Annotated in this window: 52 protein-coding genes and 7 pseudogenes (1 of these 59 only partly in view); 30 read left to right on the plus strand and 29 right to left on the minus strand. The window is 68.4% G+C overall.

Going from position 1 to position 56193, the window contains the following annotated elements; all coding sequences use genetic code 11:
* The first annotated feature begins 103 nt into the window (after window positions 1-103).
* From AB0411_RS20685 to AB0411_RS20700, 4 genes and pseudogenes are all read left to right on the plus strand, one after another.
* Window positions 104-3214 (plus strand): polymorphic toxin-type HINT domain-containing protein, encoded by a 3111-nt coding sequence (locus AB0411_RS20685; RefSeq protein ID WP_366418735.1) that lies wholly within the window; start codon window positions 104-106, stop codon window positions 3212-3214.
* A complete protein-coding gene (locus AB0411_RS20690) occupies window positions 3211-3579 on the plus strand; it encodes a hypothetical protein (RefSeq protein WP_366418736.1) in 369 nt (122 codons plus the stop codon). Before AB0411_RS20685 ends, AB0411_RS20690 begins: the two co-directional genes overlap by 4 nt.
* A 597-nt stretch (window positions 3580-4176) precedes the next feature.
* Window positions 4177-4430: pseudogene (locus AB0411_RS20695) on the plus strand (transposase); the annotation flags it as partial.
* 126 nt (window positions 4431-4556) lie between these two features.
* On the plus strand, window positions 4557-4910 hold the full coding sequence (locus AB0411_RS20700) for a hypothetical protein (protein WP_366418737.1): 354 nt from the start codon (window positions 4557-4559) through the stop codon (window positions 4908-4910).
* 134 nt (window positions 4911-5044) lie between these two features.
* Here AB0411_RS20700 and AB0411_RS20705 read toward each other — a convergent pair whose 3' ends face one another.
* A complete protein-coding gene (locus AB0411_RS20705; protein WP_366418934.1) occupies window positions 5045-6568 on the minus strand; it encodes a UvrD-helicase domain-containing protein in 1524 nt (507 codons plus the stop codon).
* 691 nt (window positions 6569-7259) lie between these two features.
* Window positions 7260-7529: pseudogene (locus AB0411_RS20710) on the minus strand (DUF6083 domain-containing protein); the annotation flags it as partial.
* Window positions 7530-8402: 873 nt separating this feature from the next.
* On the opposite strand from AB0411_RS20710, the gene AB0411_RS20715 reads away from it, so the two are divergent.
* Window positions 8403-9116, plus strand: coding sequence for a bacteriocin fulvocin C-related protein (locus tag AB0411_RS20715; protein ID WP_366418738.1), 714 nt, complete (start codon window positions 8403-8405; stop codon window positions 9114-9116).
* Between the two features lie 175 nt (window positions 9117-9291).
* Window positions 9292-9584, plus strand: a pseudogene (locus AB0411_RS20720) (hypothetical protein); the annotation flags it as partial.
* Between the two features lie 191 nt (window positions 9585-9775).
* Here AB0411_RS20720 and AB0411_RS20725 read toward each other — a convergent pair.
* Window positions 9776-10006 (minus strand): hypothetical protein, encoded by a 231-nt coding sequence (locus AB0411_RS20725; RefSeq protein ID WP_366418949.1) that lies wholly within the window; start codon window positions 10004-10006, stop codon window positions 9776-9778.
* Here AB0411_RS20725 and AB0411_RS20730 point away from each other — a divergent pair.
* Window positions 10005-11972, plus strand: coding sequence for a pentapeptide repeat-containing protein (locus tag AB0411_RS20730; protein ID WP_366418935.1), 1968 nt, complete (start codon window positions 10005-10007; stop codon window positions 11970-11972). The genes AB0411_RS20725 and AB0411_RS20730 overlap by 2 nt on opposite strands.
* Window positions 11973-12145: 173 nt before the next feature.
* On the opposite strand, the gene AB0411_RS20735 is transcribed toward AB0411_RS20730, so the two are convergent.
* The 4 genes from AB0411_RS20735 to AB0411_RS20750 form a co-directional block, all read right to left on the minus strand.
* The gene (locus AB0411_RS20735) at window positions 12146-12631 is read right to left on the minus strand and encodes a hypothetical protein (protein WP_366418739.1); all 486 of its coding nucleotides are present in this window, start codon (window positions 12629-12631) and stop codon (window positions 12146-12148) included.
* A 31-nt stretch (window positions 12632-12662) separates the two neighbouring features.
* Window positions 12663-13037, minus strand: a complete 375-nt coding sequence (locus tag AB0411_RS20740) for a hypothetical protein (protein ID WP_366418740.1) — start codon at window positions 13035-13037, stop codon at window positions 12663-12665.
* 96 nt (window positions 13038-13133) lie between these two features.
* A complete protein-coding gene (locus tag AB0411_RS20745) occupies window positions 13134-13460 on the minus strand; it encodes a hypothetical protein (RefSeq protein ID WP_366418741.1) in 327 nt (108 codons plus the stop codon).
* Window positions 13461-14141: 681 nt separating this feature from the next.
* Window positions 14142-14267 (minus strand): hypothetical protein, encoded by a 126-nt coding sequence (locus AB0411_RS20750; RefSeq protein WP_366418742.1) that lies wholly within the window; start codon window positions 14265-14267, stop codon window positions 14142-14144.
* A 147-nt stretch (window positions 14268-14414) separates the two neighbouring features.
* Here AB0411_RS20750 and AB0411_RS20755 point away from each other — a divergent pair.
* A pseudogene (locus AB0411_RS20755) lies at window positions 14415-14692 on the plus strand (DEAD/DEAH box helicase); the annotation flags it as partial.
* A 431-nt stretch (window positions 14693-15123) separates the two neighbouring features.
* Here the strand turns inward: AB0411_RS20755 and AB0411_RS20760 are convergent.
* The 3 genes from AB0411_RS20760 to AB0411_RS20770 all read right to left on the minus strand — a co-directional run bounded on the left by AB0411_RS20760 (window position 15124) and on the right by AB0411_RS20770 (window position 16499).
* The gene (locus tag AB0411_RS20760; RefSeq protein ID WP_437042869.1) at window positions 15124-15264 is read right to left on the minus strand and encodes a hypothetical protein; all 141 of its coding nucleotides are present in this window, start codon (window positions 15262-15264) and stop codon (window positions 15124-15126) included.
* 277 nt (window positions 15265-15541) lie between these two features.
* Window positions 15542-15952, minus strand: a complete 411-nt coding sequence (locus AB0411_RS20765) for a hypothetical protein (protein ID WP_366418743.1) — start codon at window positions 15950-15952, stop codon at window positions 15542-15544.
* Window positions 15953-16019: 67 nt separating this feature from the next.
* Window positions 16020-16499 carry a hypothetical protein gene (locus AB0411_RS20770; RefSeq protein WP_366418744.1) on the minus strand — a complete coding sequence of 160 codons (480 nt, stop codon included), beginning with the start codon at window positions 16497-16499 and terminating at the stop codon, window positions 16020-16022.
* A gap of 437 nt (window positions 16500-16936) precedes the next feature.
* On the opposite strand from AB0411_RS20770, the gene AB0411_RS20775 reads away from it, so the two are divergent.
* From AB0411_RS20775 to AB0411_RS20785, 3 genes are read left to right on the plus strand one after another with little or no spacing between them, the layout of a single operon-like run.
* Window positions 16937-17251: a type VII secretion target gene (locus tag AB0411_RS20775; protein ID WP_366418745.1), complete on the plus strand. Its 315-nt coding sequence runs from the start codon at window positions 16937-16939 to the stop codon at window positions 17249-17251.
* A 1-nt stretch (window position 17252) separates the two neighbouring features.
* Complete coding sequence (locus AB0411_RS20780) at window positions 17253-18350, plus strand: WXG100 family type VII secretion target (RefSeq protein ID WP_366418746.1); 1098 nt, start codon at window positions 17253-17255, stop codon at window positions 18348-18350.
* A 2-nt stretch (window positions 18351-18352) separates the two neighbouring features.
* Complete coding sequence (locus tag AB0411_RS20785) at window positions 18353-18961, plus strand: hypothetical protein (protein WP_366418747.1); 609 nt, start codon at window positions 18353-18355, stop codon at window positions 18959-18961.
* A 176-nt stretch (window positions 18962-19137) separates the two neighbouring features.
* Here the strand turns inward: AB0411_RS20785 and AB0411_RS20790 are convergent.
* The 5 genes and pseudogenes from AB0411_RS20790 to AB0411_RS20810 all read right to left on the minus strand — a co-directional run.
* Window positions 19138-19390 (minus strand): annotated as a pseudogene (locus AB0411_RS20790) (transporter); the annotation flags it as partial.
* Window positions 19391-19748: 358 nt separating this feature from the next.
* On the minus strand, window positions 19749-20114 hold the full coding sequence (locus AB0411_RS20795) for a pentapeptide repeat-containing protein (protein WP_366418748.1): 366 nt from the start codon (window positions 20112-20114) through the stop codon (window positions 19749-19751).
* A gap of 731 nt (window positions 20115-20845) precedes the next feature.
* Window positions 20846-21502: a hypothetical protein gene (locus tag AB0411_RS20800; protein WP_366418749.1), complete on the minus strand. Its 657-nt coding sequence runs from the start codon at window positions 21500-21502 to the stop codon at window positions 20846-20848.
* The gene (locus tag AB0411_RS20805) at window positions 21499-21951 is read right to left on the minus strand and encodes a hypothetical protein (RefSeq protein WP_366418936.1); all 453 of its coding nucleotides are present in this window, start codon (window positions 21949-21951) and stop codon (window positions 21499-21501) included. Before AB0411_RS20805 ends, AB0411_RS20800 begins: the two co-directional genes overlap by 4 nt.
* A gap of 492 nt (window positions 21952-22443) precedes the next feature.
* The gene (locus AB0411_RS20810) at window positions 22444-23355 is read right to left on the minus strand and encodes a Rieske 2Fe-2S domain-containing protein (protein ID WP_366418750.1); all 912 of its coding nucleotides are present in this window, start codon (window positions 23353-23355) and stop codon (window positions 22444-22446) included.
* A 230-nt stretch (window positions 23356-23585) separates the two neighbouring features.
* Between AB0411_RS20810 and AB0411_RS20815 the strand changes: the two genes are divergently transcribed.
* Complete coding sequence (locus AB0411_RS20815; protein ID WP_366418751.1) at window positions 23586-23987, plus strand: FadR/GntR family transcriptional regulator; 402 nt, start codon at window positions 23586-23588, stop codon at window positions 23985-23987.
* 339 nt (window positions 23988-24326) lie between these two features.
* On the opposite strand, the gene AB0411_RS20820 is transcribed toward AB0411_RS20815, so the two are convergent.
* A complete protein-coding gene (locus tag AB0411_RS20820; protein ID WP_366418752.1) occupies window positions 24327-24662 on the minus strand; it encodes a helix-turn-helix domain-containing protein in 336 nt (111 codons plus the stop codon).
* Between the two features lie 219 nt (window positions 24663-24881).
* On the opposite strand from AB0411_RS20820, the gene AB0411_RS20825 reads away from it, so the two are divergent.
* The 3 genes from AB0411_RS20825 (at window position 24882) to AB0411_RS20835 (ending at window position 26341) form a co-directional block, all read left to right on the plus strand.
* A complete protein-coding gene (locus AB0411_RS20825) occupies window positions 24882-25199 on the plus strand; it encodes an STAS domain-containing protein (protein ID WP_366418753.1) in 318 nt (105 codons plus the stop codon).
* A 238-nt stretch (window positions 25200-25437) separates the two neighbouring features.
* On the plus strand, window positions 25438-25800 hold the full coding sequence (locus AB0411_RS20830) for a hypothetical protein (RefSeq protein WP_366418754.1): 363 nt from the start codon (window positions 25438-25440) through the stop codon (window positions 25798-25800).
* 262 nt (window positions 25801-26062) lie between these two features.
* On the plus strand, window positions 26063-26341 hold the full coding sequence (locus tag AB0411_RS20835) for a hypothetical protein (protein ID WP_366418755.1): 279 nt from the start codon (window positions 26063-26065) through the stop codon (window positions 26339-26341).
* A 103-nt stretch (window positions 26342-26444) separates the two neighbouring features.
* On the opposite strand, the gene AB0411_RS20840 is transcribed toward AB0411_RS20835, so the two are convergent.
* Window positions 26445-27095, minus strand: a complete 651-nt coding sequence (locus AB0411_RS20840) for a type III effector protein (RefSeq protein ID WP_366418756.1) — start codon at window positions 27093-27095, stop codon at window positions 26445-26447.
* A gap of 128 nt (window positions 27096-27223) precedes the next feature.
* On the opposite strand from AB0411_RS20840, the gene AB0411_RS20845 reads away from it, so the two are divergent.
* The 3 genes from AB0411_RS20845 (at window position 27224) to AB0411_RS20855 (ending at window position 28683) form a co-directional block, all read left to right on the plus strand.
* A complete protein-coding gene (locus AB0411_RS20845) occupies window positions 27224-27655 on the plus strand; it encodes an Hsp20/alpha crystallin family protein (protein WP_366418757.1) in 432 nt (143 codons plus the stop codon).
* A 116-nt stretch (window positions 27656-27771) separates the two neighbouring features.
* Window positions 27772-28167 (plus strand): DUF2267 domain-containing protein, encoded by a 396-nt coding sequence (locus tag AB0411_RS20850; RefSeq protein WP_366418758.1) that lies wholly within the window; start codon window positions 27772-27774, stop codon window positions 28165-28167.
* 81 nt (window positions 28168-28248) lie between these two features.
* Window positions 28249-28683, plus strand: coding sequence for a DUF2267 domain-containing protein (locus tag AB0411_RS20855; RefSeq protein ID WP_403149368.1), 435 nt, complete (start codon window positions 28249-28251; stop codon window positions 28681-28683).
* 1002 nt (window positions 28684-29685) lie between these two features.
* Here AB0411_RS20855 and AB0411_RS20860 read toward each other — a convergent pair.
* Both AB0411_RS20860 and AB0411_RS20865 read right to left on the minus strand, forming a co-directional pair.
* Window positions 29686-30501, minus strand: a complete 816-nt coding sequence (locus AB0411_RS20860; protein ID WP_366418937.1) for a class I SAM-dependent methyltransferase — start codon at window positions 30499-30501, stop codon at window positions 29686-29688.
* A 376-nt stretch (window positions 30502-30877) separates the two neighbouring features.
* On the minus strand, window positions 30878-31777 hold the full coding sequence (locus tag AB0411_RS20865) for an oxidoreductase (protein WP_366418760.1): 900 nt from the start codon (window positions 31775-31777) through the stop codon (window positions 30878-30880).
* A 482-nt stretch (window positions 31778-32259) separates the two neighbouring features.
* Here AB0411_RS20865 and AB0411_RS20875 point away from each other — a divergent pair, with 482 nt between their 5' ends.
* Together AB0411_RS20875 and AB0411_RS20880 are read left to right on the plus strand one after the other, a co-directional pair.
* The gene (locus AB0411_RS20875) at window positions 32260-32607 is read left to right on the plus strand and encodes a trypco2 family protein (RefSeq protein ID WP_366418761.1); all 348 of its coding nucleotides are present in this window, start codon (window positions 32260-32262) and stop codon (window positions 32605-32607) included.
* On the plus strand, window positions 32607-35954 hold the full coding sequence (locus AB0411_RS20880; RefSeq protein ID WP_366418762.1) for a trypsin-like peptidase domain-containing protein: 3348 nt from the start codon (window positions 32607-32609) through the stop codon (window positions 35952-35954). Before AB0411_RS20875 ends, AB0411_RS20880 begins: the two co-directional genes overlap by 1 nt.
* An 84-nt stretch (window positions 35955-36038) precedes the next feature.
* On the opposite strand, the gene AB0411_RS20885 is transcribed toward AB0411_RS20880, so the two are convergent.
* A complete protein-coding gene (locus tag AB0411_RS20885; RefSeq protein ID WP_437042762.1) occupies window positions 36039-36377 on the minus strand; it encodes a transposase in 339 nt (112 codons plus the stop codon).
* Between the two features lie 452 nt (window positions 36378-36829).
* Window positions 36830-37987 carry a Dyp-type peroxidase gene (locus AB0411_RS20890; RefSeq protein ID WP_366418763.1) on the minus strand — a complete coding sequence of 386 codons (1158 nt, stop codon included), beginning with the start codon at window positions 37985-37987 and terminating at the stop codon, window positions 36830-36832.
* Between the two features lie 87 nt (window positions 37988-38074).
* On the opposite strand from AB0411_RS20890, the gene AB0411_RS20895 reads away from it, so the two are divergent.
* On the plus strand, window positions 38075-39415 hold the full coding sequence (locus AB0411_RS20895) for a right-handed parallel beta-helix repeat-containing protein (RefSeq protein ID WP_366418764.1): 1341 nt from the start codon (window positions 38075-38077) through the stop codon (window positions 39413-39415).
* A gap of 7 nt (window positions 39416-39422) precedes the next feature.
* On the opposite strand, the gene AB0411_RS20900 is transcribed toward AB0411_RS20895, so the two are convergent.
* Entirely contained in the window at window positions 39423-40103 is a 681-nt protein-coding gene (locus AB0411_RS20900; RefSeq protein ID WP_366418938.1) for a hypothetical protein, read from the minus strand.
* Window positions 40104-40404: 301 nt separating this feature from the next.
* Window positions 40405-42885: an SdrD B-like domain-containing protein gene (locus AB0411_RS20905; protein WP_366418939.1), complete on the minus strand. Its 2481-nt coding sequence runs from the start codon at window positions 42883-42885 to the stop codon at window positions 40405-40407.
* A 972-nt stretch (window positions 42886-43857) separates the two neighbouring features.
* Between AB0411_RS20905 and AB0411_RS20910 the strand changes: the two genes are divergently transcribed.
* Window positions 43858-45942: a SpoIIE family protein phosphatase gene (locus AB0411_RS20910; RefSeq protein WP_403149350.1), complete on the plus strand. Its 2085-nt coding sequence runs from the start codon at window positions 43858-43860 to the stop codon at window positions 45940-45942.
* 248 nt (window positions 45943-46190) lie between these two features.
* Here AB0411_RS20910 and AB0411_RS20915 read toward each other — a convergent pair.
* From AB0411_RS20915 to AB0411_RS20925, 3 genes and pseudogenes are all read right to left on the minus strand, one after another.
* A pseudogene (locus tag AB0411_RS20915) lies at window positions 46191-46298 on the minus strand (plasmid stabilization protein); the annotation flags it as partial.
* 78 nt (window positions 46299-46376) lie between these two features.
* Window positions 46377-46771 (minus strand): annotated as a pseudogene (locus AB0411_RS20920) (transposase); the annotation flags it as partial.
* Between the two features lie 172 nt (window positions 46772-46943).
* A complete protein-coding gene (locus AB0411_RS20925) occupies window positions 46944-47288 on the minus strand; it encodes a RidA family protein (protein ID WP_366418765.1) in 345 nt (114 codons plus the stop codon).
* A 441-nt stretch (window positions 47289-47729) separates the two neighbouring features.
* Here AB0411_RS20925 and AB0411_RS20930 point away from each other — a divergent pair, with 441 nt between their 5' ends.
* From AB0411_RS20930 to AB0411_RS20940, 3 genes are all read left to right on the plus strand, one after another.
* Window positions 47730-48098, plus strand: a complete 369-nt coding sequence (locus tag AB0411_RS20930; protein WP_366418766.1) for a peptidase inhibitor family I36 protein — start codon at window positions 47730-47732, stop codon at window positions 48096-48098.
* Window positions 48099-48302: 204 nt separating this feature from the next.
* Window positions 48303-48578: a hypothetical protein gene (locus tag AB0411_RS20935; protein WP_366418767.1), complete on the plus strand. Its 276-nt coding sequence runs from the start codon at window positions 48303-48305 to the stop codon at window positions 48576-48578.
* Between the two features lie 260 nt (window positions 48579-48838).
* Window positions 48839-50020, plus strand: a complete 1182-nt coding sequence (locus AB0411_RS20940; protein WP_366418941.1) for an MFS transporter — start codon at window positions 48839-48841, stop codon at window positions 50018-50020.
* A gap of 272 nt (window positions 50021-50292) precedes the next feature.
* On the opposite strand, the gene AB0411_RS20945 is transcribed toward AB0411_RS20940, so the two are convergent.
* From AB0411_RS20945 to AB0411_RS20955, 3 genes are read right to left on the minus strand one after another with little or no spacing between them, the layout of a single operon-like run.
* The gene (locus AB0411_RS20945; RefSeq protein ID WP_366418768.1) at window positions 50293-50832 is read right to left on the minus strand and encodes a cysteine hydrolase family protein; all 540 of its coding nucleotides are present in this window, start codon (window positions 50830-50832) and stop codon (window positions 50293-50295) included.
* A gap of 16 nt (window positions 50833-50848) precedes the next feature.
* Entirely contained in the window at window positions 50849-51871 is a 1023-nt protein-coding gene (gene ligD, locus AB0411_RS20950; RefSeq protein WP_366418769.1) for a non-homologous end-joining DNA ligase, read from the minus strand.
* Entirely contained in the window at window positions 51855-52487 is a 633-nt protein-coding gene (locus AB0411_RS20955; RefSeq protein WP_366418770.1) for a DNA polymerase ligase N-terminal domain-containing protein, read from the minus strand. The genes ligD and AB0411_RS20955 overlap by 17 nt, the downstream gene beginning before the upstream one ends.
* A 206-nt stretch (window positions 52488-52693) precedes the next feature.
* On the opposite strand from AB0411_RS20955, the gene AB0411_RS20960 reads away from it, so the two are divergent.
* The 5 genes from AB0411_RS20960 to AB0411_RS20980 all read left to right on the plus strand — a co-directional run.
* Window positions 52694-52936, plus strand: a complete 243-nt coding sequence (locus tag AB0411_RS20960; protein WP_366418771.1) for a hypothetical protein — start codon at window positions 52694-52696, stop codon at window positions 52934-52936.
* A 178-nt stretch (window positions 52937-53114) separates the two neighbouring features.
* On the plus strand, window positions 53115-53621 hold the full coding sequence (locus tag AB0411_RS20965) for a hypothetical protein (RefSeq protein ID WP_366418772.1): 507 nt from the start codon (window positions 53115-53117) through the stop codon (window positions 53619-53621).
* 214 nt (window positions 53622-53835) lie between these two features.
* A complete protein-coding gene (locus AB0411_RS20970) occupies window positions 53836-54726 on the plus strand; it encodes an SDR family oxidoreductase (RefSeq protein WP_366418773.1) in 891 nt (296 codons plus the stop codon).
* 314 nt (window positions 54727-55040) lie between these two features.
* Entirely contained in the window at window positions 55041-56087 is a 1047-nt protein-coding gene (locus AB0411_RS20975; RefSeq protein WP_403149333.1) for an acyl-CoA dehydrogenase, read from the plus strand.
* Window positions 56084-56193, plus strand: partial view of a PIG-L deacetylase family protein gene (locus tag AB0411_RS20980; RefSeq protein ID WP_366418774.1) — the 5' portion only. The gene runs 655 nt beyond the window's last position; only the first 110 of its 765 coding nucleotides appear in the window; it begins with the start codon at window positions 56084-56086; the stop codon falls past the right edge of the window. The genes AB0411_RS20975 and AB0411_RS20980 overlap by 4 nt, the downstream gene beginning before the upstream one ends.

The raw sequence follows: 56193 nt of genomic DNA on the forward strand, positions 1-56193 counted from the left end.
CAAATCGAGGCGAGACCGGCTTACCCAGGAACAGCTCGACGCGCTGCGAGACCTCGGCGTCGACTGGGCGTGACTCGGTCTGGCGCTGAGCCGCACCACCACCGTGGCCGACGCCCGCGGCCAGACCACCCAGCTCCTGCGGCACCGCTCCCGCGCCGCCGACGCCCCGGCCGAGACCACCCGCTACTCCTACACCCCGGCAGGCAAGCTCGCAGGCCTCACCGACCCGGCAGGCAACAGCTGGGCCTACCAGTACGACCAGCTCGGCAACCAGACCTGGTCCAAGGACCCCGACAAGGGCATCACGAAGGCCGCCTTCGATGACCGCGGCCAGCAGATCTCCAGCGAAGACGCCAATGGCGCTGTGCTGGCCACCGTCTACGACGGCCTCGGCCGCAAGACGGAACTGCACGACAAGACGCCCGACGGCCCGCTGCGCGCCAAGTGGGTCTACGACACCGTCACCGGGGCCAAGGGGCAGCTCGCCGAGTCCACCCGCTACATCGACGGCAAGGCCTACACCAACAAAATCACCGAGTACGACCCCGTCTACCGGCCAGAGCACACCGCCACCGTCGTCCCCGCATCCGAAGGGGCACTGGCCGGCACCTACACGGCCAGTACCAGCCTGTTCGCGAACGGTCTGCCCCGAGGGCGCAGCGTCTCCCAGGCAGGCAATATCTCCGGCAGGGGCTGGACCTACGCCTACGAAGACCGCACGATGCGGGTGGCATCGGTCCACGGCACCGGCATCCAATCCGACGCCACATATGCGCTCACCGGCGAGCCCCTGATCTACAAGATCGTCGGCAGCGGCAAACCCACCCAGGTCACCAACACCTACGAGTGGGGCACCCGCCGCCTGTCCAATTCCCGCGTCGACCGCCAGGACGTCGCCGGAGTGGACCAGTCCGCCACCTACGGCTACGACCCCGCCGGTAACGTCACCTCGCTCTCCGACGTCTCCCGCTCCGGAACCGACACCCAGTGCTTCACCTACGACCATCTGCGACGCCTGGCCGAAGCCTGGGCCCAGGACGAGAAGACCTGCGCCGCCGGCCCGGCCAGCAACCTGATCGCGGGCCCGGCCCCGTACTGGCAGTCCTACGGCTACGACGCCGCCGGCAACCGCACCACGCTCACCCAGCACGACCCCAACGGTGACAGCACCAAGGACACCAAGAGCACGTACCGCTATCCCAAGCCCGGCACGCCTCAGCCCCACACGCTCACCGCCGTCGACAGCACTGGCCCGACCGGCACCAGCACCTCCGCCTACGGCTACGACCCCACCGGCAACACCTCCACCCGCACCCTGGCCGGCGACAAGCAGACCCTCACCTGGGATGTTGAAGGCCACCTCGCCAAGGTCTCCGAACCAGCCGGCGACAAGGGCACCAAAACCACCAGCTACGTCTACGACGCCGACGGCAATCGCCTGATCACCCGCACCGGCGACCGGACCACCCTCACCCTCGGCGACCACACCGAACTTACCCTCGACAAGGGCGCTACCAAGCCCAAGGCCACCCGCTACATCCCCCTCGGCGGCGGCAACCAGGCCGTCCTCGCCGACGACGGCACCTACACCATCACCCTCGCCGACCGCCTCGGCACCGGCCAACTCGCCATCAACGCCGCCGACCAGGCCCTCACCCAACGCCGCAGCCTCCCCTTCGGCGGCCCCCGCGGCACCCAACCTGCCAACTGGCCTGGATCCAAGGGCTACGTCGGCGGCACCGACGACACCGCGGACACAGGACTGACACACCTCGGCGCCAGGGAATACGACCCGCAGACCGGCCGCTTCCTCTCCGTCGACCCCGTGATGGACCTGTCCGACTCGGAATCCCTCAACGGGTACACCTACGCCGGCAGCAACCCCGTCACCGACTCGGACCCCTCCGGCCTGTGCCGCCGCGACATCTGCGGCGACGGCTACCCCGTAGCCGGCGACCCCCAACACGCCGGCTACACCGGCCGACGCAAAGGCGAACACCCCTTCGGCGGACCCAGCGGCCTGGGTTCGGCCGGCGCGCACTACCGCAGCAGGCCCGTATACCGCGAGGCGCCCACCCCGTGCTACTACGCGATGGGCACCAACCCATCGTGCTCTGCCAGCGGAAGGGCCTCGACTGCGCCGTCAGAACGGTCGGCTCCCGTCCTGATGGCCGGCAGTTACCCACAAAACATGCAGGTGGACCGTGGGCCCCTCTCGATTTGGCAAAAGATAGCGGTAGGAGCCGTGTCTTTGATAGGCGGCGCCGTCGTCCTGGCGCCAGTCGCCGCCCTCGCGGCGCCGGAATGCCTCGCTGCACTTCCCCTCTGCGCGGAAGCCGGGGCAGGCATCATCATGGGCGGCGCAGACGGTGGAAGCATGCCAACTGGCAGCGCAGAGGGCGCCGTTGGAGGGACACTCAGAGACTGCCTCCACAGCTTCGTCCCGGGCACCGGAGTCGCACTCGCTGGCGGCAAGCGAAAGCGCATCGAGGACGTAAAAACTGGCGACAAGGTCATAGCCACGGACCCGGAAACCGGCGAGACCACCGCCCGCCCCGTCGTCGCCACCATCGTCACCAAAGACGACAAACACTTCACCGACCTCACCGTCAAAACCCCATCCGGCGACTCCAGCATCATCGCCACCGACACCCACCCCTTCTGGTCCGCCGACAAGAAGAAGTGGATCAACGCCGGCGACCTCCGCCCCGGCACCGAACTCCGCACCCCCCAGGGCACTACCGCCAAGATCACCGCGGTCCGCCACTTCCGCAAGCAGCAGCAGACACACGACCTGACCATCGCCGGCACCCACACGTACTATGTACTCGCCGGAGCCACACCCGTACTCGTCCACAACTGTTCTCCCAGCGCGGCGGATGGTGAGCGTCTCCGTCGGCAGCTCAGTGCAGAGGCTGGTCAGCTGCCAGGTGTACGTTCAGCGGATGATTTCTTCGACACACCTTCCGCGCTCCGAGGCGGAGTCACACCGGATCAGGTCCGTCCGTTCTTTGCTAATCGACGGGGTTGGGCTGAAGAGGATTTAAGGAGAGGGCGAAACGCTGGTGGTGGCTGGGTTATCCGTGAGTACACGAGTCGTGGACATGAAACCGGTCGGATGCTCCGATGGAATCCTGGTGGAGGCCATCATGGCGACGGCGCCTATTGGCGGGTCGTTGGCCCCGAAGGGGACCTGGGAGGGATCATCCGATGACTGAGGACATGAAACTGGAAAAGTTTCGCTCGTGGGTTCTAGACGTGCTGGAGCTGATCAGTGCAGACCCAGGACGTCAAGTGGATTACCTGCATGAATCGAGGATTGGGTCGGATGAGATCTTGCTCCAATTCGATGACGTGCTGCACGTAGCCCACGCCAGGTTGCGAGATGGCTCGATGGATCAAGATGATCTCCATCTACTCCAAGAGGTTGATGAGCGTGTGGATGCTCTGAACTCTGAGCCCGCGTCCATCTGGACAGAAGCTGCGCTCGGAGAAGCAGCTGCGTGGCAAGAACTCCGCATCGCAGCCGGGAGAGCGAAGTCCGAGTTGAAGAAATCCTGGCATTGGGACTTCACCTGACTTTCACCTAGCCGTAGCGTGCTCTCCGGGCGAGCGGAGGTGAACCGATGCCTCCGCTTCCCCCGCCCATGCCCACTACAAAAACAACCCCTTGGTACCGCAGGCATTTGAAGCGAGCGCGGAGCATGCCTCCAGCCGGTCCATGACGATCGCGGAAAAGTTCGCGCCGTGCTCCGGCGCACTGGTCCTCGTCCCAGCCATGCGCCGCCAGCCTTTCGTCCAGCATCGCAGCCGGCTTGTCCCGCAACGGCGCCCCTGACGGACCGTGGAATCCGCAAGCGTGGGCATGATCGGCGTCCTGCCCGACGATCGCCAGCGCGGGTGCGGGACGCTGTGGTCCCTCGGATCCGATCCCCCGATCGGTCTGCCCACCACCACAGCGGTTCGGTCAGCCAGCCATGCCGGGAGCACAGCCACAGGCCCCCTCGGAGATCACAGCGCGCCGCAACTCCGCGGTCACGGGACCTGTGCCTGTGCGGGATGTGTTCGCCAAATCCGACATCGTCCGGGCCACGGGATCTAAGGAGTCCTTGCAGAATGATCTTCGTGTGGAACGGTGGAGGGATAGGTGATCTCGTTCCTCGGGGGTGAGTGAGGATGAGTCGGCCGAAGCCTTGGGAGATCGGTGACGAGCTGTGGGCGGTGATTGAACCGTTGTTGCCCAGGCACGAACGCCGCTACCGGCACCCGGGCCGGAAACGGATCGATGACCGCAGGACGCTGCAGGGCGTATTGCTCGTGCTCTACACGGGGATCCAGTGGGAGTTCCTCCGAAGGAGTTGGGGTGTCGCTGACCGGCGCCAACCGTAACGACGTCACCCCAGCTCCTGCCACTGATCGATGACCTGCCGGCGGGGCCCTCATCCAAGACGCGCGGGACGGGGCAGCCGAGTTCAGCGAACCCGCGCTGGTAGGCGGCCTCCGTGGCGAGGACCTCCACGTCGGTACGCCGGTAGCAGGTGAGACTCTCGTCTCCGATGCCTTATTCCGCGAGAAACAACGGCGGTGAAATGTCCGATCGCTTCAATCTGCACGGGCTTCGAAGGGATAACCTCGATGAAGCTAAGCGGCTCATCTCCGACACCTTGGGGGTGGAATTTACGCCGAAAGAGAGTTCTTTCAGGGGAGGGGCATACTTCTCGCATCGGGGATCAGATCGGTTTGAGGTCACGATTGAGCGGAACTTCACGGACGACGAAGGTATCCTCTCCGAGCCGGAATTCCCCCTGCACTCGACGCTCATCTTTGTGAGCTATGCAACTTCGGAAGTGGAGGGTCTACTCAATGCGCTGGGAGAGATCGATCTGCTTCGCAGCGAGGTGATTCAGTAGCCATCGGCGATTTTCCTCAGATCCATCGAACCTTTGCTCTTTGGACCGCCTTCCAACCAACCCGAGATCGATCCATCTCACGCGACATCGCGCTCCGCAAACTCTGAGTGCTGCGCCGCGGCTGGTTCAACTGCTTATACCGCGGCGCTTTCTCGCTCGTGGTCTGCCTTGGGGTCAGGAAACTGTAGCGAAGGCGTGGTGGGGCTTCCATCAGGGTGTTGGTCGACCCAAGCGAGGCCTCCGATGTCGAGTCGGGTCCGGGTTCGGGTCACGGCGACGTAGGCGAGACGGGCTTCGCCGTCATCGATCGGGCCGGGGATGGGACGGCCGGAGTCGTCCTGCTCGTCGCTGTCGCGAGGTGGTGGGAAGTCGGCGGCGATCCGAACGCTGGGCCATTCGCGGCCTTTGGCTTTGTGCGCGGTCGAGACGGTCACGTGCGCCTGGTCTTCATCAGTGAGCTGGTTGACCGCGGCGAGGATGGCGTCCGTGCCGTGCTTGTCCACGAGATCGACTAGCGGCTGCAGGTCGCAGCCTGCTGGGTCGTAGGAGGCGTAGTCCTGCAGGTCGCCCCAGGAGGTGAACAGCACGAGTTCGGGGTGACTGGTTCGACGGCCTTCCTTCAGGTCACGGGCAGCCAGGGCCAGGGCATGTAGGCTCTCACCTCCCCCGACGAGGGCGACGCGGTTTCCGGCAGCCAGTAGTTGGATGACTTCGGTGATGGCGCCGACGTTCGTGCGGCACAGGACGGCGTCCGGGCAGGGGACCATGCCGAGTTCGGTGGGGATCGCTTCGCTGCCTTGCAGGCGGATGGGTGCGTCGGCGATGGCGAGCCAGCGGTTGGCTTCGTGGGCGAGGAGGGGGCCGAACCGGAAGGACTTCGACAGGGCCAGGGCGGTGCCGTCGAAGCCGGTCATGACGTCCCTGGCGCCGCGCCATTGGTAGATGGCCTGGGCGGAGTCACCGACCATGACGAGCTGGGCGTGGCTGCGCTGATTGTTGAAGATCTGCTCGACGACGGGGTTGGTGTCCTGCGCTTCGTCGAGGAGCAGGAAGTCGGCGTCGATTTTCGGGTTCGTGAGTGACCAGATCTTGAGGTAGTGGTCGTGGTCGAAGCGGACTTTGCCGTCGTCGGGATGTTGGAGGTCGGTCCATGCTTGGTGGGCGAAGGGCGTGATCAGTTGGGCGAGTTGGTGGTGCAGCGGTGGTTCTTCGAGTCCGCGGAGGCGGGGGACGTGATGGCGGGTGATGGCGGGGTCGGAGGGGTGGCAGAAGCGTGTGACGGTGCGCAGGGTGGCGTGGGAGAGGGTTTTGGGTGAGAGGGCGCGTTCGCCGATGCGGATGGGCTTGGTGATGCCAAGGTCTTGTCCGGTGTGCCAGGCGGGGCGGCGTGGGGCGTTCAGTCGGCGGGCGTAGCGGTGGCCGATGGCGGCGAAGGCCAGGGCGTGAGCGGTCTTGCAGGTGACGGTGGTGGGGAAGCGGGTGGCGGCGTCGAGGGCAATGGCGCGGTTGTAGGCGATGTAGCGGCCGCGGCGTTTGGTGCCGTGGGCGAGTAGGGCGAGGGTGGTGGTTTTGCCGGTGCCGGCTCCGGCTTGGAGGGCGAGGTGGTCGCCGGCGTGGAAGTGGTCTGCGGCGGCGGCTTGTTCGTCGGTGGGGTTCAGCACCTGGGTTCCATCTGGGCAGTTCGGGGTTGGGTGTCAGCTTGGGCGCTGCTGATCTGGTGAAGCGCTTGAGTCGCGGTCGCGTGATGGCGGGTGTGTCGGACGACCGTGTGGTCCATGGTTGTGGTGCGCGGGGCGGGTGTGGCGGTGGGGCTGAGCTGCGGGTATTAGTTGCTGCGTCCGCGGTGCCGGATGGTGGTGGGCAGGCGGGGGTGCATGTGCGAGTGGTGGAGCAGTGGGTCGAAGACCTCCCACTCGGCGAGCGCGAGGTCGGCGGCTTGCGGGGCGGCTGCGTGGAGGGGCAGCGTTGAGCGCGCCAGCGGATCTGCTCTGTGTAGGGCAGTTGGCCCAGGTCGTAAACGGCCATCTCGGATGCGGGAAGGGTGAGTTGGCCGTGACAGGGCGTGGCAGACATGAGTGTCCAGGTTCCCGTTGATGCGTCTGGGGTGAGGACGGGGTGGTGGGTGCAGCGGTGGCGTAGGCGGGTCTGTGCAACGCAGCGGATGTCGTCGAGGGGGTACTGGGCGAGGTAACGGCAGTACAGGAGCTGCACCACGGGCCGGGCGGGCTGGCACAGCGTGGCAGGTGGGGCTGGTGCGGGCTCGGTGGGGTGTGGGGTGAAGGCCCCGGTGTCGAGGAGGCGTCGGGTGTGCAGTGCGAGGTGGCGGCGCAGATCGGCGAGCTGCGCGGTGAGTGGCACGGTGGCCGGGTGTGCGGGGCCGAGAGTGCGGTGGGGGACGCGGCACCAGGATGTGCCGTCGTGGGCGGGGTGGGCGATGCCGGAGCTGACGTGCCAGCGTGAGGGGGCAGGGACGGTGCTGGCGGCGAGTTCGTGGGGGTGGAGGCTGATGGGGTACTGGTTGGTGCGGGTGTACCAGGCGATGCGGTTGCCGCAGCCGCGGCAGCGTGCCGGCTGAGCCGCACACAGCAGGCGGCTGGGGCTGTCCGAAGCGACGTGCATGACGCGCTTCCAAGAGCATTATCGATCTAGTTACAACATTCTCCCTCTAACCCAAGCACAGCAGCTCAAGAGGCCTACATCGCACAGCAGACAAACCCACATGCGCATACCACCCCAGGTCAACAGCAGGACCAAGATTTCCTACATGAACTCTCAACACGGCACGTCACAGCCATTCTCATGTCGCAACTAGGGAGAGGATCGACAACCGTGCTGGTGACCGCGTCGAAGAGCAGCGTGTGCAGGAAGCCGTACGGCGACACGTCCGCAACAGCGCCTTCGCGGAGGCGGAGACGGTCATTGACCAGCTCGTTGGCCTGTCGAAGTGGCGCGGGGCGGGCAGGCTTGGTGGGGCGTGGGCGGCTGGAGCAGGCCCTCCGCGGCCTCGACGAGGACTTCCTCACCTTGTTGGGCTGGGACTGGAAGCGGCGGGCAAGTACATGGCCGCGGCAGCCTCCGACGATCGGCCTGCTGGACTGGCAGTTCGTGCACCGCTTGGGGCGGACGGAGCCGCGTGAGTCGAACGTGGCCCGACGCCAACGACCCGTCTTGGCCGGAACGCCCCTTTGAGCGACCTCTTTTCTGCTCGAGCATAGAAGGGAAAATTCTCATCGTACCTGTCTGGAGGGCGCGTTGATCGAATCGCGGCATACACCAGAGACTTGGATTTTGGCGTTCGACAGCTCATGCGATACGTGTTCGGCCGTATCCGCCGTCGTGGCACAGGCAAGTGACGGAAAACTGGAAGTACTGCCGCTGACACACCCTCAGGTGGAGGACTTGCGGCGCCAGAGTATGCCCTCTCCCTTGAAGTGGGCGCCCACCCTGTTGCGTGCACGGGAAAATGATGTCCGTGCCTGGACCGGGCCAGGCATGTCATGGACCCTGGTCAAGAGGCTCGGGCCGCAGTCGTCACTGGAGGTACTGCGCGCCCTGGGAAAATTAAGGGAGGAGGTTGGACGCCATTCGTCCGGTGCGGCTGTCACTGGCATCGGGCGGAAGAGGTTCCTCCATTTGGCAGGTGGAGCCATAGCTGCGATCGGCCTGACGATGGGCAGTCAGAACCCTGCCTTCGCGCAAGCATCGGAGAACTCGAAGGCCGGTGCTTGGGTGGAGGCGAACATGAGTCGACTGCCACGCACGTATGGCGAGATAATCCGTCATACGATTCCATATCGTCGAGCGATCTATCAGGAGCTCTCACCACAGGAGAAGTCGGAGGCCTGGCTGGAGCATTTCAAGAACTTCCGTGCCGCGCATCCCGGCCTGTCGGCAAGCCAAGAGAAGATACTCCAGGAGCTGACCGAACTGACGCCACGAGTGTTCGCGTCGCCTGGCAGGCACACTGGAGAGCTGCGCTCTCTCGCGGAATTGGCTCGGCGCGCCTTCGGCCTCGAAGAGGCTGCCGCCTTGCTCACCCGCCTCGGTCCGGATGACGGCCTCACAGTACGACGTGCGACCTGCCGATGCTCCATGGAAGACGCGCATTGGTGCGGCTTCTACAATTGCGCGCCCATCAACTGCACTCCAACATCAGGCTGCGGAGACCTGTGGAACGAGGTCTGCAACGGCATCTGCGCCCCATAGCCAGCAGCCGAGGGCAGCCGTCTCCTGTCGGCTTTGGGGATGAGCCAGGACAAGGCCAGGTGCTGCAACACCGCTCGACGCTTGACCAGCACCGTAGAAATCGCGCTGGTAGAGCCATCCGAGAGGTCATGCGCGGATCCAGAGCCGGATGGCGGCGGCTCCCGGACTGTGTGCGCTGGCCGACCTGGTCGCCGCCGACACCCCGCTCGGACCCGAGCAGGCCGGCCGCCCGGCTTCAGGTGCGCCGTGCCGACTTCGACCACATGGTCCGGCGGCTGGTCAGCTCCCCGCAGTCGATCGAGGTCCGCTTCGGCACGAGCGGCCAGGGCCGTCGACGTCGCGCTCTACACCACGGCGTCCGTCGACGCGGTCGTCCCCGCCCACCCCGAAGTCGGCTGGGAGCAACTACGCGCGGTGGAGAAAGGCCGGCGCTCTCCGCTCGCGTCGCTGCGCCCGGCCCCGGCCCCTCCCCCGCAACCGCCTGAGCCTGCGGGGCGGCCGTACATCGCTACGGCGAGGCTCCCCCGCCCGCCGCGTCCCAGCCGTCCAGGAGGGCGGCCGGGGCGCGGCGCTGCTCTTCCCACGGGCGACCTGCCGGGCGAGGACTTCGCGGCGGCCACTCTGACCGCCGGCAGCACTGCCGCTGGCGGGCACGGGGCCTACTCGTCCTCGCCGTCCTCGGCAGCCAGATCAACCGTGCTGCTCCGAACGATCTTCCTCACCGCTCCTTGCAGGGAGCACAGCAGCTCCCGCTCGGCCTCTTCGGTGCGGGACTCGATGTTCCACTGCCGGACGTCTTCGACCGTGGCCTCGATGGCGTCGTCCAGCCGGCTTCGCAGCGGGCCGGGGGCAGAGTCAACGCCTCGCAGTACTCGGACTCGAATGGGCATGAAGGACATCACCACGACCGGCATCACTGCGCCGACAGACGCAATCGAGCAACTGTGCCTGCGGCGGGTCGGCAACTGTGCAGTATCCGTCTGCGTCCCCTTTTGCATGCCCAGCAACGCACCCGATGGATATGCCGCCAGCACGCTTGAGTGGTCCCTCTGTGGTCACAGCGACGACCCGGTCGGCTGCCGCGGCCGCCGCGTGGAGCCGTATGCCGAGTGTCTCGCCCACCTCAGCGATGCCAACCGCTCCTCCTACCTTGCTGGTTTGCAGCCTGGTTCTGACGTGGATCACTGTGGCACGCCCTTTACTGATGAACTGCTGAGCGAACTGCTCACTGCTGTCACGGCTTCCGCCGCAGAAGGGCCCTGCCTAGGGTCTGCTGGTTTCAAGCAAGCGAAGTTCATCGGCGATGCCCGGTTCGACAGGGTGGAAATCCGCGGCGATGCCCGGTTCGACGGCGCGGTGGTCCACGGCAATGCCCGTTTCTGCAGGGTAAAGATCCGCGGCACGGCACTATTCAGCGGCGCGCAGATCGGCGGCCATGCTCTGTTCGACTGGGCACAGATCGACAGCGGCGCCTTGTTCAGCGGTATGACGATCGAGGGCGACGCAAGGTTCGAAAGGGCGGAGATCGGCGGCACCGCCGCGTTCTACCGAACGGAGATCGGCGGCAACGCGGGTTTCAACTGGGCGAAGATCGACGGTATGGCCTTGTTTGACGAGGCGAAGATCAGCGGCGACGCCCCCTTCCGCGGGGTGAGGGTCGGCGGCGACGCAAGGTTCAACCAGGTGGAGATCGGCGGCGACACCGGCTTCAGCGGTGCGGAGATTGGCGGCAACGCCAGGTTCGGAGGGGTGGTGTTCGAGCGTGCTTCAACGCTCGGGCCGCTGGTATGTGCAAAGACACTGGATCTGTCAGAAGCGGTGTTCGCGACTGCGGTGACCATCGAGGCGGCAGCAACGGCCTTGCGCTGCCGTCGGACACGTTGGGCCTCCACTGCGGTGCTGCGGTTGCGACACGCCACCGTGGACTTAAGTGACGCGGTTTTGGAGTTTCCGGTGAACGTTGCTGCACACCACCGGCCCTTCGCTGTTTACGGCAAAGAGTTGGCCGAGCCTGGCCTGACCGATTCCCGCGTGCGTGCGGTATCGGTGCGGGGTGTCGACGCGGTGCATCTGGTGCTCACTGACGTAGACCTCACTGAGTGTCTGTTCACCGGGGCCGTTCATCTCGACCAGCTGCATCTGGAGGGGCGATGCACCCTGGCCTTCGCGCCGTTGGGGGTTCGTTGGTGCGGTGTGCGGCTGGTGCGCTGGACGCCGCGCCGGACGCTGGCCGAAGAGCAGCACTGGCGCGCCGGTCAGAGCACCGACGCCGACCGTTGGACACCCGCGCCGGAGCAGGTGGGGGTACTGGAGCCGGCCGCGCTGGCGCCAACGTACAGGCATCTGCGCAAAGCCTTTGAGGACGGAAAGAACGAGCCCGGGGCAGCCGATTTCTACTACGGCGAGATGGAAATGCGTCGCCACGACCCTGCCGTCCCTCATGGCGAGCGGGTTCTGCTCGCCGCGTACTGGGCGCTCTCCGGCTACGGTCTGCGAGCCTCCCGGGCCCTGGGCTGGTTGCTGGCGGCCATGACCGCCACTGTGCTGGCGATGATGCTGTGGGGCCTTCCGCAGGACGAGCCAAAGCCCAGGAGCACCGGCACCCTTACTAGCAACAGCATCACGCTGACGACCGAAACCCCCGAGCCGGTCAACCCCGAGGGCCCGTATGAAGAACGCATATCGGTCAAGCGGTTCGAGAAAGCCCTGCGGGTGGTCATCAACTCGGTGGTCTTCCGTTCCTCCGGCCAAGAGTTGACCATCATCGGCACCTACACCGAGATGGTCTCCCGCGTCGCAGAGCCAGTCCTTCTCGGCCTCGCCGGCCTCGCCATCCGCAGCCGCGTCAAGCGGTAGTTCCCAGCGTGTGGTGCCGCCTCGTTTGAGAGCGCCCAGACTTGGACAGCAAGCGTGCACTCGGCCTCCGACGCGGCACCGTGGCCGAAGACGATCCGGCCAATGCGTAGTCGTCCCATGCAAACGTGTCCCCTGCCCGAAGCCGGACAGGGGACACACGAACTTCCGCCAGATCAGTCAGACGTGATTCCGATGAAGTTCCGAAGCAGATTCCCCGAGGGGAAAAGCGTCACTGAACGGAGCACGCCTGAATCTCCGTCGTACGTCAACGTGGCAACGGTCGAGGACGACGATTCGGCTCTCACTGAAATCTCGCACTCACCGCCCCCGGTAGCGGTGTCAACGAGATCGAAGCGGACCGCTCCTTGCTCCTCTGATGCTGTCATCCATACTTCGACTACACCGCGGCAGTAGTCCCGCACGCCCGACGGTGGCGTGCGCAGCTTCGGCATGAACTGAGGGACTACTTGCTTCGCACCCAAAAGCTCCAGGTGGTCAAATTCCCCCTCATCGCCGAGCCGAACCATACCTGCCAATCCCGTCTCGTCATCAAACTCCAGAGCTTGACCTCCAGAATTGGACGATGATTTCACGAAGGACAGGAGCGCCACATCAACTTCTGGATCGTAACGAAGGTGGCAATCTACGCGGCTTGTCATATGGATTCCCTCAGGCTCCGAAGTGGTGATGCTAGCGTCGCCAGGCCGTCACGCAGTAGCCGCTGTTGTTGAGCACAACAACAACCTTGGATCCAGTGTACTTCCAGGTCTTCTTGGCCCTGTCGTACCTGGCTGACGAATACTTGGTCGCCACCACACGGTCAGCCTCGGGACCGGTGATGCTGTCCTTGGTCATCTCCTCAGCGCAGTGGAGGCTGTAGCCCGAGATGAACCGCGGCGCCGACTGCAGCACCACGAGCCCGTCGGACGTCTGGAACGAACCGCTCTGAGCATCGCCTGCGGCGGAGGAGGAGCCTCCAGCGGTCAGTGCCGCCGCCAGCGCCAGTCCGGCCGAAGCGCCGGCCTTGAGCACCTTGCTGCGGAGGAGGTTATTGAATTCAGTCATGTGGCTTGACCGGCCCTCTCTGCATTCGAGTAGATGCGATACGCGCTAATGAGCCCGCAATGCGCCACTCGCCAGTGGCGCATTGCGGTGGTCATCTCAGAACTCGTACAGGTAGACGTCGGCTATCGACCCGGGGTGGGTCCACTTGAAGTTCCTCTTGGAGCCCCACCCGTCGCACGTCTCGCTCCGCTTCGTCGAGCCATCGGCGAAGTAAGCCTTCACGCCGACACAGTCCCCGTCGAGCTCATCGTCCTGGTACCAGCCCTTGACGGTGATCTGCCCCCCACTGCAGTCCAGGGTCCAGTGTGCCGTTGCACCGTCAGTGGTCGGGTCGAACGTCTGGCCGCAGTGCCCGTTGGGCCTCGCGCTGGCAGTGCCCGCCAGAGTTCCGAACGTCATCGTCCCCACAGCGACGCTCACCATTGCACCGATCGAAATCTTGCGCAGAATAGGACGCACTCTGTCACTCCTTGGTCGTCGCACAATACCTTCATGCGAATAGGGGTAACAGGGAATTGGCGCATGTCGGATCGGGACTCAGAGCCCCCCGACTCCCCCTGTTGGCGCCACCCCCGGCGGCGCCACAGATAGAACCTAACCCACTTCCCCGCGGAAGTTGACGGCAAATTCCCCAGTGCTCACGAATGGGCGCGTTGAGGGACTCTATAAGCGGAAGCTAGGCCGTGTATTTACCGCGCGTGTAGGGGCTTCGCCGGTTAGTCCGAAGGCAGTCGGCGAGCCCATGCCGCGCGGCCGCCACCGGAATGGAGGCCGGTACTCTCAACCGCGACCAGCGACGGCCCGGACTGCCGCGCGGAACCGCCAGGACCAGCCCACACTGCCAGGGCGTCCAGCTGGCACCACACGGGTCCGCCGTACAACGCGGCTGCTAGCCCTACCCCAGGTCGGCACGGCAACCAGTCAGCAAGTCGGGGCGCACCAACTCCCCAGCAGCGGGGCGCTGCGCGGCACCGTCGCCGCGGGAAGCCCCGGCCCGGCACCTGGTCAGGTCATTCGCAGGGGAGAGGGCGGGCCGGTCACGGTACGCCACAAAGACCCTGTCTCTTTGGTGCACTTGACCCCGCATTGGCGGGGTGCTCCCAGCTAGGGAACCTGAAGCACGTCCAAGGCCCCGCTCGTCCACGCGGCGCGCAGCGCCGTCTTGTCCACCTTGCCGACCGTGGTCGTGGGCAGCTGGTCCAGCAGCACCGTCTTCCGGGGCGTGTACAACTCTCCCAACTCGGCGGTCACGGCCTCGCTGACCGCTTCCGGGTCGACGTCAGTGCCCCCTCGGCCGTGGCCAGGAAGATCTGTACAGCCTCCCCATGCTCCTCGTCCGGCACGCCGAGTGCCGCCGCGTTTCGCACACCGGGCAGCGTAAGCAGGAGCGGCCGGGCGCTCCGCCTAACCGCGACGGCACCACGAAGATCGCCCGCATCATCGTGCCCGTCTTCCTGGAGCCCGAGGAAGACCCCACGGACATGGTCGCCTCCGCCTCGTTCCGCCCCCTCGTCGCCGTCCTCCAGGGCCTGCGCTCGCACGATGAGCGCCTGGTCGAACACCTCGCCTCCCGCGCCCTCACCCGCAGCAAGCACGAGCGTAAGGTGCACGTCCGTCGCGACGAAGAGGGGCGGATCGTCGGCGCCGGCGGAGAAGCGCGGCTTCGTTGCGGCGAGCGCAGACCTGCGCATCTCCCGGCAATCTTGGCCCGGCCTCGTCCAGGGAGCCGGCGACGGCCTGCCAGGTGGGGCAGCCGAAGCGGAACCGGACCGGGCCGGCGGCCCGTGCTCGCGCCGCCGGTCCAGGGTAGTGACCAGGACCGGCACAGCCTCGGTGTAGCCGTAGCGTTCGTGCGAGCCGTAGCCGGCGGCGAGCTCGCAGTACTGGCCTTCCCAGTACTCCTCGGCCAGGCGCAGGACGCTGTTGATCCGGTTGTTCATCGCGGCCGGGCCGACCCGCTTGGTGAACACGATGCTCCGTCTGTGAAGACATGGGATGCCGACACAGGTCCATGGCGGGCGGGGAGGGTGGGAGCCACCCCAGTCAGGTGGCATGGGACGAGTCGGCAGGACGCGGGTGGAGGGGCTTACCGCGGTTCGGTCTCGGTTGGGTCGGTACGGCTGTCGACGAGGGCGGCGAGCCCATCGAGGACGCGGCTGAGGCCGAACTCCCAGGCGTGTTCGGGGCTGTATGCGGCTCCGTGGGCGGTGCCCGCTGCCGTGCCCACAAAGGTGTCATGACTGAAGGATGGCGAGCACGTGACGGAAGACGGCTGGCATCCGTTCCGGGAATGCCTCAACCCCTGGCGGCGAAGGGGAGCGCTACCACGATCCTTGTGGCGTCCAAAATGCCGCGACGCCCCAAACAGCGATCCCCCCGTATGGACGCGACGGCATGTTGGTGGGACCGGAGGAGCCGACTTCAACGGCTCGAACCTGCCTCCATCGCAGGCGCTCCAGCCGTCCTCAATCCTCCGGTGCGGAGAGGTGACCTGGGCCCCCACCTCACGCCGCGCCCGTCACTCCAGGGTGTTCTCCCACCGCGCAGTGGTAGGAGGCATCCACCGGACACTTCCAATGAGGCCAGCCTCCCTCGCTCTCGGAGACGAGGGCCATCGGATGACGGTGCTTACCCCGGCATACGGGCCAGGCGCGGCCGCCCTCGATCAACTGCAGATTTTCGAGAACGGCCGCCTGAGTATGGAACGCCAGCGACTTCACCGCCGCACCAGGGTCCGCGGCCAACTCCGGTTCGAATTCGAGCGGGCCCAGCCGCGCACCGGACACGACCAGGTCCCGCCACTGCTGCGGGTCCTCGCCCGGCGGGGCGGTGAACACCAGCCGGGGGCGCAGACCGCAGACCCGCAGGTCGTGGTCGATCGGTGCGAAGAGGTCCTCGGGTTCCATGGCCGCCAAGACGAGCTCACCTTCTCACTTGCTTGGCCCGGCTCGGCGTGCGGCGCCGCCCCAGGACAGGTCCGACCTACGGCTTGAACTCACAGTTCACAAACCGGTAGCCGCCGCTGCGCGGCTTGCTGACAGACTTCCACGTCCACAGGAACGACACGTCGTCCCCACGCTTCATGGTGTAATTCTTCCGGCTGCCCTTCACGTCGAAGGTGCGCGGCAGCGGGCCGTGGAAGTGGTAGCTCCACAGCTCCTTGTGAGTACGGTAGACGTTGGCCTCGCGCTTGTTCGCGAAGATCTGCGCCGAGAATTTCACCACGCCTTGCGGGGCGTTGCCCGCGGACAGCTTCACGCCCCACGGTATGCCGTGCCTCATCGACTCCTGAAGGGTGACCGTGCCGCTGACGGCACGGAAGGTCCCCCGGCACTTGGGCAGTCCGCGCGCACCCGAAACCGCAGACGTCGGCCCGTTCTCGACTTGACGCTGCAAGTCGGCCAGTGAGCCCTCTCCCTGCGCAATGCCCTGTGCCCGAAGCTTCGCCAGCAGCGTCGCCACTCGGGCGTCCGCCGGCGAGCTGACAACGGGCTTCGGCTTCGGAGTCTGTGCTTCCGCAGCACCCGTTGTGGTCAGCAACAGGGACGCCCCGCACACTATGGCAGCGGCGCTCCGCACATGATGTTGACGCTTCATCAAACTTCCCCCAAATACGGTCAGTGGATCGCATGATGCATCCACCGGTTCAGGCTAGGGGACATGGCCGGTCCTGATCATTAAGAGTTCGTCAGGATGCCAGCGGCGAGGTCCAAAGAGTCGTGAGCATCGCATCGACGGAGTGGGCCATATCTGACCACGCTGCTTCGCACTGACAGACCGTCGGCCACGTGCATCAAGGACCCGTGAAATTCGCACCCTCCGCCGCGAGTTGCGTTGGCCGAATGCATACGCTCCCTGGGCGCAAACGATCACGCACTGCTTCACCCTGGGGGACAGCTATGGCGCACGAGCACTTTTCGATTCATCCCGAGCCAGTCAATGCCCTGGCTCGGGACTTCACTTCCTCCTCCGAGCACTTGGACAGCCGTATCAGTGCCTTCGCCTCCCGTGCGGAGAACGTGAATGACGCCTTCGGCGTGATGTCCGAGTCCACCGAGGTTCTGTCGCAGTACGTCGAGATGACCCGTAACACAGTCACGTCCCTGCGGCAGCTGAGTGCCGGGTTGAAACACTATGCCGCGGGCCTGCAGCACACCGTCGCTTCCTACCACGGAGCCGACGCCGAGCAGGCCCGGAAGTTCGGGGGGAAATGACATGGCCGACCAGCAACAGGAACAGCAGCCCAAGATCGAGAAGAGCTTCGACCTTTTCAACCCTGGCGGGGACCCGTCGGTCCTGCGGGCGTGTGCCGAGGCATGGCGCCACATGGCGCACGATCTGAAGACCACGATCAAGACCCAGGACCACGAGGTCACCCGGCTCGGTGACAACTGGACCGGCGCTGCGGCCGACGCCTTCCACGCCCACTGGACACACACCAGGGGCCAGGTGGAGAAGGCACTGCCCCAGTTCGAAACGGTGGCCCATCAGCTGGACACCACCGCGAACGCCATCCAGAAGGCCAATGACGAGGTGCACCGTGTGGTCGAGGAGGTCCTCGCCACGGTGGCGATCGGTATCGGCCTGTCGGTACTGACCGCGGGCTTCTCCGACGCCATCGCGGCGGGCGCGGCCGAGGCAGAGATTGCCGAGGCGACGGCGGAAGTCACCCGGCTCGGGCAGCTCCTGATCAGGATTGCCCAGACGCTGGAGACCGTGAAGCAGGCCATGGCTGACAGCAAGCTGCTCAAGTTCGCCATCGAGTTCGGCAAGAACACCGGCGCCAACTTCATCGGCAACGTCGGCGGGCAGGCGGTCACCGGGCAGAAGATCACCTGGGGTCAGGATTTCCAGGATGCCGCCGTGGCCGGGTTCGTGGGCGCGGGGATCGCGGAAGGCGCGGGCCGGCTCGGGGAGAGAGTGGGCAGGTGGTCGACGAATACGGGAGCCCATGCTGCCGAAGAGGCGTGGGCTCCCGGCAAGGCCATAGCGGCGGGGCTGGAGGGCAAGAACCTGCTCGGCAGGATGGCCACGGAGGGCGTGGGCAGCGCGGGTGGCCAGGCCGCGGCGGACGGAGCCGAGATCATCTTCGAAGGGGAGGACAAGGACATCCTCCGGGACGCGATGTTCAGTGGCGCCGCCGGGGCGGCCGGCGGTGGTGCGAACCACGCGGGAGAAAAGATCAACGACAGTGGTGGCGCCCACCGTGCAACCGGCCGTGAGGGGTTCCCCGGATGGCAGCAGATCCCCGTCGACGGCATCATCTACGGCGCCGGCAACGCCGCCAACACCGAACTGAGCAGCTCTGACTGACCGTGTTCGAGATCCGCAAGAGCATCAAGCGCTTCCGGGACGCCCCGGACTGGACGTACCGCAAGCACGCCCGGGACTACCTCGCCACCTTCGACCGCGGCGGTTACCCGTTCAGCCTCGGCCCCGATGGCCTCGCCATTCGGAACCTGCTCCAGGGCAACTCTCACGGCCGGGAACTGAGCCTGTTCCACCTCCTCGCATGGCAGCGCGGAGCCAAGGCAAATGTCGCGTGGACCTACTCCGTTGCCGTACTACGCCTTCCCCGCACGTTCCCGGCCACTGCCGTGACCAGCCGCCGACTGGCAGCGTCCCACCGGGTGGAGAAACGTCCCGCGCTCAATCGCCTCACGGGGCCTGCAAGAGCCTTGCCCGACCTCGGCACCCACCTGGTCCATTACTGCGCCTCCGACCCCGACTTCGCGGCTCTCATCAGTACGTACGCCATGGAACGGCGCATGCACGACGCCCGGTTGGGCTGGCGTATCGAGAAAGACCGCATGATCGGGTGGACGCATGGGCGCGAGACCTACGAGGACCTTTTGTCGCTCGCTGGAGACCTCGCGGCCATCGTCGGCGGCTTCCCTGACCAAGTGTGGCGCTGGCCGGAGTGACGGAGTCCCCGGGGCCGGCCTGGGTCGTATGGGCGGTGTCATTCCCGTGGGGAACAGCGATGCTGCCTTACGCCCAACGACGCCATCCGAGGGTGGCGCCGACGGGTCGGCACCGGCGCGACGGGCCAGTACTGCGCCCGCCACACGGCGTCCGGCCGCCGGACCGGCGTGACATGGCTGCGTCGTCGACGGCCCCTTGCCCCGGTCGGCGACTTGCCGGTGACCGACACCACGACCTCAAGGCCGATACGCTCGTTGCCGACATACCGGTAGCGAACCAGGTTGATGCTGCGATGGTGCTCTCGTACCGCGTGGGCGTCAGCGGGTGAAGTCGCCGGCGACGCAGATCAGCCTGGGCGCACTCCACAAGGTGTGGGCGGTGGCTGGATACCCGAGCCGGTCGCGGACCAGCCCCTCAAAGGCACGGCGAGCCCTCCGGGGCAGATAGCGACCACGACTGCCGTGCACGGCTGGATCGCACCAAAGGTGGATGCGAGCCCTCCGGGGGCTGATGACGACCGGCCACATCAGCAACCGTCCGGTGACGAGCACATGTTGCGCATCCTCCCAGGGCAGCTGGGCCACGACGGCGCGTTCGGCCTCGGTGAGCGGCTTGGCGGGGGGCGTCGCGGTCACGGTGCCCTCCCGGCGGGCGCCGGTGAGCTTCAGCAGGTCGGTGCAGCGACCTGCCCGCGCCATCGCGTTGGCGGCGATTCGGAGGGGCACTTAGCGTGAGAGGGACGGCAGTTCTGTGGGGACACCAGACGAGCGGATCGCACGCCAACCCTCACGAGGCCTGGGCCGGCTTCACCGAAACATAGTGGTGTGGCGGCATCACTGTTGTCTCATCAGTCATCGCGGATGTCGCTTGTCTGAGAGTGAACGAACCAACGCTCGACAGGTCCACCCTGCGTAGGTTGGCCTCCGTCAGCGTCGCCCCGGCCAGGTCCGCCTCCGTCAGCGTCGCCCCGATCAGGTGGGCCTTCGTCAGCGTCGCCCCGGCCAGGTCGGCATGGGTGAGGTCGGCGTGGTTGAGGTCGGCGTGGTTGAGGTCGGCGCCAGCGAGGTGGAGGCCGTGGAGGTCGAGGGTTTCGCGGGGGTCGACGTGGGTGCGTGATTCGGCTCGGGTGAGGGCGGTGAGGGCTGTTTGCACGTCGGCTGCTGGTTGCTCGGGCAGAGGCTCGGCGCCAGAAGCAGGTGAGGGGTCGGGGGTGCCAGGGGCGGGCGGAGGTGCTGCTTTGGGGGCGCGGTGGCGGATGAAGTGGCCGAGCACGCGGGCGGCGTCGGTGGCAGCCTGTTCTGGGGCATCCTGAACGATTTGTTCGAGGGCGAGGATGCCGCCGATGCGTACGTAGATCTCGGGTGAGCCAAGCCGTTCGAGGGCTTGGGTGAAACGACCCGTGATCTGGCCGCGTCGAGTGAGGCGGTAGGTACGGGCGGTGTAGAGCAGGGCGATGCCGGCACCGAGGGCAGCGATGAAGGCGGCGGTCCGCAGGCCGGTGACGAGCGCTGCGGATCCGTTGGCCAGTGCCTTGCTGTCGAGATACTTGGCGGACAGCGTGGGGTGCCTTCATGTCCGGTAGATGCAGGTCGCGGGGCAGTCGGTTGCGGCTTCGGCTCTTTCGTGCAGCTGAGTTCGGGGCAATTCCATCAACCCCGACGAAGTTGCGCGGGTACACCGCGCGGAGCATCGCGGCGACTTGGGTGTCATGCGGCCTCGCTCGCCCTGCACTGTGCGTCCCGGCCCTGGCGGTGGCTGTCGGGCGGGACTCCCCCGTGGCTCCCTGCCCTAGGCTGACGCGCGGGAGGGTGGGGGAACTTCGTCAAGCAGAATTGTCCCAGTTCCGATCACGGGGTGGGGAGATCCCAATAGCCCCCTCATGGTTACCAGTCGGTGAGGTCGACCACGCGTGAACAGTGCGGGTCGTCGGTATCGGTCGTTGTGAGTCGCTGTTCGTCAAGCAGTGATGTCAGGGCTGCCAGCAGCGCTGTGAGGGCGCCACCGGGGCGTACGTCGGCGGCTGTGATCCCGGGAAGATCCTCCTCGTCGCTGTCGACGTAGAGGCGAAGCCGGTCTGGGGCCAGAAACAGGAAGCCACACAGGCGTGCCGGTGGGCTTTCTTCGGTGGAGGGGGAGGCCGCCAGGCAGCGCAGGAGCGTGAGGGTCCAGTCGTCGTTGGTGAAGGGGGCCGGAGTCACGGTCGTGGGGTCCACGGTGAACAGAGTCATTCCCATGACGGTGCTGATCTTGTTGCGGGGGTAGATGTGGGTGCCCGTGTGGACAGTGCGCAGGAGGGCGACGACACCGTGCGGTGTGCGCAGTTCGTCGCCCGTGCGTAGGGGGATCTCGTAGGCGGTGAGCTGGTCGGGGGCGTACTCGTCCTTGTCGCCGAGGACCACGCGCACGGCGTCCGTCGGGTGGGGAGCGGGGAGGACGCCCCGTACGTGTTGGTTGTCGATGAGAGGTGCGTAAACGTGGTGGAGCAGCAGGCCCGTGATGTCGCCCTGCTGCTCCACGATCTCTTCGTAGTCGTATGTCACTGATTTACCCAATTCGGGCACTTCTGCATGCCCTTGCAGTATGCGGTGATCACGCCGAACGTATTGCCCTTCCCGGCGTCGTAACGCCCGTCGTCCGTCTTCCGTGCGTACCGGGCCTTGACGACGATCTTCACCGATCCGTACTGGCGGTTCGTGGCGACGCCCCAGTACTCCAGGTTGGCCCCGCCCTTCTTGTCGACCGGACCTCCCATGGGGATGTTCAGGATGTTGCAGTTGCGGATGTTGTGCCGGCCGGTGAAGTGATTCCAGCCCAGTGCAGCGTTGCCGATGCGCGTCGGTATCTCCCGACCGTCGGAGCCGACCGCGCTACACCTTTCCTTCTTGTTCCACCACGGTGCCGCGCTCGCGGGCGCCGCGGCTCCAGCAACGAGGATCGTTGCCGCTGCGAGGGGCGACATGACCGCCATGATCTTTTTTGACCCGACCATGACATGCACGCCTGCTGAACGTCTGCTCGATTCCGCCCGAGGCTACGTTCAGGTAAGGGCGTTGGGCATACCCGGCGCTGCGACGTCCTGCGGGACGAGGCAGCCGGGGTCGTCCCCGGCCTCCGCCAACAGCACCGCGGCTTCTGCTGCGCCTGCTTCGGGGAAAGGTGCGGCCACCAGTTTTAAGGGGGATCAGCGCGTCCACGGGAGCGCTACCGGCCTCGATCGGTTCCATGATCAACGAACGGTTGCTTCCGGCCCTGCGCGGTGAGATCCATGAAACTCTCCAGGATGTCCGCCCGCGGATCCCGAGCCTGCCAAGTGCTCGGGCGCTCCGCCCGAGCAATGAACCGCACGGAGCCTTCCCGCGGATGGGTGAGCAAAAGCAGCACCTTCGCGATACGGTCTCGCCGCAGCGCGGTCGCCGTGTATCGACGGGGCAAGGCCCACCAGGTGCCGGTGGCGTCGCCGGGTACTGCGTTTGCTCTACCGTCAGCCGGCGCCAGGCAGCCTCACCTGCACGGTTCCGTCGTCGTCCACGCGGGTCCGGAAAGAAGGCTGTGGCGCGGTGGCCGGGCCCCGCACGTTCCAACCGTCCGAGAGCCGGAAGGTGCTTCCGTGCCACGGACACTCGACACATCCATCGGCGAGCTTCCCTTCGGAGAGGGGGCCGGAGAGATGGCTGCACCGGTCCGCCAGTACGTAGAGTTCGACGTCACTCTGGCGGACCACCAGAAGCGGCACCTCACCCAGTTGCCGGCGCACGGGCTCCCCGATGGCAAACTCGTCCAGTGTGCCAATGCTCTGCCACGTGGAATCGAGCAAGTGAGGCACTGGTTCCGCCTTGTTGGCGCCGGCACCTTGCCGGTATGCGAGGTGCCCGCCCAGCATCCCTCCGATGCCGGCAACGCCGAGCCCCGCGAAACCCAAGGTTCTGCCCCAGCCCGTCCGCCCTCGTCCGCGCGCCACCCATGATCCGGCGTACAGGCCGACCGCAGCGGCGTTCGACGCCGCGTGCACCAATCCCGTGCGCATCTGTTGCTCGTGCTGCTCGGCCCAGTCGATCCAGCCGGCCCACGAGGCGGGCGCAGCCGACACGATGCCGGCGCCGACCAGGAGACGCGCGCTGCGCCGGTTCCCGGGTACCAGGTCCAGCACCGCGGCGGACAGCCATGCGCCCATCGGAAGCTGCACGAGGAGGGGGTGGAGCGGGTGACCGAGTTGGCGGCCGTGCAACACGTCGCGTCCCGGCCCGAGGGGTAGCGCACGCACCAAGCGCTGCACGGGGCCGATCACTGCGTCCAGCCGCTCCCAGCCGCCGAGTGCATCGAGGGCCTTCAGGAACGGGGCCTCAGCCGGGCCAAGGCCTCCCGCGTTCCGGCTCTTACCCTGAGCGCCAGGCATAAACTTCGTGAATACTGCCAAAGGTAGCCGCATGAAGGTCGGATTGCCGCTGCCGTGACCTTCCAAACGGCTCGCCGCCCCGTTTCCACTCCCCCGGCCCCGAGCCGAGAGAGGCTGCGGATCCTTGTGCCGATCGGTCCGCCCTCGGCGCAAACGCGGCGGCGAAGACCCACACCGTCGACGGCGTGCCCGTCGTTCCGGGCCGGCCGAGCCGGAACAGCGATCGCCTCTTGCCCGCGAGCGCCCCGCTTGCGCTCGTCGGTAACCGAGCCCCTGCGGACCGCACGGACGATGACCTCGCCGCGCTCAACGCGGCCCTGGTGCAGCGCCGTGACGCCGCGAAGGCCGGCAACGCCGAGTTCGTCGATGCCGACATCGCTCTGCACGCGACCATGGTCGCCGCCGCACACAACCCCGTACTCATTGCCCTGTTCAGCGAGTTCGTACCCGTGCTGCGCCAGGGTCTGATCGATCTGGTCGAGCTGCTCAACCTGCGGACCGACAACCCGAACCACGGCGACGACGGACACACCCTCCTCGTGGAGGCCATCGAACGGGCGGACGCCGAAGCGGCCGGACGGACCCTGCGGGAGGAGCTGAAACAGACGCTCTCCCGGCTCCAAGCCATCTGACATGTGCCGTCAGATGGTTCGTCGTTCCGGAAAGCGATGGCCAGGCACGACTTCCGGCCGCACATACGCCCGATTCCCGCCACGACGTCCCCCATCAGGCCCGGAAAGGACCTGACCATCACGAGTGGAGAGCGGCACGTGCGTTCCCTTCCCGCCGCAGGCGGCCTGCTCAGCGGGCCGCTCAAGCGACCTTGATCCCCTTCAGATCATGCAGCTGCTGCAGGCGCGTGACCGGCAGGTGCTGAGCGGTACGTTCCCGGGCTACGCGGGCGGCCTTCTCTGCGGCCGGCCGGCGGTCGAAGGTGGTCGCTCCCCTGCAGACTCCCGCGGCCTGAAGCGCTACGCATCGGCCCGCGGAGTCGACTGCCCGCCACGGCGCACTTCGTCCTGGACAAGCAGAGACAGGAGGGAGGCCACCGTGAGACCGGCTTCAGCCGGGTGCCGCAACACCTTCCCCGACTCGATGCGGTAAGTGTTCGCGCGCCCTTCGCGTCTGTGCGACAGGTATCCACCCTCCTCGAGATCGACGATGATCCGCTGGACGGCGCGCTCGGTGAGCCGGCAGTGAGCGGCGATGTCGCGGATGCGGGCATTCGAGTCGTCAGCGATGGCCGCCAGCACGCGCGCGTGATTGGTGATGAACGTCCACCCACTGTGAGGGTCAGGCACTCCCATGCCGCAATCTTAGAGCGACCTTGGCCGACACGAGATACATGACATATATTTCGTGTACTGCATTGCGTGTGTTGATGTTCCGGCGTCGGCGGGTCTCCGAGGAGGGCGAGCGCGGTGGATGCTCGGGTAGAAGCAGTTGCGGCAGAGCGCGCCCTGGGGGTGCAGCTCTCCACGCAGCCCGACACACCCGTCAGCGGGCGGGTGAGCCCGCCATGCCTGATGAGGATTTTCAGCGCCCCCGACACGCACGAGACCGTGGTGGTCATGCGCGGCGAGATCGACTACGACTGCGAGGAAGCATGCCAAAGCTCCCTCACCCACGCCCTGAGCGGCTCTGCCCGCGGAATCGCGATCGACCTCAGCAAGGTCACCTTCTTCGCATGCTCCAGCGTGAAAATCCTCCTGGCTGTACGCCGGCTGGCACTGCAGCAGGGCAAAACCATCTCCCTACGGGCAACCAGCCCCGCAGCGCACCGCGTACTCGAACTGAGCGGCATACTCCACCACTTCGCCACCACCCCCGCCCCTCCACCGTAGCCACCGGCCCCACGCCCCGCCCCCGGCGACATCACTGCGGTCAACTGCCACCCCTGCCAGTGCCACATCAGCCGACGTCCGCCCGGCAGCGAGGCGCCCTGGCGCGGTCAGCCACCACAAGACACCGGACCGGCCTCGAAAGCCACCCCGGACAAAAACCGCAGAACGACCCACCCAACCGAATCGCCAACTACGCCGACCAGGCCCTGACCCACGCCACCGATGTATGGCGGTCGGCGTGGCTGCGCTTCGACAACGGGCCGAGCTCAACGGCCTGGCCGCGGTCGCCCACGCCCGCCTGGGCCAGCACGAGCCGGCGGAGCACCGCACCACCACGCCTGACCCAGCTCCACCCCCGACCTGGTGCGCAACGGGGCCTACTACCTCACCCAACTCGCCCTGGTCCGAGTGCCAACACCACCTCGACGGCGGCTGCGCCGACTCCGAGCAGGCGCTGAAGCTGACCGGACCCGCAGCGGCCTCCGTCCGCATCCGCACCCTGCTGGGCACCTTCCGCCGACGCGTCGCGGCCGCCGCGCCGTACGAGCCGACCGCCGCCGAACGGCTCCAGCACACCCACAGGCTCCTGAGGGAGACCTGACGACCGACGGCCCGCTGCAGCTCGTCCACGCCCCGCACTCCCCCAGGTCCGGGGGCTGCTGGAGGTCTAGCGCGATCTGCACCGCCCTGGAGGCCGCCGAGTTCCAGGACACCGAACGGTTCACCGAGCGCGCCGACAACTACGCCCGCCTGGGCGGCTGGAGCGCCGCCATCGGCCACGAGGTGACGACGAGGTCACCGGCTACGCGTTCGGCGCGTCCCTTCGGCCGCGCTCACGGTGGTGGAACAGCGCCGCCGAGCCGTTGCCGGCCGACTGCACCACCGAGGACGGCCGCCGGACCTTCGCTGTCTTCGAGGTGATGGTCCGCGAGCCCTGGCGCGGCACGGAAGGGGCGGCCCGCAGCCACGAGCTGCTGCTGCGCGACCGGCCCGAGCAGCGCGCCACCCTGCTGGTCGACGCCTCCCCCACGACCGTCCGCCGGCGCTACGAGCACTGGGGCGCCGGGCCATCGGCGATCAGCAGCCGTTCGAGGATGCCCCCCGTCTACGCCATCATGATCCGCAATCTGCAGGCCGTATGAGGCCGGCCGGGGAGCCGCCGGGCCTCGGCGGTAGGCCGAAGGCGACCCGCTCGTTCGTCACCCGCCGCCACCGCTGTACTGCCGAGCGGATCGGCACGGGGCTTCAGCAGGGGCGGTGACCGCCGCGCCCGGTAAGGGCGTCGAGTTGGGCGGCGAGGCCGGGATGGGCACCGTCCAGATACGGGCGGGTGGCGTTGAGGGGACCGACGAGGGCTGCAGGATCGGCTTGGGCGAGGGCTTCGTCGAGCCGGTCGACCGGGGCGCGGGAGGCCGCCGGGAGGTCGGTGAGGGCGGTGATCTGTCCGGCGAGCCGGCGGAGCCCGGCGGCATTGTCGCGGGCCCAGGAGGTGTGGGCGCGGTGGGCTGCGCGGCGTTCGCGGGTGGCTTGTACACGCTGTTCGCCGGTGGTTCCGGCGGGCCCGGGACGGTTGCGCAGGTAGCGACGTTCGGCGGCCTGGCGACTGGCGACTCCGAGGGGGTGGGCGAGGTCGGCCCAGCTGGCTCCTGCGTGGCGGGCGGTCTCGATCAAGCCGTTTTCCCATCCGGCGAGCTGCTCGCGAACCTTGCGCAGCAGCAGCAGAGAAGCCAGGGCCTGTTCAGGGCCGTTGGCGGTGGTGGCGGTGTCGTCGTCGGCCACGCCTTGAGCCTTGTCCACGGCGTTGTTGATGGCGTCGAGGGCCGCCGCGGCGGCGAGAAACGAGACCGGGCTCTGGGCATCAGCCTCGGACGCGCTCGGCTGGTCGGCTCCTGTCATGCGACCTCCTTGGGAATGTCATCCTTACGACGACATCCAGCTTGTCATCCATTGGACGACAATGGTAGAACGGATTCAGTTGAAGCGCATTGGCAGGTACTGCCCGAACCTTCTGGAGGTGTTTCGTGATGTTGATGCGCACCGACCCCTTCCGCGAGCTCGACCGTCTCGCCCAGCAGCTGGCCGGCTCCGGGACCTGGACAAGGCCGTCCGCGATGGCGATGGACGCCTACCGCGAGGGGGACGAGTTCGTGGTGGCTTTCGACCTTCCCGGCGTCAGCGCGGAGGCGATCGACATCGACGTCGAGCGGAACATGCTGACCGTCAAGGCCGAGCGCCGCCCCTCCGCGAAGGCCGACGATGTGCAGATGGAGCTGTCTGAGCGGCCGCTGGGGGTCTTCTCCCGTCAGATCGTGCTGGCCGACACGCTGGACACCGAACGCATCGCTGCCGACTACGACGCCGGCGTGCTCACCCTGCGCATCCCGATCGCCGAGCGCGCCAAGCCCCGCAAGATCGTGGTCGGCGGGGAGTCCTCCCCCAAGCAGATCTCCGGCTGAGCCGTCGGCGACCGGAGCTGATACGGCGGAGGACGGGTATCTGGCCCCTCGCCCGTCCTCCGCGCCGGATGAAAGACCCGTCCTCCGCACCGGATGAAAGAAGGGCGGCGGCCGATATGACCTTGCGATGGGAAGCGTTCCTCGATCATGTGAAGGAACGCGGCGAGTACGGGAGCCACCAGGAGGCGGAACGTGCGGCCCGCGTCGTGCTCGCTCTGCTCGGCGCGCACCTGGTCGGCGAAGTGCGCGCCCAGCTGGCGACGCGTCTGCCCGAAGCCTTCGCCCTGGTCCTGCTCAACCCGCTGCAGAGCGCCGAACCACTCTCGCCGGAACGTTTCGTGCGGGCCACGGCGGCCTGGATCGAGGGGGCCACGGAAACGACCGCGGCCTGGGACGTCAGCGCCGTCCTCAGCACGGTGGCCGACGCAGCCGGCGATGCCCTGCTGGAGCAGGTCCTCCTCCAGCTCCCCGCGGGATACGACCTCCTCTTCGGCCGCCCCCAGCCCACCTGATCACCCACCCGACGGTGCCGACGCTCCCCGGCCACGCACCGGCACCACGACCTCTGATTCAGAAAGGCAACCACCGCAGTGATGTCCGACCTGCGTGCACCACTCCGGCACTCGCCGGTGATGACGTTCGAGCAGATGCTGGAGAAGGTCCGATACGAAGGCGTGTATCCCACCCGGGAACGAGCCGAGGAAGTCGTCCGCCTGGTCCTTTCGGGACTCGGACGCCAGCTGACGGGCGACGAACGCGTCGAGCTGGCCGCCCGCCTGCCCTTCGAGGCCGCCTCCCTCCTCACCTCCCAGATCCCCGACACCCAGCCCCTGACCGGCTGGGCCTTCGTCAAAGACCTCGCCGCCCGCGCCGGCGCGACCTTGGCCACGACACGCTGGGACACCGGCTCCGTCCTGACCACCGTCGCCGCCCTGGCCGGACCCGACCTCCTCACCCGCATCCTGCGCCATCTCCCGACCGGCTACGCGCTCCTGTTCGGCCGCGCCGAACTCACCCGGGCCGCCTGAAACACCGCAGGCACCGGCCACCTCCGCGTTCCGGTCCCAGGCACCTCACACACGGCCTGAGCAGAGGTGAAAGGAGGCTCCGGCTCCGCGTTCAACAGTCGTATTCTGCGCGGGGCCGGGGCTACGGAGGCCACCAGCCCCGGCCCCGGACAGGGAGGGCCAGGAGCACCAGGAGCGATGCTTGTTCCCGGGCGCCCTGCGAACCGCTCGGGCGCCCGCACTGGCCGACACCTCCCGCCAAGCGAAGCACTCCGTCACACCAGATCGATGGAGACGGGTGTGACGTTCAGCGAGAGGTGGCCCCCGCGCAGTGGTAGTTGGCCCGAGCGGGGGGCACGTGCCGGTAGACGCACCACTTCTCGGCGCCTTGGCCCAGGTTGTGCCAGAGATGCCATCGGCCGGCGGCCTGGAGGGTCTGCGGGGCGCCGCGGGTGGCACCTTCGGCGAAGATCGGGCGCCCGGTCACGGCAGACGACCTCGATGCCGGGCCACTCAGCGAGCCAGACCGCCAGCGTGTCCGCCTCCCGATCGGAAGAAGGTCGCCGGGCGACGTGGCTCGACGTCGAGGAGCACGGTTCCGTAGACACGGCCCTTGCCCTGGCCGTACCCATCCACGCCAACCACGCGGGGTACTGCGGTGGCGGGGTCCGGCAGCGAGGCGATCAGCCTCAACAAGGTCTTCCACCCGGAACCTTGAAGGCGTCCATCATCCGGGCGCCGGCCCGGCCCGCGAGCGCAGGACCAACCGACACCAGCATCGACCGCAGCCGCTCGGTCCGTCGCCCGAACCTGCGGGTGGGACCGGGTACTTGCTCGGCGAAGGACATGCGCTCGCAGGATTCCTCCTCGCCGACCAACCTCCGCACCCGTAACGACACCTCGACGAACTTGCCCGCCGTCGGCAGGTCACGAGGAAATCGCAGGTAGGAGCCGTGTATCGCCCCGACCAGCACCCGCACCCCGGGCAGGCCACCCGCCTTGCGGTCGTAAACCGGGAGGGCTCTACCGGCGGACCGCCGAGATCAGCCCGCCGGGCCGCTCCTCGCGCTGCGGCGGGGTGCTGATCGGGCGGCCGTAGGCGGCAGCGCGCTCGCGCAGGGTGTGGCTGTCGGCCTCCCAGCCGTGCCCGGCCAGCCAGCCCACCGGGTCGTCGGGCATCTCCGAGACCCACATGGACGCCGCCGATCCCGGCGCGGCGTCCGCGCCGAAGCGCTCGATCACGCCGCGCGAGCCCAATGTCAGCCCCATCCGACTGCCCGCCGCCGACTGCGTGCTGATCCGGGCCAGCAGTAGCTCCACCGCGTCCTCGGGCAGATAGATCAGCAGTCCTTCGGCGATCCACACGGTCGGCACGGCCGGGTCGTGCCCTGCGGCGGCCAGCGCGCCTGGCCAGTCCTCACACAGATCCACCGCGACGGTGATCCGCTCGCGGCGTGCGACGGCCCGCTCCTGGCGCAGCACCGAAGCCTTGAAGTCCAGTGGCGCGGCGGTGTCGACCTCGAACAGCCGGGTGCCCTCGGGCCAGTCCATCCGGAAGGCCCGGCTGTCCATGCCGGCGCCGAGCAGCACGACCTGCCGGACCCCGGACGCGGAGGCCTGCCGCAACAGGTCGTCGAGGAACCTCGTCCTGATGACGATGGAGAACGACACGGCCAGCCGGCGGCGTCGCGCGGCCTCGTCATCGGGCAGCGGCAGCGAGGAGGGCCACTGGCCACCGGCGGTGGCGAAGGCCTGTGCCAGTGGGTCGCGGAACAGAGGCCTTTCCCGCTCGGTCTCCAGCGCCCGCACCCTGGCCACTCCCACCGCCGTGGCCCACACTCCCGACGGCTGCACCCGCTCCTGCTCATCAGTCACCGCGCCAGCCTAGATGCTCGATTCCAAGAGGCCTGGGTTCGGAGAGCAGATCCGAGCAGCCCTGAGGGGCATGGTGGAGCGCGACGATGCAGGGCAGCGGCTGCAGCCGCCGGCCAGGAGTTCTCTGACGAGTGCAGAAGAGCCCTCGGGATCCCGGACCTGGAGGAGACTGGCGGCAGGTGACGTGACAGGCCGAAGGCCGCCCTCTCCCTGCTCGCACTGTCGCCGCCCCTCTCGCAGGAACATCGCCGGGTACTGCCGGCAGTGCGGGACCCCTAAGCCCTGTCTCCCCGATCAAGACCGGTGTTGAATCTGGTCACGCAGCTGCTGGCAGTCGATATCAGGGTGCAGTGCAGTTGATCGAATCGAGGACGCCGAGGTCTTCCTTAGTCAGATGCAGTGAGCCTGCCGCCAGGTTGTCGATGAGGTGGTCCGGGTTGCCCGTTCCTGGTATGGCTAGGACATGTTTGCCCTGTCGCAGGATCCATGCCAGACGTACCTGCGCCGGCGACACTTCATGCGCATGGGCAACAGCGAGGATCTGTTCCTGCTCGGCGTGGACGGCGCCTGCTTCGCGTCCCTCGCCTGCGACGGAGAAGAAGGGCACAAACGCGATGCCGTGGACGGCGCACGTGTCGAGCATCTCAGTGCTGGCGCGTGCGTCGATGCTGTAGCGGTTCTGGACGCACACCACAGGCGCGATGGCTTTGGCTTGGGCCAGGTGAGTGGGGCGTGCGGCGGAGATGCCGAGGTGGCGGATGAGTCCAGCATCACGCAACTCGGCGAGGGCCCCGAAGTGGTCGCTGATCGAATCCTGGCCCATGAGGCGCAGGTTGACCACGTCTAGGTGGTCGCGGCCGAGCTGACGCAAATTCTCCTCGACCTGGCCACGCAGCTGATCGGGCCGGGCCGGGGTCGACCACTCACCGGACGCGTCCCGTGCGGGGCCGACCTTGGTGGCGATCACCAGGTCGTCCGGGTAAGGAGCCAATGCCGAGTTGATCAGCTCATTGGCGGAGCGCAGCCGCGAGAAGTAGAACGCAGCGGTGTCGACGTGGTTGACGCCGAGTTCCACCGCTCGTCGCAGTACGCCGATCACCTGGCTGCGGTCGCGTGCGATGCCCTGGTGGAAGGCGGCACTGCCGGTCAATCGCATGGCACCGAATCCGATCCTGTTGACCGTGAGGTCTCCCAGCAGCCACGTTCCTGCGCTCCCCGAAGAGACTGTCTCCACCGTCATCTCCTCCCTCAGTCCCTTCGCGACAGCCCACGCTCATCGATGATTTGAGGCGGAGTAGGCGTGGAGTATGCCCAGGTGAGAGCCGTGACGGGAAGGCGCCTGGTGGCGGAGGAATGTCACAGCCAGGACGGGAATCCACGTAGGGAGCACACGGTTGTTACGGGTGTCTCTTTCGCCCCGTGAACTCGGCTCACGACCGCAGCCAGATGAGGAGAGCGGCGGCGGTGCCAGTGCCGAGGTATACGTATCCGCGCTTGTCATGGCGAGTGGCCACGGCTCTGAACCGCTTCAGCTTTCCAATCGCCCGTTCCACAGTGTTGCGATCTTTGTATCGCGCAGACCCCAGCAGGCCGACCGAACACCCGGGGAGCGGCACGGCAACCACCGGCCCGTATAAGGACGTTCGACCGAAAAGGGAGACAACCCGCGCGCAATCGGACTATCTTCCGTTCCCGGGGCTACGCACGGCGAGGGGAACGCGTATGGGAAGCAGGCGCGGTAGCGGCGGCAGCAGGGGGCGGGGCGGAGAGTGGCTCGATCTGGCCGACGCCATCGCGCTGTTGCGGGAGCAGGTCGTGGAGGCTCGGGCCAGGATCGCCGGGCCGGAACAGGACGGCGGGGTGCGGTTCGGGCTGGGGGAGATCACGGTGGAGCTCGGCATGGAGCTGACCCGGACACGGGGCGCGGACGGCGGGCTGCGGTTCGCCGTCGCCGGACTCGGCGGGCGGCGGGAGCGGGCGGAGAAGGGGACACACATCGTCACCGTGCGGCTCACCCCGCGGTCGTCCGACGACGGGCCGGTGGATGTGGTAGACCGGGCGAGCCGCTGATGGAGTCCGACCGGCGGGTGCAGATCCGCTTGTACGACGGGGCGGGCCTCGCACCGCTCTTCGGGTCCGGCTACCTCGTGGGGCCGCGCCTCGTCCTGACCGCCGCCCACGTCCTGAGCGGCGGCGGCTCCGGGCCGGCGCCCGGCCGGCTGACGGTCCGCCGGCCGGACGCGGGCACGGAGGAGTACACCGGCCAGGTGCGCTGGTACCGGAAGGAGGGCGCGGTCGACGCCGCCCTGGTGGAAGTGGACGAGGGACAGGGCTGGACACCGCCCCCGTCGCTCGGCGACCCGTCCCGCCGGCCGCCGCAGCGCTGGGGCCGACTCATCGGCACCCGCCGGCACGAGGTCACGGTGGTGGGCTTCCCCCGCATGCAGAAGGACCCCGACACCGAGAACCGTGACCCCCGGCAGCTGGACGGCTTCGTTTACCCCGGCACCGGGTCCCTGACCGGGCGCTACGAGGTGAGCAGCAACGATCCCACCGTGCATGCGTTCGACAAGACCTGGAAGGGGATCTCCGGGGCCGCCGTCACGGCCGAGGGCGACTTCGTCCTAGGCGTGGTCACCCAAGACCGGCAGGCCACCGGAGGCGTCCTGCTCACCGCCACCCGGGTGAGTGAACTGCTGGAGTACGCCGAATTCCGCAGGCTGGTCGCTGAGCACTCCCGGTGGGAGCCGCTCCTGGAACCGGTCGAACCGCACGACCTGCTCGCGCCGGCTGCCCGCGAACAGGACCTGCGGTCCCCCGCCATGCTGCTGCGGGCGGACGCCGAGATCGTCCGGTTCCGCGGCCGGGAGGACGAGCTGCGGGACTTGAAGGGGTGGTGCGACTCCCCCTCCCCGTGCTTCTCGGTGCGGGTGCTCACCGCAGGCGGCGGCCAGGGCAAGACCCGGCTCGCCCGGCGCTTGGCGGACGAACTCCGTGCCGAGGGCTGGGTCACCGGCCATCTGATACCGCCACCGGGCGACCGCGACCTGGCGAAAGCGGCGCTGCGCACCCTGGACACCGCGCTCCCGCTGCTGCTCGTCGTCGACTATGCGGACACCTGCCCGCACCTCGTCCGCCGTCTCGTCGGGCACCTGCGCACCACCCGTCACCGGGCGCGACTCCTGCTCCTGGCCCGCGCCGACGGCGGCTGGCGCCGCGACGGCATCGGCGTGCCCTACGCGGACGAGATCCTGGCCGGCGCCGAGGTCATCGCCCTCGCCCCGCTGACCCCCGGCGGCGGTCCGCCCGGAGCGCGCGCGGCGGTGTTCACCGACGCCGTCACCGACTTCGCCCTCGCCCTGGACCGGTTCGGTGGCTTCCCCGGCCGGCCGCCCGCCGGCTGGACCCCGCTGGCCGCCGCGCTGGCACCCCCGCCCGGCCTGGACGGAGACGGGGACGACTCAGTGCTCGGCCTGCAGACGGCGGCGCTGACCACCCTGCTGCAGCACGGCACCGCACCCGTCCGGGCCGCCGGTTACGGCGACGACCCCGCCGCCGTGCTCCTCTGCCACGAGCAGGGCTACTGGGCACGGAGCGGCCTGCGGCTCGACGGCCTGGCGGACTCCGCCCCGCGCGCCGCGGTGGCCGTGGCAACCCTCTGCGGCGCGGCTGACCGGGACGAGGCGGTGACCGCCCTCCGTGAGGGCCTCGGCATCCCCGCCCACCGGGCGGGCGACATCGCCGCCTGGCTCCGCTCCCTCTACCCGCCCGGCCCGGGACGCTACTGGGGTGCCCTCGAACCCGACCGCGTCGGCGAACTCCACGTCTGCGACCTCCTCTTCGACGCCGAGATCCCCCTCCCACTGACCGCCCTGTTGGCCGAAGGCTCCCCCGACCAGCAGGCCCGGCTCCTCACCGTGCTCGTCCGCGCCGCCACGGCCCAGTGGGAGCGGGGCCGGACCGAGCGGACGCACGGCATCCAGCGGGAACTGCTGGCGGCAATCGACCGGACCACCCCCCACCCGACGGCGCTGACCCAGCTCGACCTGGCCCTCCCGTACGGCGACATCGGCCTGGACGCCCTGACCCTGCGGGTCGCCGAGGAACGGGTGGCTGCGGCCGAACGCCGCCTCGCGGAGGACGACTCCGTCCACGCGCGGGCGACGCACGCCCTGGCATTGAGCCACCTCGGCGGAAGGCTGAGTCAAGCCGAGCGGCACGAGGAGGCGGTCTGCCTCCAGGCCCGGGCGGTCGACGCGCTGCGCGCCGTCGCCGAGACGGACGACGCGTATGCCTCGGTCCACGCCGGCATGCTGCCGGGCCTCTACGACGACCTGCTGGCCCTGGGCCGGGGCGGCGACGCACGGGCGGTGCTCGACGAAGCCCTGGCCGCCGTCGAACGGCTCGCCGACGCCGCCGCCTGCCACCCCGACCGCTGGGAGGACATCGCCTGGCGGCTGCACTATTTGAAGCCGCGGCTCTGGGAGGCGGGCCTACGGGATGCGGCGATCCGGGTCCTCCGCCGGGAGGTGGACCTGCGGGACCGGCTGACGACGGTGGCGCCGGGCACCGACGTGCTGCTCGCCAACTCCCTGCAGACCCTCGGCGTCCACCTGCTGGAGTGCGGACGGCTCCAGGAGGCCCTGGACGCCACCGAGAAATCCGTCGAGCACATGCGCCATCTCGCCCGCGCCGCCCCGGCCGGTTTCGAGCCCTGGCTGATGTCCGCCCTGATGAACTGGAGCACCCTGCTCCAGCAACTGGGCCGCGGACCCGAGGCGGTCGAGCCCTTGCGACAGGCGGTCGCGATGGGCCAGCACCGGGCGGCAATCGGTCTCGCCGACGTGTCCGAGGAACACCGGACCGCTGTCCTCGGGACGCGGCTCGGCGTCCTCCAGGGAGAGGAAGGGCAGGTGGTGGACGGGATCGAGAGCCTGACCGGAGCCCTGGACGGCTGGCGGCGGCTGGCCGCCGCCGACCCCGAGGCGTACGGGCCCGACCAGGCCCGGTGCGAGCTCCGCCTCGCACACCTCCTCGTCGCGGCGGGCCGGCCGGAGGAGGGCCTGGAAGCCTCCGGGAAGGCGGTGGACCGGTGGCGCGCTCTCAGCGCGGCACAGCCCCTCGTCCACGGCCTCCCCTTCGCCGCCGCCCTGTCCGACCACGCCTCGCTGCTGTGGCTGTGCCACGACCTCGAGGGCGTGCTGGCGGCGACGGTCGAGACGGTGGAGGTCTACCGCGCCTTCGCCGACTTCGTGCCGGAGGAGATGACCGCTCGCCTGCACCCCGTGCTGGCGCTCCAGGCGCGGGCGCTGTTCCAGCTCGGCCGCGACAGGGAGGCAGACGTGGTGGTGCAGTGGCTCAGGGCCCATCCCCTTCCCGACGTGGAGGACGACGGGGGCGGGGATGGGACGGCGTGAGACGCGGAAGGAGGCGTCGACGGCCAGGTGTCTCTTTTTGTGGTCAGGCCGCCGCGCGATCGCCCGATCCCGTGGCCGACCGGCTCAGCCGGCAGGCCGTCCGGACGCGTCCGGCCCGGATCGTGATCCCTTTTTTGCGAGCCCCGGCGGCGTGCTGGTGGGCGCGGCAGATCGTGGAGTCGACGGACACCTCCCGCTCGAAGTGCCCGGCCACAAGGGCCTTGACCCGTCGATCTGCCAACGCCGGAACAGGGCGTACGCCGTCTCCCACGGGCCGTACCGCTCGGGTATGTCCCGCCACGGCGAGCCCGGACGGGCTCGCCACCAGACCCCGTCGAAGACCTTCCGCCGGTCCCGGAGCCTGCGGGCCACCGTCGGCAACGACGGCAACACCTCTCCAGTCGGGCCCATTATCGGGCCCATCAGTCGTCACCAAGTCTCGACGAACCGTGTCGAGATCGTTTCACGACCTTGAACCAACATCTCGAGCACGCCTCTTGTGTCCGCCGATGGCACACCCCCACCGGGCAGTTGCGTACCCGGTCGATTCGTCCGCAGCTCCACTCCCCTCGGAGCCAAGTTGCCTAGGGTTCTCCAGGCCGCTCTCGGCGACTCCCATCTCGAGGAGCAGACACTCGAAGTAGGCGGCGAACCGGTGGAGAGCCACCGGGAGTTCCATGGGCACTCGAAATGGCGACGACCATCCGCGAGCGAATCGGATGCTTGCGGGTGGCATCTGCGCTCTCCCGTTTGTATGGACCACGGTCGCGTTCCATCGTCACAAAGTGCGCTCCGTGTCCGCCAAACTCGACCACGCCCTCCGCGATGGCCCCCAGTGCGGCCCTTGCGTATCTCCCCCCTCAAGTTGATCGTCATCAGCCGAACAGCTGTGAACCGAGCGGGTGTTGCCGGTCGAAGCCGGGGAGGATCAGGAATGTCGCGCTGGCGGTTGTGGTGGTGAAGGGCAGCAGTGCGTCGGAGGCGTCCATGTGGGTGAGGGTGGCGGTGAAGGTCCGCAGGTCGTTCTGGAAGCTGATGAAGAGCAGGCCGGGGGCGGGCTCGTCGGTGCTGTAGGAGCGGCGGAGCATGAGCCCGACCCCGATCACGGTGGGGTGCGCTCTGCGCACGTGGGCGTCGGCGGGGACGAGATAGCGCCCGTCTGGTGTCTTGGCTCCGAGTTCCGGGCCCGAGGCGGCGGTACCGCCGGAGAGGGGGACGCCGCTGGCTCGGCGCCGCCCGAAGACCGCTTCCTGTTCGGCTACGGACAGGGCGGCGAACCGCGGCAGGTCGAGTTCCATACGCCGCAGTACGGCAAGGGTGCCGCCGGCGACCCCCGGGGGCCCGGCCAGCCACAGGTCGCGTCGTTGTTCGGCGGTCGTGTGCGGGCCCACGATGCCGTCGATGAAACCGAGCGGGTTTCGGGGCGCGGTGAGGCCGTTGCCGACGGGCACGTTCGTACCGCGGCGGGCGGACTGCCGCCAGCGTTCGTGGATGCGGTCACCGGCCTGGTCCAGGAGCGCGGCGGCGACGACCGGTAGGAGCAGCGCGTCGCTGGCACAGATCTGCATCAGCAGGTCCCCGCCGCGCGCCCGCGGGGCGATCCGCTCGCGGGAGAATCGCGGGAGGTCGGCCGCGCCGGGCAGCGAGGCACCGACCGTGCGCACCAGCCGGGGGCCCACGCCGACGGTCACGGTGAGATCGCCCGGCGACAGGCCCAGCAGCCGCGGGTCTGTCCCCGCGATGAGCGTACGGACGGCCTGGCCCAGTTCGGCCAGTAACGGGCCGGGAGCCACAGTGGCACCGAGGTCGGCCACCACGGCCAGCAGGTTGCGCTGGGCCGGCTGGGGAAGCGTGATGCCTGCCTGATGCCGGCCCGTCGCCACCACCGGCGTCGGCCTGGCCTCTGCCGTAGAGGCGTGCCGGCCCGGCTGGGCGGAGTCCGATGTGCACCCGGCGGTCAGGCCGGCGGCCACCATGGTGCCGGTGACATCGAGGAACGCGCGGCGCGACGGGTGGTGATCGGCTCGATGCATGGGGTGCAGAGTGCCACACCCGAATCGTGCGTGTCGGTCAATCCACCGATTGTGGCGTGGAATTGGGCGTTCTGTCAGACTGGGATCATGCCTCGATTAGCTCCTCGCGCGGTAGCGGCGGTACTGGGCACGCTGGCACTTGTGGTCGGCTGCAGCGGCGGCGACGGCGGATCGGGCAAGGGCCGGCGGCCGACCGGTGCGCATGTGACGATCCGAGTCCCTGCCGATGCCCCGACGATCTCGGATGCGGTGTCCTTGACTCGGCCCGGTGACCTGGTGCTGGTCGCGCCGGGCGTGTACCACGAGTCGGTGACGATCGACACGGCGCGCATCACTCTTCGCGGTTCGTCCCGGGACAAGGTCGTCATCGACGGGCGGTTGCAGCAGCCGAACGGTGTCGTCGTCTCGGCGCCCGGGGTGGCCGTGGAGAACCTGACCGTGAAGAACAATACGCAGAACGGCGTGCTGGTCACCGGTTCGGCGAAGGCGGCCGCCGGCCTGCCGGGGCAAAGCGGCGGCTACGACACCGGGGACGAGCCCGTCACCTTCCTGAAGTCGTTCCTGGTCTCCCACGTGACCGCGACCCGCAACGGTCTGTACGGCATCTACGCGTTCTCCGCCCAGAACGGTGTCATCGAGCACTCGTACGCGTCGGGCGGCGCCGACTCGGGGATCTACGTCGGCCAGTGCAAGCCCTGCCACATCGTGGTACGGGACAACGTCGCCGAACTCAACGCGGTCGGTTACGAAGGCACCAACGCCAGCGAGGACATGTACGTGGTCGGCAACCGCCTGGTCGGCAACCGGGTCGGGCTCACCACCAACTCCGACCACCAGGAGAAACTGCTCCCGCAGAAGGGCTCCGTCATCGCGGGCAATCTGATCGCCGCCAACCAGCAGACGACCACCCCGGAGCAGGCCGACGGCGGGTGGGGCACCGGCGCCGGCATCGACGGCGGCAGCGACAACCGGTTCATCCGCAACCGCATCGCCGACAACAGCAACGTCGGGCTGGTGATCACCGCGACCACCGACATGCCTCCGGTCGGCAATCAGATCGTGGACAACACGTTCACCGGCAACGGCGTCGACGTCGGCTGGACGTTCCCCACCGCCACACGGGGACGCGGCAACTGCCTGCGGGGCAACGATCTGCGCACCACCGTGCCCGCCCGGCTCGCGACGACTGCGGCCTGCCCGCTTCCGGCCGGGTCGTCCTCGCCGACCGGCACGTGGGCGGCGCCAACCGCACCCGGTGGCATCCCGTTCACCGAGGTCGCGGCGCCTGCTCCGCAGCCGCAGTTCACCGACGCCGCCACCGCGGGGGCCACCGCGGTCCCGCCCGTCCCGGCCCTGCCGAAGACGGAGGGCATCCGGCTGCCGCCGGTGTCCCTGCTCGCCGCGAACGCGCGGGTGCAGACGTCCTGAACAGCGGCTACCGGGTCGGGGTCGTTCCGGGTAGCGGCTTGACCGGAACGTACTTGTGGGTGTCGAAATCGATGACTACCGGCTCCGGCTGCGAACCCACACTGACGCGGACCCGGTACATGGTGCCGTCGGAGCCGATCCAGTAGCGCACATTGCCCGCCGTAGCGGAGCGGTCCGGGGAGGACGGACCGGTCATGACGTCCACCCGGCGCCCGTCCACCTGCTCCCGCCCCCTCCAAGCGGCGCCGTTCTGCGGGAGCAGTTCGGCGTTGTCCGGCCGGTCGCCGCCGAGACCGAGCGCGATGGACAGGGAGGTGTCCAGCGCGCTGCCGGACGACAGCAGCGGACGGTCGTACCAGCCCGAGCCGGGCGGCGAGGCGGGTGCGTGCGCCGGGGCGTCCGTCATCGGGCGGACGTGCGCCGAGGTCGGCGTCCACTGGACCAGCCCGTCGCTGGACTTGTCTCGCCCGGTGCCGTGCACCACGCCGTAACCGACCTTGCGCCGGTAGTCGACGGACCCGGTGACAGTCAGCCCGCCGGCAGTGCCCGGCACGATGATCGTCACCGCGCGGCCCTGCGCCTGGTAGTTGCGGAATCGCGTGATCGCCAGCCGGCTCGCCTCATCCGTCGTCAGTGGGCGCGGGCCGTCGGATCCGGAGCCGCCGTCGGCCAGCAGGAACACGGCCACCGCGACGGCCGCGATGCCGATGACGGCCGTGGCCCGGCGCGACGGCAGCCATCGGCGACGGTCAGCCGGACGACCTGGTGGGGCTTGCCGGGCTCTCACGCTCCGCACGCGGTTCGACGCTGACACTCTCCGATTCATCCTTTCGATCACCACACCGTCCGGCCGCCGCGGGCTCGCGGCAGCACTCGGCAGTCCGGTGACAGACCACGCCAAGGCCGACCCTCGTGGACCGACCGAGACGTGATCTTCCCGTCCGCGCCGTCCGGTTCGCGGACGGGAAGATCACCGTTGTGCGGTTCGTTCAGTGTTGCCGGGCGCGACGATTCCGGGTCACGAACGCGATGACCAGGCCCGCGCCCACCAGCAGACCGACGATGCCGATCATCTCCGCCAGCCCGGGCGTACCGGTGTTCGCCAGCGAACCCCCGCCGCCACCGGCCGGGGCCGGGCGGTTGGCAGGCGGCGCGGGCGACGGCGGCGTGGAGGGCGCGGGCGGCGTCGGTACGGGAGTCGGCGGCGTGGAGGCCGCGGGCGGCGTCGGTGTGGAAGTCGGCGTCGGTGTGGGTGTGGAAGTGGGTGTCGGCGTCGGGGTGGGTGTCGGCGTCGGGGTCGGCTTTTCCTTCGGGATGTACACCCCGGCGTCGATCGTGTGGTCGACCCCGCCCGGCTTGTCCGGCGCCGTGACAGACGCGGAGCCGTTGCACAACGGTCCGGTGGTCGGCGGGGTCACATTGGAGTCGTGCGCACGGTTGGCACCGGCCCGCGGGAGCGTGAACCTCAGCTCGCGCGCCGGGGGCTGCTCGGGCACGTGGCTGGTGTCCGCGGTGCACACGTCGAACTGCACCGTGTACTTCGCACCCGGTGTGAGCTGGTACTCGGCGCCGACACCACCGAAGTAGTACTCGCCGGCGGCATTGGTCCTGGTCGTGGCGACCTGTTTGCCGTCCGCGTCCAGCAGGTTGATCGTCGCCTCCGGCAGCAGCACGTGCCCCGGATCCTGGATCCCGTTGTGGTCGCCGTCGAACCACACGACGTTGCCGATCTGGATCGGCGCGTTCGCCGCCGCGTACGCGATGTCACCGAGCCCGCCGGCCTTGCCGAACCCGCCTTGTGCCTGGCTGACGAACTGGAACCCGTTGGCGGTCGGGTTGTTGCCCGGACCCTGACCGGTCGTGATGTCGTGGTACCCGGTCCCTGAGGTCGCGACGTTGACGACCGGGTCGAACTCCGTGCTGACGACCCACTGCTGCTGCGGGATATAGGCCACCGACCCCAGCGCGGTCTCCTGGTGCGCGTTGGCGTAATAGTCGCCCGGGAAGTATTCGACGACATCGGCGGCCTGGCCGCCATTGTTGGCGGGGGTGGCGTGGTTGGGGCAGCTCCCGGTGCCTTCCCACTGGTATGCACCGGTGGGAGTGGCACAGACCATGGTGATGTCACCACCGGACATGCCGTTTTCCGCCGTGTCGTTCCCCGGGCGGGGGTCCAGCCCTCCCCAACTGAGCACGTCCATGAACCGGTCACGGAAACCCAGGATCATCGAGCCGTCGCGGGCGAAGGCGAGGGAGGCCAGCTCCGGCTGCGGATCGATGAAGACGCCGCCCGCCTTCCGGTCGTCCCACGTGTCCAGACTGGTGTTCCACGGGTTCCAGTGGGTGGCCTTGTCGCCGGAGCCGAAGACGCTGCCGCGTTCGCCCGTGAGCGGGTGGCTCAGCACCGTGGTGAACCGCTTGCCGTCGTAGGTGGAGACGAAGGCTTTCAGGTCCGCGCGCTGCCGCGAGCTCTCCGCGCTGCACACGCCGCCGACGTACAGCGTGTTGTTGTGGGCCTGGAGACCGAACGGCCGCCAGTCGTCGGGGCTCGCGCACCCCGGGTCCGGGATCGGGACCGTCGACTTGGGCGCCGCGGCGGTGGCACCTGTCGCGTCGAAGCTCACCAGGCTGCGGGTCCGCAGGTTCACCGCGTACAGCGTGGAGCCGTCCTCCGACAGGGCCAGGCCACCGATGCTCTCCTTGCCCGGCACGTCGGTGAACCCGGGATCCTTGACCATGTTGGCGGTGTCGTGCCGCGTCGCCGCGGCGTCCGGCACCCGCGCGAACAGCTCCGGCGCACCCGAGCCGTTGACCGGCACCGTGTAGATCGCGCCCCCGCCCTGCGGCCCGTACGGGGCGTACCGGCGGGCGAACGCACTCTGGAACAGCCGGGTCCGGTTCTTGTCGTACGCCAACCCGAACGTGGTGCCCACCTGGGCCTGCGTGGCCAGCGTGGTCGGGCACGCCACATCGGTGGGACACGTGCCCCGGGTCTTCGTCCCGAACGCCACCAACGCCCGGTTGTCGGTCCCGTTGGCGCCGTTGTGGATCGGCACGAAGTACCGCGAGTCCGGCAGCGCGTAGTCGGCGGCATCCCACACCCCCGTCACCACCGAGGCGTTCTTTCCGCCCGAGACATCCACGAACGACGTGAAGCTGTCGAAGTGGTTCTCCGCTGTCGACGCAGGCGCCGCCTGCAGATAGCCGCTGTACGGCGCCGGGATGCTGACATCGACGCGGTACTGGCCGCCGCTCAGCACGCTCGACCGCGACACCACGACCTTTCCGGTGGCATCCGTGACGCCGGTGACAGCGTGCCCAGCAGGATCGGAGATCTTCACCTTCATGCCCCGCTGCGGCACGTCCATCGTCGTATTGATCACGCCGGTGCCGAAGAAGTCGCGCAGCACCTCAACCGTCAGCGTGCCGTCGGCGGTCGAAGCGGCGGCCGGTCCGGCCGTCGCTCCCACGGCGCCGCCTGCCAGCAATAGAACAGATAACGCGATACGCGCCGACGGCTCCACGAGCCTCCAGGCTAACCGGCGCGAGTCTCTGCCGAGTCGGTTCATGGCATCACACTCCACACTTCTCTTGTCGTGAAAACGAAGCGACCGCTTCTCGTTGACGTCCGCTTCCTGGCCCCAGGATCGGAAGCCCGTCGCGAACGCCGCGGAAAAGGAAAAGGGCGACCCACTACTGTTGCGTGGACCGCCTTTTCATGATCTTTTAGCGATATTGCGGACGAGCCGTAAGTGCCGCAGTCCAGGAAAAGCGAACGCGCGTTCAGAGCCCCGGGCAGCGCCGCCCCGCGGACAGCGTTTTTGCAGATCAATCACGGTATCCCCGCCCCCACCGCCGACCTCGCCGACCGCCATCGCGAGCAGCGCGCGATATTCTATGCACTGGAGTCTCGCCGCCACCAGCAAAACCCTGGCATCCATGGGGATCCGTTGATAATCCCCAGACCTCCAAAAATGAGGATCGGAAGAATATTCGAATAGCGGCGTGATGACTGAATCCGGTCCGCGGGTGACGTCCCGATGGCACGTCTGGGACGTACGCGTCACACAGGCGCATTGCGTGGTCGAGATGGGTCCGGTTCGCCTGCCGCATCATTGACGTGGCGTGGTAATGGGAATGCGGATCCGGACAGCAGCCCACGCATCCGGCCCGTCCGCGCCCTGGCCGACCGCAGCCGTTCGCCCATACCCGGGAATCCCCACGCAAGACCGTGGCCTACCAGGTGCGCCGCTGATTACCGGCAGTGCTCACGATGAATGATCAGGTCGGGAGAGGGACGGGAACCATCCTGGTCCAGCACGTGCGCGGTCGACCGCTCCAAGGTGGACCATGGAAGCGAAAGCACTCCATAGGTACGGAGCAGGCCACGGCTCGGCGTGCACAAAAGCCGTTGTGGTCCGGCGCATGGAAGGGGTGCCCGTGTGAGCGCAGCCGATGGGCGTCCGGCTGACACCGGCCAGCCGGAGGGGCAATCGTCGCAGCCGAGTGGGCTGATGGATCTTCTCGGCGTTGCCGCGGTGCTGTTGGACGCCGAGGGGCGGATCGTTTTGTGGAGCCCGGAGGCCGAGGATCTGTTCGGCTATACCGCTGAGGAGGCGCTCGGGAAGTACGCTGCGCCGCTGCTCGTTCACGAACAGCACTGGGACCTGATAATCAAGCTGTTTGCCGAGGTCATGGGCACCGGGGAGAGGTGGGCCGGGGCGTTCCCCATCCAGCACAAAGACGGCAGCACTCGCTTGGTGGAGTTCCGCAACATGCGGCTGCTGGACGACCGCAACGACTTCTACGCCCTTGGCCTGGCCACCGACCGGAAACGGCTTCGGGAGGTCGAACGGGAACTCGCCCTGTCCACCCGGCTGATTTCTCAGTCCCCCATCGGGTTGGCGATCCTCGATACTGATCTGCGGTACGTGGCCGTGAACCCCGCTCTGGAGCGAATGCACGGGATTCCGGCGGAAGACCATCTGGGCCGGCGCTACCGCGAGATCATGACCTCGAAGAAGTTCGAGGGGCCGGAAGCCGGGATGTGGCAGGTCCTCGAGACCGGGACCCCCATGGTCGACGAGTACACCATCGTCGGCCACACTCCCGCCGACCCGCACCTGCACGCCTGGTCGATCTCCTTGTACCGGCTAGACGATCCCCAGGGACGTGTACTTGGGGTGGCCGACCTGGTGGTGGACGTCACCGACCGCTACCGGGCGGCTACGGAGGCCGCCGAGGCCCGCCGTCGTCTGGCGCTGATCGCCGATGGTTCGGCACGCATCGGCACCACCCTGGAGGTGGAGCAGACCGCCCGCGAGCTCGTCGACGTCACCGTTCCCGAGATCGCCGACATGGCCACGGTCGATGTCCTCGACTCCGTCCTCGATGGGCACCGCCCGCCCCTGGGCGACGGCCGCGCGCTCTTCCGCGCGCTTGCGGTGCAGGCCGCCGACCCCATCGAAGCCGCCCAGGCTGCCGACCCGCCCGGCCAGATAGCTGCGTACGACGCCGACCGCCTGCCCACCGAATGCGTACGAACCGGCCGGCCGATCCTGATCTCCCATGTGGATGACGCCGCCCTGGCCCGCATTGCCCGCGACGACCGTGCCGCCACGGTGCTGGCCCGCGCCGGCGTGCACTGCTACATGCTGCTTCCGCTCACCGCTCGCGGCCAGATCCTCGGCTTTCTGGGACTGAGCCGCGCCCGCAACCCACAACCCTTCGGCGAGGACGACCTCGCCCTCGCCGGAGAGCTGGCCTCCCGCGCCGCGGTGTGCATCGACAATGCCCGTTCGCACCAGACGGTGCGCAATGCAGCCGAGACCCTTCAGCGCAGTCTGCTCCCGGATCACCCGCCGCACCTCCCCGGCCTGGAGGTCGCCTCCCGCTACCTGCCGGCACAGGCGGCCTACGAAGTCGGGGGCGACTGGTACGACGTCCTCCCGCTCGATGGTGAGAAGACCGCACTGGTCGTGGGCGATGTCATGGGCAGTGGTATCGACGCCGCCGTCACCATGGGCCGCCTGCGTACCGGCACCAGCGACTTCGCCGACCTTGGCCTCGACCCCGCCCAGGTCCTGCATCACCTCGACAAGATCACCTCAGGGCTTGAGCAGTACATAGCCACCTGCGTCTATGCCGTCTACGATCCGCACCGCGCGGAGTGCCACATCTCGACCGCAGGCCACCTGCCGCCCGTCCTGGTGCGCGAGGGCAGACACCCGGAACTGCTCGACCTGCCGACCGCCACGCCACTCGGGGTCGGCGGCGTGCCCTTCGTGACCACGACCATCCCCGTCGGCGCCGGTGACCGGCTGGTCCTGTACACCGACGGACTCGTCGAGGTCCGTCATCGCCCCATCGACGAACGCCTCAACACCCTCCTGCGCCTGCTTGACACACCCGATCGCACCCTGGCAGAGACCTGCGACCGGCTCCTTCACGAACTCCGGCTTCCCGCCGACCCGGACGATGTCGCCGTGCTCATCGCACGCATGCAACCCTTCACGCCCGACTCTTGAAATACCGCGAAGTCCGGTACACCACACCAGGCCACCCGTGGCGGCACCCGTGTTCGGGCGTCAGCAGGAAAGGCTGAGGGGGCTTTTCGCAGGGGCCGCGGTGGGGGCATGGGAGATGCTGGGAGCGTCGGCACGGCTCTACCACGCGTACGGGACACCCAGGGTTACCACAACTACCGCCGACAGAATGCCGTATGGGCCGGACGCCCGGCCCGCTTGCCGTCCGCGGGCCGGGTTCATCGCGGCGGTCAGCGGCCCACGGCCCGCCGCAGCTGCTCCTTGTTCCTGTGGGAACGGCCCTCGACGTTCTTCTTCTCGGCCTCTTCGTAGAGCTGGTCGCGGGTCGGTCCGCCCGCTGGGCACGAAGTGCCCTGCGATCAAGTCGGTGACATGACCGGACGGGCTGAAGTGCCACACGATCAATGGCCATGGCGTCAGTGTCGCCAGTGCCGTTGACACCAGTGCCGTTGACAGGGGCACGCGACTTTCGCCGGTCGTCCGCCCCAGCCCAGGCCCTTCGCACTGTGGATGCGGGCCCGCTCGCGACGCTGGGCGGCCAGCACGTCGGGGTGCCGGGCGTTCGTGTTGCGCCAGCGCGGATAGGCGTGCAGGGTCCGGGGCTTGAGGGTGTGGTTGCGGTGGTCGGAGTTGGCGACAGGGAACTACCGCAGGTGCCCGAAGTGGGCCTCGATCGGGTTGGCCCAGGACTCGTAGGGCGGGGTGGAAACACAGCTCGACCCGGTTCCTCCTAGCCCAGCGTCGGATCGTCTCGTCTTTGTGGGACGAGAGGTCGTCCAGGATGACGTAGATGGGCGCCGTCCGGGCGGGCGAATTCCTGTGGCGGGTCTGCGTCGTGGGACATGTGCTCACCCTGGCCCCGTCGGCCGCCGGCCGGGGGGACGATTACCGGATCCCGGCATACACGCGCAGGCTCGCTCCGCCCCGTCGGAGACCGTGCAAGGTCGTGTCGTGCGAGGTCGTGTCGCCGATCCTGCCCGCTGCTACTCCGGAACGACCGCCATGGCCTCGACCTCGACGAGGTACTCGGGCTGCGCCAAGCCCTGCACCCCGATCCACGAGGACGGGGGCGGGTTCTCGGTTCCGAACACGTCGACCAGGACGCGGCCGATCACATCCGCCTCGGGACCGGACTCGAAGTTCGGAAGGTACAGCCGGAGGATCTGAATGTCGTCCGGGCTGCCGCCGACCGCTTCGAGAGCGATGAACACATGCTGGAGCGCCTGGCGGAGCTGCGCCTCCCGCCCCACCGCCGTCACCTCGTGGTTGCTGTCCCACGCGACCTGCCCCGCGATGTTGACGATCTTCCCGGGCGGCGAAACCGCCACCTGGGAAAACCCCCACGGACGGCTGGGGAACAGGGCCTCGGGCTGAAACGTCGTACGCGGCACAGCACACTTCCTCGGTAGCCATCGAAGAGGCCGGAACACCACACCGGCCTCACGATGCACTCTACCCACCGGGCGACAACAGCTGGAGGCGCCGCAAGAGCTCGGCATGACTGGGCCAGGCCGCAACCTCACACACAGCTCAGATGGCCTTTCGGCAAATCCTGACGGTGACATAGAAAGGGAGGCCCGTCTGGTGTCTTGACGGCACATCGCAACAACACCGAGCGGACCGTCCGGAAGCCTTCCGCGGGGCCTTTCCGCTGGTGTGACGTCAACACGGGACGCGCGGGATTCCTCCTGGAGGCGATAGGAGCGCCTGCGGACTTCCGGGATGATCAGCGTGGAAATCGCAACTGAGTCCCTGGAGGCTTCGTGCCCGTGTTGTCGCTGTTCCGCAAAGTCGCCCTTGCCGCTGCCTCGCTCGTGCTGGCCGCCTCTCCGGCCGCCGCGGCTGCGCCGGCGCCGAAGGCAGCCGAGCCGTGTTACGTGGAGCACTTCTGCCTGTGGGGGCGCGGGCAGTTCGAAGGACCGATGGCCTCCTACACCAAGGGCAGCCGGAACGTGGCCGGTCAGGGCCTCAGGCGGGGCGGCTGGTCAGCGTGGAACCGAACCAGCGAGGCCTGGTGTCTGTGGTACAAGCCCGGTTACGCAGGCGGTGGGAAGGCGGTCGTGAAGCCGGGTGAGAAGTTGTCGACGACCTTCTACCCGTTCAAGTCGATCCTGCCGCGCAGCAACTGGAGGTGCTGACCGCCGGCTCCCGCATGTGCGAGTCGTTCAGGAGCTGCCCGGCTCAGGCGTGCCGGTGGCGCTCCTTGTCCGCGAGCGGACCGCGGCGCCTTGCTCGTCGGCAGCATACGAACACGGCGATGGGCGCAGCCGCCTTCGTCGTCGACATCCTGACCGCCCGGTTCTCCTCCTATGAAGACGTCGCGCCTCCTCACATGCCAGCGCGTGCGCGACACCATCCGGATCATGCTGGTCAACGGCGAGCCGCTCTCCTGCGCCGCCATCGCCCGTGCTGCGAGGGTGTCGACCTGGCTCGTCTATGCCGGGGGCGCCCGAGAGCACATCCAAGCGGCCATCCAGCGGCAGGGGCAGGCTCCCGTCTCCCTGGCTGTCCAAGACCACCGGGCAGGGCCCGCCAGCCCCGGCTCCGGCCGCTCGCCGATCACGTCCAGGAACTTCAGCAGGACCTGGCCGCGGCCCGCACGAGCCTGCGTCGGATGATCCCGGACGGCAATCAGCACAAGCCAACCTGAGCGGGTACTTTCGCCCCGGGGTGGATGAGCGATCCCGAGGGCCGTGCTTGATCGCTCGAGCGTCACCCCGCGCGCAGATGAATTCGGTTGCGGCGGGACCGGTGGGCCCGGTGAGGTATCTCCATGGACGGTGCCGCGGAGCAGGCGCAACGGACGAGAGCAGAAAGCGTCCGCCGGGTCACGCGACGACCGGCCCCATGGCACGGATCGGCGGTGCTCGTAGCCCTCATGCTGGCTGCCTTCACCTTCAACACCGCGGAGAACCTGCCGGTCGGCCTCCTGGAGCTCATCTCCCAAAGCCTCCGGGTGTCCGTGTCAGCGGTCGGTCTCTTGGTCACCGGCTATGGCGTGATGGTGGCCGTCGCATCCCTGCCGCTCGCCCACGCCACGCGGGCCGTCCCCCGACGCCATGTGCTCACCGGACTACTGGCCGCGCTCGTCGTGTCCAGTCTGGTTGCGGCACTGGCCACCTCCTACGGTCTGCTCCTCGCGGCGCGACTGCTGACCGCACTCGCCCAGGCACTGTTCTGGGCCGTGATGGGGCCGGTCGCGGTGGGTCTGTTCGCGCCCGAGGTCCGCGGGCGCGTGGTCGGGGCGTTGTCCATCGCCGGTTCGCTCGCCCTCGTATTCGGCGTTCCCGCAGGGACCTGGCTGGGTCAGCAGAGCGACTGGCGGGTGCCAGTCGCCATGCCGGCGGCTCTGGGGCTCATCGCGCTGGTGACGATCGCCGTTCTGCTCCCGACCTCACGTCCAGAAGAAGAGCAGGCCGCCTACGGCACAAGGCCCGATGCCCGCCGGTTCGGCACCGTGCTGGCAGCCGGGGCCTTGTCCGCCACGGGGGCGTTCACGGGGTACACCTACCTCGTGAAGTTCCTGGGCGACGTGAGCGGGTTCTCCCCCAGCACGGTCAGCGCCCTGTTCGTGGCATTCGGTGCTGCGTGTCTGGCCGGGGTGAGCATCACCGGAGCGCTGCTGGACCGCTTTCCGCAGGCCGCGCTGACCACTGCCATCGCCGTGCAGGCGGTGGGCATGATCGGCTTGTACGTGGCCGGCGCCCATCCGGTGGCAGCGGTGGTGTTCCTGGTGCTGATGGGCGGTGCGCTGGGTCCGGTGTTCATGACCACCCAGAACACGATGCTGCGTTGCGCGCCAGGCCGCACCGACTTCGCGCTCGCGGCGAACTCCGGTGCCTACAACGCCGGCATCGCGGCTGGTGCCGCGCTCGGTGGACTCGTCCTGCCGCTCGCCGACGTGCGCGGCACCTTCCTCGTCGGCGGGCTGCTGACCGTCGGGGCCTGCGCCGTGCTCCTCGGCGGGCGGCTGCTGCCGGGGAGGCCGCGTCACGCTCCTGGGGCCGGCTCTCGGTTGTCCGCCTGCGTTGACGGGACTGACCCTGCGTCCCTGAGCTAGCCACATCGTCTGACCTGGGGAGATAGGCCTGAGATCTTGATCAGCAGTGTGACCGGACCGAAGGCCGGCGAACCGCTCCACACGGGCGCCATGGCGGCACCTGCTCGGCACCCGAGGCTCAGAGCCCGTCTTTCCATGGCCCGACCGATCAGCGGTGATCGCATCCCAGCGAACCGGTGAAGATCAGGAGCGGGTGAGCAGGAGGCACGCCGGCCGGCGAGGCGGGAGCAGGAGCGCGTTCTGCGACGAGGGGCCGGAGTCGGCCGTCCGACTCAGAAAAGGTCCTCGGCGCCGGAGTCGACGATGCGGGCCTGCATGTTGCGCTCCATCATGCGCAGAGCGGCCTGCGCGAGATCCTGGTGGATGTGCGCGCAGGCGTCCTCGACGACGGTGACGCCGATGTGCCGGATATGTGCGTCGAGGGCCGAGTAGAGCACGCATTGTTCGGTGACCTGGCCGCAGAGCACGATCGTGTCGATGCCGTGCTGGCGCAGCAGATACTCCAGGGGCGTCTGGTAGAAGATCGAGTGCCGCGCCTTGACCACGAACAGCGAGTTCTCGTCCGGCCGGACCGGCTCCACCAGGTCCCGGTGCGGTCCGCTGAGCACAGCGTCCAACAGCTCGTCATGGTGTGAGCGCCACAGCCCGAAATTGTCGTTGACGTAAATGACCTCGGCATGGCTGCGCCGGGCCCGTTCGATCAACGAGGTGAGGCACGGCAGGACCGCGCGCACGGACGGCAGCAGCAGGTCGGCATCCTCGTGCTCGTAGGAGTTGAGCATGTCGATCACGACGAGTCCGGTGGTCGGCATCGCGGGCCGTCTCCGCTCAGCCGCCGGCGGGGGGCTCGCGCACCACGTCCTCGGGGCGCTTGTCGTCGCGCAGGCCGAGGAACCGAGGGTGGCGCGGCATGCCGTCGCGGGTCCACTCCGTGAAGCCGATCTGGGCGACCAGGTCGGGGCGCACCCAGTGGGCGCCGTGCTCGGGGACCGGACCGGCGAACGGGGAGCGGTCCCCTGTACGGGCGTCGAGCAGGGTACGGAGGCGGCGCAGGGTCCGCTCGTCGAAGCCGGTGCCGACCTTGCCCGCGTACCGCAGCGCGCCGCCCTCGTGGTGGCCGAGCAGCAGGACTCCGAGGCCGGTGCGGCTGCCGGCCGGTTCGGTGAATCCGCCGATGACGAGCTCCTGGCCCTGCGCGCACTTGAGTGTGAGCCAGTCCGAGGAGCGGCGGGGCAGGTAGCGGCCGGCTGCCCGCTTGGCGATCAGCCCCTCCCAGCCGCGGGCACATGCCTCGTCCAGCTCGCGGGAGCCGCCGTGGTTGCGGTGCGGGGTGAAGCGCAGCGGCCGCCGGAAGTCGAACGCCCGGCGCAGCAGGGACTTGCGGGTGCGCAGCGGCAGCCGGGTGAGGTCCCGGCCGTCCAGGCGCAGCAGGTCGAAGACGTAGTACGTCACCGCCACGCCGCTGGCGCGGGCCTGGCCGGGGTCGGTGAGCTGCATCCGCTGCTGGAGGCGGGCGAAGTCGGTGCGGCCGTGCGCGAAGGCGACGATCTCGCCGTCGACGGTGAAGTCCCGGCATCCTTGGCCGCCGAGGGCCTCGACGATCTCCGGGTAGCTGGAACCGACCTCGCGGCCGGTGCGGGACAGCAGCCGGACCCGGCCGGGCCCGCGAACGCCGAGCGTCCGCACACCGTCGAGTTTCCGCTCGAAGATCCAGCCGTCGTCGAACTCCCGCCGGTCGCTGAGCACGACCAGCATCGGGCGCGCCGCGTCCTCCGCCCCCGAAGGCGCGTCGTCCAGCAGCACCCGCTCGGCCGGCGGCAATGCCGCCAACAGCTCACCGCTCCCGCTCATCTCCGCCCCCTCCGCCCGCGGCCTCCTCCCCGGCGACGCGCCGCAGGGTCCGGCCGGAGCGGACGGACCGGGCGCGGCGGGCGTCGGGGGTGCCGCGCCGCTCGGCCCGCTCGTCGTTCTCCTTGACCAGCAGCCAGGACTCCCGCTCGCCGGCGCCACCGCGGAAACGGGTGAGCGCATAGCCGCCGTGCAGCTTGCTGCCCTCGAGCCAGAAGGCCGCGTGCCCCAGCTCCAGCGCCTCACCGAAGGTGCGGGCCTTCCCCTTCTTCCCCGGCAGCGGACGGTAGCTGCCCTCATCCCAGATGATCACCGTGCCGGCGCCGTACTCCCCCTGCGCGATGACCCCCTCGAACTCCCGGTACTCGAGCGGGTGGTCCTCGGTGGGAATTGCCAGCCGCTTGTCGTGCGGATCAGCGGACGGGCCCTTCGGCACCGACCACGATTTCCATACGTCGTCGACCTCCAGCCGGAAGTCGAAATGCAGGGTGCTGGCATCGTGGATCTGCACCACGAAACACGGCGCGTCACCGGCCGTGGCCCGTCCTCCTCGCGGCTCACGGGTCCGGTCGAAGTGCCGCTTGCCACGGTAGGTGTCCAGTCCGCTCCCACCCGTCACGATTTCCGTCCTCTCTCCGGCTCGGCCCGCCTCTCCCACTGTGGCGCGCGCTCAACGGGGGCGCACGTCCGCCGACGGAGCGTCCCGCCCTCTCGACGTCGTGCCTCCATCGACGTAGCTGCCGGGCATTCAGCCCAGCAGCCCGGGCGTCTGGGCCGGCACGGTGATCTCCTGAAAGAACCCGTCGCCGACATTGGAGGAGCCGCGTGATCGTCGAGAAGTTGCACGAAGCCGGCTTGCGTGGCGAGCACGCCCATGGTGCGGCACCGACTTCGACCGTGACCTCCCTCCTCAGCCGGGACACTCCCCTCAAGCCGGAGAAGTCCGCTGAAGTGGACCGCGCCGGCCGATGGGGAAGCTTCGTCGGTGCACGGGCACCCGTCTTCTTCGGTCCCCGGCCCGTACTGGGCCAGTACGAGAAGGACGGCGGCCCGCCGCACCGGGGCTGAGACCGCCACCGAGCTCCTCCCCGCTCGGGACGTCCTGCCGTTGTCTCCCTCCCGATATCCGGCTGCCCGGACCACAGCCCTGGCCCGGAGCCTCTCCAGCACCGCGTGCCAGCACAACACCGCGGTCGGCGCCGCTCGCAGCAGGCGATGGCAACGCGGTGCGTCAGAAAGGACGATCATGGGCGCTTCGCTCGCGGAATCGCAGATGTTCGCTGTCTACCTCAATGACCATGTGGCCGGTGCGACGGCCGGGGTGGAACTCGCCTGGCGTATGGCGCGGGAGCACCAGAGTTCGGACACCGGCACGGAGTTGAAGAACCTCGCCGCGGAGATCTCTCGGGACCGGCAGTCCCTGCTGCGGCTCATGGCCTCCCTCGGGGTTCCTGTTCGCCGGTACAAAATCTACGGAGCCTGGGCAGGGGAGAAGATCGGGCGGCTGAAGCCCAACGCCCGTGTGGTCCGTCGTTCCGGGCTCAGCACGATCGTCGAGCTGGAGGCACTGCGTCTCGGCGTCGAAGGCAAGACACTCCTGTGGCGTGCTCTCCTCGGCTGGGCGCCTGGTGAACCCCGTTTGGACACCCGACGGCTCCACGAACTCCTGGACGCAGCGCGTCAGCAGGCCGAGGCACTGGATGCCCTGCACACCAGGGCACACCAGAAGTTCATGACCGACCGGCGCAGCTGACAGAGCACGGTGGCCGACCGGGGAGTGCGTGTGCGGCCTCACCGTCCGGGACGGGTCGCGGTCCGGGACAGGGCGGGGCTGATCCTCGGCGGCGGCTTCCTCAGCGTGCGCCCTGGGCACATGAGTGCCTCTCCACCGGCACCTGCGACGCGGGCGCGGCCCTGAGCGCCGCCCACGGGCCTCGCCTTTCTCGTGTCGATGAAGGAGATCTGCAGTGGCAAGCGACGAACGAGCCGAGCAGAACCCGGTCACGAAGCACCCGCAGCCGGAGTTCGAGCAGCAGGACCAGCCCCACCCCGGGTGGACGGGGCCCATGGACCCTCCCCCTGACCACGGAGAGGAGTCCTACCGGGGCAGCGGCCTTCTGGAAGGACGCAAGGCCGTGGTGACCGGCGGGGACTCCGGCATCGGGCGGGCTGTCTGCCTGGCCTTCGCACGCGAGGGCGCGGACGTCCTGTTCACCTACCTCCCGGAAGAGGGCGGGGAAGCCGGTGAGACCTCCCGCCACATCGAGGAAGCCGGGCGTACGCCGGTGGCGGTGCCGTGCGACGTCCGCGAGGAAGTGCAGTGCGAACGACTTGTCGAGCGCGCGGTGACGGAGTTCGGCAGGATCGACATCCTCGTCAACAATGCCGCCTATCAGATGTCACAGCCCGACGGCATCAGCGCCATCACCACCGAACAGTTCGACCGCGTCGTCCGCACCAATCTCCATGGCATGTTCTGGCTGTCGAAGATGGCCCTGCCGCACATTCCCCGGGGCGGGTCGATCATCAATTCCGCCTCGGTGCAGGCATACAAGCCCAGCCCGCACCTGCTCGACTACGCGATGACCAAGGGTGCCATCGTCACCTTTACCCAAGGGCTCGCTCAGATGCTGGCCTCGGACGGCATCCGCGTCAACGCGATCGCGCCCGGCCCCGTGTGGACTCCGCTGATCCCGGCGACGCTCCCGGACACCACCACCTTCGGCAAGCAGTCACCCCTGGGGCGGCCCGCCCAGCCTGCGGAGATGGCTCCCGCCTACGTCTTCCTGGCCTCACCGCAAGCCGGCTACATCACCGCGGAGATCCTCAATGCCACTGGCGGAACACCCCTTCCTTAGGGAGCAGTGACCACCCAGCAGACAACAGACTCGCGACACCGCCACGCTCCCTGTTGCGGGCCGCACGCCACTGCCGCCCCCGGTCCGTCGGGGCGGTGTGCGTGGAGACGCTGGGCGAGGAGGGGCAGAGTGCGGCACCTTCCTGCCGCACGTTGTGCGAGCCCCGCGCGGCAGCCGGTCGGGCACATGTATCGGGAAGGGAGGGGCACACGCTGGCAGCGAGCCGGCTTCGCGATCTCATGTCACAGTACGAGAGCCGACCCGTGCCTGGGCCCTCGTCGGCTCGGCCTCTTCATTGCAGTCAAGGAGTTCGGATGTATGAGGTGACCCCTCCGCCGACCGCCGGTGGCGCAGGGCCCGATGAGGTGGACGAGGATTCAGGCCTCAGGCCGGGGGCGGCCCGCCGGGAGACCGCACGACAGTTTGCCTCCATGATCTCGGACATCGCGTCCGGGGCTCTGGAATTCCCGCTGCCCGGCTCCGGTCGGACTCGGCAACGGCTGGCGGCCTTGCGCTCCGTCGCCCAACGGGACCTCTGCCTGGCCCGACTCGTCGAAGGCCATGTCGACGCCGTGGCGATTCTCGCGGAACTCGAAGGACCGGCGCCCGGCGTCGGCGAGCGATGGGGGGTATGGGCGGCCGAGCCGCCTGGCGAGGGCGTCACCGCCACTCGGACCGAAGCGGGCTGGCGCCTGAACGGCCTCAAGCAGTACTGCTCCGGCGCCCACAGCTGCACCCATGCCCTCATCACCGCCGGCACCGAAGAAGGCCGCCGGCTGTTCGCGATCAGCACGGAGGGCCACGGCTGCCGGCCTGTGAAGGGCACATGGCAGGCCATTGGCATGGCCGGCAGCGACACCCCCGACATACGGATCACGGATCTGCCGGCCGTGCCGGTGGGAGAGGTGGAGGGGTACGTGCAGCGCCCGGGTTTCCACCACGGCGGTGTCGGTGTGGCCGCCTGCTGGTACGGCGGAGCGCTCGCGGTCGCCGAGCCGCTCCGGAGCGCGGCACGCCGCGGACCGGATCCGCACACCGACGCCCATCTGGGTGCTGTCGACGTGCAGCTCCATGCGGCCGGCGCGCTCTTGGAGAAGGCGGCGGAGGAGATCGACCAGGATCCGCTCGACAGCGGCGGAACGGCCAGAGTGCGCAGTCTGCGCGTGCGCGCGTTCGTCGAAGAGGCATGCAGCGCGGTGCTGTCCCATGTGGGCCGGGCGACGGGTGCGGCTCCCTTGTGTCACGATCTGCGTCACGCCCGCCACGCCGCCGACCTGAGCGTCTACCTTCGCCAACACCACGCCGAACGCAATCTGGCGGAACTCGGCGGCCTCGTCGCCCGCCCGGCGGAAAAGCCGTGAAGCCCCCCGGCCAGGAACCCGCGGCCGACCCGATCCAGGCTCCGGGGACCGAGGAAAGCGAGTGGCGGGCCTGGGCCGGCTGGGACGCGCTCCCGGAGCTCGTACT

Origin of the sequence: Streptomyces angustmyceticus (assembly GCF_040701845.1) — a bacterium.
Taxonomy (GTDB): domain Bacteria; phylum Actinomycetota; class Actinomycetes; order Streptomycetales; family Streptomycetaceae; genus Streptomyces; species Streptomyces angustmyceticus_A.

Bases quoted from the DNA above. Each gene is read 5' to 3' on its own strand.
- AB0411_RS20690 (WP_366418736.1), top strand. From the start codon at position 3,211: ATGACTGAGGACATGAAACTGGAAAAGTTTCGCTCGTGGGTTCTAGAC.
- AB0411_RS20700 (WP_366418737.1), top strand. From the start codon at position 4,557: ATGCCTTATTCCGCGAGAAACAACGGCGGTGAAATGTCCGATCGCTTC.
- AB0411_RS20715 (WP_366418738.1), top strand. From the start codon at position 8,403: ATGTCATGGACCCTGGTCAAGAGGCTCGGGCCGCAGTCGTCACTGGAG.
- AB0411_RS20730 (WP_366418935.1), top strand. From the start codon at position 10,005: ATGAAGGACATCACCACGACCGGCATCACTGCGCCGACAGACGCAATC.
- AB0411_RS20725 (WP_366418949.1), bottom strand. From the start codon at position 10,006: ATGCCCATTCGAGTCCGAGTACTGCGAGGCGTTGACTCTGCCCCCGGC.
- AB0411_RS20735 (WP_366418739.1), bottom strand. From the start codon at position 12,631: ATGACAAGCCGCGTAGATTGCCACCTTCGTTACGATCCAGAAGTTGAT.
- AB0411_RS20740 (WP_366418740.1), bottom strand. From the start codon at position 13,037: ATGACTGAATTCAATAACCTCCTCCGCAGCAAGGTGCTCAAGGCCGGC.
- AB0411_RS20745 (WP_366418741.1), bottom strand. From the start codon at position 13,460: ATGGTGAGCGTCGCTGTGGGGACGATGACGTTCGGAACTCTGGCGGGC.
- AB0411_RS20775 (WP_366418745.1), top strand. From the start codon at position 16,937: ATGGCGCACGAGCACTTTTCGATTCATCCCGAGCCAGTCAATGCCCTG.
- AB0411_RS20780 (WP_366418746.1), top strand. From the start codon at position 17,253: ATGGCCGACCAGCAACAGGAACAGCAGCCCAAGATCGAGAAGAGCTTC.
- AB0411_RS20805 (WP_366418936.1), bottom strand. From the start codon at position 21,951: ATGGTCGGGTCAAAAAAGATCATGGCGGTCATGTCGCCCCTCGCAGCG.
- AB0411_RS20810 (WP_366418750.1), bottom strand. From the start codon at position 23,355: ATGCCTGGCGCTCAGGGTAAGAGCCGGAACGCGGGAGGCCTTGGCCCG.
- AB0411_RS20820 (WP_366418752.1), bottom strand. From the start codon at position 24,662: ATGGGAGTGCCTGACCCTCACAGTGGGTGGACGTTCATCACCAATCAC.
- AB0411_RS20825 (WP_366418753.1), top strand. From the start codon at position 24,882: ATGAGGATTTTCAGCGCCCCCGACACGCACGAGACCGTGGTGGTCATG.
- AB0411_RS20840 (WP_366418756.1), bottom strand. From the start codon at position 27,095: ATGACAGGAGCCGACCAGCCGAGCGCGTCCGAGGCTGATGCCCAGAGC.
- AB0411_RS20845 (WP_366418757.1), top strand. From the start codon at position 27,224: ATGTTGATGCGCACCGACCCCTTCCGCGAGCTCGACCGTCTCGCCCAG.
- AB0411_RS20850 (WP_366418758.1), top strand. From the start codon at position 27,772: ATGACCTTGCGATGGGAAGCGTTCCTCGATCATGTGAAGGAACGCGGC.
- AB0411_RS20855 (WP_403149368.1), top strand. From the start codon at position 28,249: ATGTCCGACCTGCGTGCACCACTCCGGCACTCGCCGGTGATGACGTTC.
- AB0411_RS20865 (WP_366418760.1), bottom strand. From the start codon at position 31,777: ATGACGGTGGAGACAGTCTCTTCGGGGAGCGCAGGAACGTGGCTGCTG.
- AB0411_RS20875 (WP_366418761.1), top strand. From the start codon at position 32,260: ATGGGAAGCAGGCGCGGTAGCGGCGGCAGCAGGGGGCGGGGCGGAGAG.
- AB0411_RS20880 (WP_366418762.1), top strand. From the start codon at position 32,607: ATGGAGTCCGACCGGCGGGTGCAGATCCGCTTGTACGACGGGGCGGGC.
- AB0411_RS20885 (WP_437042762.1), bottom strand. From the start codon at position 36,377: ATGGGCCCGATAATGGGCCCGACTGGAGAGGTGTTGCCGTCGTTGCCG.
- AB0411_RS20890 (WP_366418763.1), bottom strand. From the start codon at position 37,987: ATGCATCGAGCCGATCACCACCCGTCGCGCCGCGCGTTCCTCGATGTC.
- AB0411_RS20895 (WP_366418764.1), top strand. From the start codon at position 38,075: ATGCCTCGATTAGCTCCTCGCGCGGTAGCGGCGGTACTGGGCACGCTG.
- AB0411_RS20940 (WP_366418941.1), top strand. From the start codon at position 48,839: ATGCTGGCTGCCTTCACCTTCAACACCGCGGAGAACCTGCCGGTCGGC.
- AB0411_RS20945 (WP_366418768.1), bottom strand. From the start codon at position 50,832: ATGCCGACCACCGGACTCGTCGTGATCGACATGCTCAACTCCTACGAG.
- ligD (WP_366418769.1), bottom strand. From the start codon at position 51,871: ATGAGCGGGAGCGGTGAGCTGTTGGCGGCATTGCCGCCGGCCGAGCGG.
- AB0411_RS20965 (WP_366418772.1), top strand. From the start codon at position 53,115: ATGGGCGCTTCGCTCGCGGAATCGCAGATGTTCGCTGTCTACCTCAAT.
- AB0411_RS20975 (WP_403149333.1), top strand. From the start codon at position 55,041: ATGTATGAGGTGACCCCTCCGCCGACCGCCGGTGGCGCAGGGCCCGAT.